The sequence below is a fragment of the Marinobacter sp. genome (assembly GCF_965229985.1).
Taxonomy (GTDB): Bacteria; Pseudomonadota; Gammaproteobacteria; order Pseudomonadales; family Oleiphilaceae; genus Marinobacter.
The window spans coordinates 2005483-2063153 of the sequence record NZ_OZ245935.1; the positions used below are offsets into that span (position 1 = coordinate 2005483).

General features: G+C 57.2%; 51 protein-coding genes (2 of these 51 only partly in view). 16 read left to right on the top strand and 35 right to left on the bottom strand.

Annotation, left to right across the window (positions count from 1 at the left end):
* Positions 1-68 carry the 5' end (the start) of a DUF3037 domain-containing protein gene (locus ACO06L_RS09225; protein WP_075267582.1) on the bottom strand. The gene continues 787 nt to the left of window position 1, outside the view, so the window shows 68 of its 855 coding nt (coding positions 1-68); its start codon is at positions 66-68; its stop codon lies off the left edge, out of view.
* Positions 65-877 (bottom strand): HipA domain-containing protein, encoded by an 813-nt coding sequence (locus ACO06L_RS09230; protein WP_227507821.1) that lies wholly within the window; start codon positions 875-877, stop codon positions 65-67. Before ACO06L_RS09230 ends, ACO06L_RS09225 begins: the two co-directional genes overlap by 4 nt.
* A 193-nt stretch (positions 878-1070) precedes the next feature.
* On the opposite strand from ACO06L_RS09230, the gene ACO06L_RS09235 reads away from it, so the two are divergent.
* Positions 1071-1628, top strand: a complete 558-nt coding sequence (locus ACO06L_RS09235; protein WP_053112933.1) for a DUF6933 domain-containing protein — start codon at positions 1071-1073, stop codon at positions 1626-1628.
* Here the strand turns inward: ACO06L_RS09235 and ACO06L_RS09240 are convergent.
* From ACO06L_RS09240 to ACO06L_RS09265, 6 genes are all read right to left on the bottom strand, one after another.
* Positions 1618-2151 (bottom strand): DNA-binding protein, encoded by a 534-nt coding sequence (locus ACO06L_RS09240; RefSeq protein WP_092031998.1) that lies wholly within the window; start codon positions 2149-2151, stop codon positions 1618-1620. The genes ACO06L_RS09235 and ACO06L_RS09240 overlap by 11 nt on opposite strands.
* 151 nt (positions 2152-2302) lie before the next feature.
* Positions 2303-2737, bottom strand: coding sequence for an ABZJ_00895 family protein (locus ACO06L_RS09245; protein WP_202347839.1), 435 nt, complete (start codon positions 2735-2737; stop codon positions 2303-2305).
* Between the two features lie 125 nt (positions 2738-2862).
* On the bottom strand, positions 2863-3255 hold the full coding sequence (locus tag ACO06L_RS09250) for a hypothetical protein (protein WP_139216037.1): 393 nt from the start codon (positions 3253-3255) through the stop codon (positions 2863-2865).
* Positions 3256-3319: 64 nt separating this feature from the next.
* On the bottom strand, positions 3320-3712 hold the full coding sequence (locus tag ACO06L_RS09255; RefSeq protein ID WP_202347840.1) for a hypothetical protein: 393 nt from the start codon (positions 3710-3712) through the stop codon (positions 3320-3322).
* 85 nt (positions 3713-3797) lie between these two features.
* A complete protein-coding gene (locus ACO06L_RS09260) occupies positions 3798-4406 on the bottom strand; it encodes a DUF2931 family protein (protein WP_064227660.1) in 609 nt (202 codons plus the stop codon).
* Positions 4403-6139, bottom strand: a complete 1737-nt coding sequence (locus ACO06L_RS09265; RefSeq protein ID WP_202347841.1) for a type VI secretion system PAAR protein — start codon at positions 6137-6139, stop codon at positions 4403-4405. Before ACO06L_RS09265 ends, ACO06L_RS09260 begins: the two co-directional genes overlap by 4 nt.
* Positions 6140-6386: 247 nt before the next feature.
* On the opposite strand from ACO06L_RS09265, the gene ACO06L_RS09270 reads away from it, so the two are divergent.
* The 4 genes from ACO06L_RS09270 to ACO06L_RS09285 all read left to right on the top strand — a co-directional run bounded on the left by ACO06L_RS09270 (position 6387) and on the right by ACO06L_RS09285 (position 11011).
* Positions 6387-7739 (top strand): adenosylmethionine--8-amino-7-oxononanoate transaminase, encoded by a 1353-nt coding sequence (locus tag ACO06L_RS09270; protein WP_064227656.1) that lies wholly within the window; start codon positions 6387-6389, stop codon positions 7737-7739.
* Positions 7740-7768: 29 nt separating this feature from the next.
* Positions 7769-8503, top strand: a complete 735-nt coding sequence (locus ACO06L_RS09275) for a 16S rRNA (uracil(1498)-N(3))-methyltransferase (RefSeq protein ID WP_064227655.1) — start codon at positions 7769-7771, stop codon at positions 8501-8503.
* Positions 8504-8621: 118 nt separating this feature from the next.
* Positions 8622-9851, top strand: a complete 1230-nt coding sequence (locus ACO06L_RS09280; protein WP_064227654.1) for a DUF445 domain-containing protein — start codon at positions 8622-8624, stop codon at positions 9849-9851.
* A gap of 110 nt (positions 9852-9961) precedes the next feature.
* Entirely contained in the window at positions 9962-11011 is a 1050-nt protein-coding gene (locus tag ACO06L_RS09285) for an HDOD domain-containing protein (RefSeq protein WP_064227653.1), read from the top strand.
* On the opposite strand, the gene ACO06L_RS09290 is transcribed toward ACO06L_RS09285, so the two are convergent.
* Positions 10994-12355 carry a YihY/virulence factor BrkB family protein gene (locus ACO06L_RS09290; RefSeq protein WP_064227652.1) on the bottom strand — a complete coding sequence of 454 codons (1362 nt, stop codon included), beginning with the start codon at positions 12353-12355 and terminating at the stop codon, positions 10994-10996. The two genes, ACO06L_RS09285 and ACO06L_RS09290, sit on opposite strands and share 18 nt — an antisense overlap.
* A gap of 201 nt (positions 12356-12556) precedes the next feature.
* On the opposite strand from ACO06L_RS09290, the gene ACO06L_RS09295 reads away from it, so the two are divergent.
* A complete protein-coding gene (locus tag ACO06L_RS09295) occupies positions 12557-13810 on the top strand; it encodes an OmpP1/FadL family transporter (protein WP_202347842.1) in 1254 nt (417 codons plus the stop codon).
* 60 nt (positions 13811-13870) lie between these two features.
* On the opposite strand, the gene malE is transcribed toward ACO06L_RS09295, so the two are convergent.
* Complete coding sequence (malE, locus tag ACO06L_RS09300; RefSeq protein ID WP_064227650.1) at positions 13871-15088, bottom strand: maltose/maltodextrin ABC transporter substrate-binding protein MalE; 1218 nt, start codon at positions 15086-15088, stop codon at positions 13871-13873.
* Positions 15089-15209: 121 nt separating this feature from the next.
* Positions 15210-16145 carry a D-2-hydroxyacid dehydrogenase gene (locus ACO06L_RS09305; protein ID WP_064227649.1) on the bottom strand — a complete coding sequence of 312 codons (936 nt, stop codon included), beginning with the start codon at positions 16143-16145 and terminating at the stop codon, positions 15210-15212.
* A gap of 93 nt (positions 16146-16238) precedes the next feature.
* Between ACO06L_RS09305 and tmpT the strand changes: the two genes are divergently transcribed.
* The 5 genes from tmpT to ACO06L_RS09330 all read left to right on the top strand — a co-directional run bounded on the left by tmpT (position 16239) and on the right by ACO06L_RS09330 (position 24030).
* Positions 16239-16892: a thiopurine S-methyltransferase gene (gene tmpT, locus ACO06L_RS09310; protein ID WP_064227648.1), complete on the top strand. Its 654-nt coding sequence runs from the start codon at positions 16239-16241 to the stop codon at positions 16890-16892.
* 402 nt (positions 16893-17294) lie between these two features.
* On the top strand, positions 17295-19217 hold the full coding sequence (locus ACO06L_RS09315; protein WP_064227647.1) for a PrkA family serine protein kinase: 1923 nt from the start codon (positions 17295-17297) through the stop codon (positions 19215-19217).
* Positions 19218-19250: 33 nt separating this feature from the next.
* Complete coding sequence (locus tag ACO06L_RS09320) at positions 19251-20546, top strand: YeaH/YhbH family protein (protein WP_064227646.1); 1296 nt, start codon at positions 19251-19253, stop codon at positions 20544-20546.
* Positions 20543-22102, top strand: a complete 1560-nt coding sequence (locus tag ACO06L_RS09325) for a SpoVR family protein (RefSeq protein ID WP_064227645.1) — start codon at positions 20543-20545, stop codon at positions 22100-22102. The genes ACO06L_RS09320 and ACO06L_RS09325 overlap by 4 nt, the downstream gene beginning before the upstream one ends.
* 119 nt (positions 22103-22221) lie before the next feature.
* The gene (locus ACO06L_RS09330; protein WP_227716026.1) at positions 22222-24030 is read left to right on the top strand and encodes an alkaline phosphatase D family protein; all 1809 of its coding nucleotides are present in this window, start codon (positions 22222-22224) and stop codon (positions 24028-24030) included.
* Here ACO06L_RS09330 and ACO06L_RS09335 read toward each other — a convergent pair whose 3' ends face one another.
* The 5 genes from ACO06L_RS09335 to ACO06L_RS09355 are packed head-to-tail and all read right to left on the bottom strand — an operon-like array spanning position 24031 to position 29554.
* Positions 24031-25389, bottom strand: coding sequence for a TrpB-like pyridoxal phosphate-dependent enzyme (locus tag ACO06L_RS09335; RefSeq protein ID WP_064227643.1), 1359 nt, complete (start codon positions 25387-25389; stop codon positions 24031-24033).
* A gap of 38 nt (positions 25390-25427) precedes the next feature.
* On the bottom strand, positions 25428-27500 hold the full coding sequence (locus ACO06L_RS09340; protein WP_227716025.1) for a TonB-dependent receptor family protein: 2073 nt from the start codon (positions 27498-27500) through the stop codon (positions 25428-25430).
* Positions 27501-27543: 43 nt separating this feature from the next.
* Positions 27544-28281: an LrgB family protein gene (locus ACO06L_RS09345; RefSeq protein WP_202347843.1), complete on the bottom strand. Its 738-nt coding sequence runs from the start codon at positions 28279-28281 to the stop codon at positions 27544-27546.
* On the bottom strand, positions 28274-28654 hold the full coding sequence (locus ACO06L_RS09350) for a CidA/LrgA family protein (RefSeq protein WP_064227640.1): 381 nt from the start codon (positions 28652-28654) through the stop codon (positions 28274-28276). The genes ACO06L_RS09345 and ACO06L_RS09350 overlap by 8 nt, the downstream gene beginning before the upstream one ends.
* Before the next feature lie 15 nt (positions 28655-28669).
* A complete protein-coding gene (locus tag ACO06L_RS09355) occupies positions 28670-29554 on the bottom strand; it encodes a bile acid:sodium symporter family protein (RefSeq protein WP_064227639.1) in 885 nt (294 codons plus the stop codon).
* A 215-nt stretch (positions 29555-29769) separates the two neighbouring features.
* On the opposite strand from ACO06L_RS09355, the gene ACO06L_RS09360 reads away from it, so the two are divergent.
* Positions 29770-31239 (top strand): WS/DGAT/MGAT family O-acyltransferase, encoded by a 1470-nt coding sequence (locus ACO06L_RS09360; protein WP_202347844.1) that lies wholly within the window; start codon positions 29770-29772, stop codon positions 31237-31239.
* Positions 31240-31251: 12 nt separating this feature from the next.
* Here the strand turns inward: ACO06L_RS09360 and ACO06L_RS09365 are convergent, their stop codons facing one another.
* Positions 31252-31878 carry a TetR family transcriptional regulator gene (locus ACO06L_RS09365; protein ID WP_014578194.1) on the bottom strand — a complete coding sequence of 209 codons (627 nt, stop codon included), beginning with the start codon at positions 31876-31878 and terminating at the stop codon, positions 31252-31254.
* Positions 31879-32073: 195 nt separating this feature from the next.
* Between ACO06L_RS09365 and ACO06L_RS09370 the strand changes: the two genes are divergently transcribed.
* Positions 32074-33177: a ferredoxin reductase gene (locus ACO06L_RS09370; protein WP_202347845.1), complete on the top strand. Its 1104-nt coding sequence runs from the start codon at positions 32074-32076 to the stop codon at positions 33175-33177.
* A 54-nt stretch (positions 33178-33231) separates the two neighbouring features.
* On the top strand, positions 33232-34305 hold the full coding sequence (locus ACO06L_RS09375; RefSeq protein WP_202347846.1) for a fatty acid desaturase family protein: 1074 nt from the start codon (positions 33232-33234) through the stop codon (positions 34303-34305).
* Here the strand turns inward: ACO06L_RS09375 and ACO06L_RS09380 are convergent.
* The 4 genes from ACO06L_RS09380 to ACO06L_RS09395 all read right to left on the bottom strand — a co-directional run bounded on the left by ACO06L_RS09380 (position 34295) and on the right by ACO06L_RS09395 (position 37349).
* Positions 34295-36130, bottom strand: a complete 1836-nt coding sequence (locus tag ACO06L_RS09380; RefSeq protein WP_202347847.1) for a sensor domain-containing diguanylate cyclase — start codon at positions 36128-36130, stop codon at positions 34295-34297. The two genes, ACO06L_RS09375 and ACO06L_RS09380, sit on opposite strands and share 11 nt — an antisense overlap.
* A gap of 112 nt (positions 36131-36242) precedes the next feature.
* Positions 36243-36680: an RrF2 family transcriptional regulator gene (locus ACO06L_RS09385; RefSeq protein WP_202347848.1), complete on the bottom strand. Its 438-nt coding sequence runs from the start codon at positions 36678-36680 to the stop codon at positions 36243-36245.
* A 28-nt stretch (positions 36681-36708) separates the two neighbouring features.
* Entirely contained in the window at positions 36709-37101 is a 393-nt protein-coding gene (locus ACO06L_RS09390) for a YbaN family protein (RefSeq protein ID WP_227716024.1), read from the bottom strand.
* A gap of 23 nt (positions 37102-37124) precedes the next feature.
* Positions 37125-37349 (bottom strand): hypothetical protein, encoded by a 225-nt coding sequence (locus ACO06L_RS09395; RefSeq protein WP_202347849.1) that lies wholly within the window; start codon positions 37347-37349, stop codon positions 37125-37127.
* Between the two features lie 263 nt (positions 37350-37612).
* On the opposite strand from ACO06L_RS09395, the gene ACO06L_RS09400 reads away from it, so the two are divergent.
* Both ACO06L_RS09400 and moaA read left to right on the top strand, forming a co-directional pair.
* The gene (locus tag ACO06L_RS09400; protein WP_202347850.1) at positions 37613-39904 is read left to right on the top strand and encodes a nitric-oxide reductase large subunit; all 2292 of its coding nucleotides are present in this window, start codon (positions 37613-37615) and stop codon (positions 39902-39904) included.
* Positions 39905-40050: 146 nt separating this feature from the next.
* Positions 40051-41043 carry a GTP 3',8-cyclase MoaA gene (moaA, locus tag ACO06L_RS09405; protein WP_202347851.1) on the top strand — a complete coding sequence of 331 codons (993 nt, stop codon included), beginning with the start codon at positions 40051-40053 and terminating at the stop codon, positions 41041-41043.
* Positions 41044-41113: 70 nt separating this feature from the next.
* Here the strand turns inward: moaA and ACO06L_RS09410 are convergent, their stop codons facing one another.
* The 14 genes from ACO06L_RS09410 to ACO06L_RS09475 all read right to left on the bottom strand — a co-directional run.
* Entirely contained in the window at positions 41114-41650 is a 537-nt protein-coding gene (locus ACO06L_RS09410) for a nitrous oxide reductase accessory protein NosL (RefSeq protein ID WP_202347852.1), read from the bottom strand.
* Complete coding sequence (locus ACO06L_RS09415; protein WP_421845597.1) at positions 41637-42494, bottom strand: ABC transporter permease; 858 nt, start codon at positions 42492-42494, stop codon at positions 41637-41639. Before ACO06L_RS09415 ends, ACO06L_RS09410 begins: the two co-directional genes overlap by 14 nt.
* The gene (locus tag ACO06L_RS09420; protein WP_202347854.1) at positions 42491-43423 is read right to left on the bottom strand and encodes an ABC transporter ATP-binding protein; all 933 of its coding nucleotides are present in this window, start codon (positions 43421-43423) and stop codon (positions 42491-42493) included. The genes ACO06L_RS09415 and ACO06L_RS09420 overlap by 4 nt, the downstream gene beginning before the upstream one ends.
* Positions 43420-44688 (bottom strand): nitrous oxide reductase family maturation protein NosD, encoded by a 1269-nt coding sequence (locus ACO06L_RS09425; protein WP_064227628.1) that lies wholly within the window; start codon positions 44686-44688, stop codon positions 43420-43422. The genes ACO06L_RS09420 and ACO06L_RS09425 overlap by 4 nt, the downstream gene beginning before the upstream one ends.
* A gap of 228 nt (positions 44689-44916) precedes the next feature.
* Positions 44917-46812: a TAT-dependent nitrous-oxide reductase gene (gene nosZ, locus ACO06L_RS09430; RefSeq protein WP_064227627.1), complete on the bottom strand. Its 1896-nt coding sequence runs from the start codon at positions 46810-46812 to the stop codon at positions 44917-44919.
* A gap of 64 nt (positions 46813-46876) precedes the next feature.
* The gene (nosR, locus tag ACO06L_RS09435) at positions 46877-48976 is read right to left on the bottom strand and encodes a transcriptional regulator NosR (RefSeq protein ID WP_421846201.1); all 2100 of its coding nucleotides are present in this window, start codon (positions 48974-48976) and stop codon (positions 46877-46879) included.
* 157 nt (positions 48977-49133) lie between these two features.
* Entirely contained in the window at positions 49134-49535 is a 402-nt protein-coding gene (locus ACO06L_RS09440) for a hypothetical protein (RefSeq protein ID WP_064227626.1), read from the bottom strand.
* Between the two features lie 36 nt (positions 49536-49571).
* The gene (locus tag ACO06L_RS09445; protein ID WP_202347856.1) at positions 49572-49958 is read right to left on the bottom strand and encodes a putative zinc-binding protein; all 387 of its coding nucleotides are present in this window, start codon (positions 49956-49958) and stop codon (positions 49572-49574) included.
* Positions 49959-50001: 43 nt separating this feature from the next.
* Entirely contained in the window at positions 50002-50751 is a 750-nt protein-coding gene (locus ACO06L_RS09450; RefSeq protein WP_064227624.1) for a Crp/Fnr family transcriptional regulator, read from the bottom strand.
* A 329-nt stretch (positions 50752-51080) separates the two neighbouring features.
* Complete coding sequence (locus tag ACO06L_RS09455; RefSeq protein ID WP_202347857.1) at positions 51081-51887, bottom strand: peptidylprolyl isomerase; 807 nt, start codon at positions 51885-51887, stop codon at positions 51081-51083.
* Between the two features lie 64 nt (positions 51888-51951).
* Positions 51952-52629, bottom strand: a complete 678-nt coding sequence (gene narI, locus ACO06L_RS09460; RefSeq protein WP_064227712.1) for a respiratory nitrate reductase subunit gamma — start codon at positions 52627-52629, stop codon at positions 51952-51954.
* A gap of 23 nt (positions 52630-52652) precedes the next feature.
* Positions 52653-53393: a nitrate reductase molybdenum cofactor assembly chaperone gene (gene narJ / locus ACO06L_RS09465; protein ID WP_064227623.1), complete on the bottom strand. Its 741-nt coding sequence runs from the start codon at positions 53391-53393 to the stop codon at positions 52653-52655.
* A 10-nt stretch (positions 53394-53403) separates the two neighbouring features.
* The gene (narH, locus tag ACO06L_RS09470; RefSeq protein WP_064227622.1) at positions 53404-54978 is read right to left on the bottom strand and encodes a nitrate reductase subunit beta; all 1575 of its coding nucleotides are present in this window, start codon (positions 54976-54978) and stop codon (positions 53404-53406) included.
* Positions 54975-57671: the 3' portion of a nitrate reductase subunit alpha gene (locus ACO06L_RS09475; RefSeq protein ID WP_202347858.1), read on the bottom strand. It continues 1047 nt past the right edge of the window; the window shows 2697 of its 3744 coding nt (coding positions 1048-3744); its start codon lies off the right edge, out of view — the gene reads right to left on this strand; its stop codon occupies positions 54975-54977. The genes narH and ACO06L_RS09475 overlap by 4 nt, the downstream gene beginning before the upstream one ends.

Sequence of the window (57671 nt, forward strand, 5' to 3'; positions counted from 1 at the left end):
GCGAACTCGCCCGTCTCGATATAAGGCATAAACCGCACGATGGCGTATTGGCACGCTGTCCTGGTCATTTCCGGTTCCAAAAGTTGTCGCTACGAAAACGCTGCAAGTGTGTCAGGAATGAATCCGGATCAAAGTCCAGTTTCATCGTCATCTCAGAGTCTATGTAAAACCACTCCTCGGGAATGGCCTGGATAATGCCGTCCCACTCCCTCAAAGCCTGTTCCAGCCTTTCAGTATAGTGCTGGCGCTCAATCAAGTCATCGAACACATCTGGCACGCTGTCCTTGAAGGCGTGATACCGAAAAAATTGGTCGGCATCGAAATCAGGGTCGAACGCCTGGTTGTGGTCAATGACCACGAGGCGCTGAGTTTCCGCATCCCAGAACAGATTGGCGTTTCCGCCGTTTTTCGTCAATTGACGATCAACGTTCGATATCCACCAATCGAAAACGAGGAGAGAGCCACGCATTTCCGATGGGACATCATGAATCTGGGAGAAAGCCAACTCCGTTATCCTCTGCTCCACGGATCCAAAAGCCGGGCCGCGACCCAACGCAAGCGCATCTTCCGCTGATAATACATCGGTTAACTCGTCGGGAACATCGACAAGTCTGAACGGAGCTACGGGAATTCCCATGGCCAGAGCGAGGTTGCCAGAGATCCATTCGTTAATCTGACTCTGTCTGCCCGCCCCGCTGCCTTTGACGAAATAAATCTCTCCATCGTCGCCCCTGCAGATGAACGGCAGAGTCATGCCGTGTTCCGAGCGGCGCAACACCTCGACGATCTCGACTTCATTGGGAGGCAAACTGGACACAGGTGTGAAATTCCCTTTTTCTCGGTAGTAACCACGGTACATCTTGTTGCTGACGGTCACGGTAGAACGACCCAACCGTATCCCATATTCTCTTCTTGTGGAAGCGCAGATAAACCGGCAAGTTTATTTGATCAGTAATCGCATTGCGGCACACAAGGATACATAACTGACTGTAATTTCATACACTTATAATTTCACCGCAAATCAAAGTCGGCCTAAACAAGACTTCGATAGAATATATAGCCAGAAAACCATGATCCGCATCCACTGCACAAAGAAACTTGATACGAAGCTGCCGCTGGATTCGTCCGCTCGTCTCAAACGCAAACTGCCGATCCCACATGCCGCTAATGACGAGCCTGAGAGCCCGCTTAGCGGCTGGCACGCCAACCTGCTCACAATCCAGCGCCGCAACTGCGTGTTTTTTGTTCACGACAGCACCCGCTTTCCGTTGCTGGCAACCTGCCTGACAAAACCGGACTTCGCGGAGCTGGACTGGTGGTTTCAGGATGCATTGATGAACACGCTGCTCAAGTCCGGCGCGAATCAGGCACAGATGGACGCTGCCGAAAGCGCCCTCGCAGAACTGGTTTGCGACTTGGAGTGCGACCGTTCCGTGCAGGCGACCATGAACCGGATGGGGCAGGATCTTGAGCATCAGATCTGGTATAACCGGCTCTCAATCAGCGATCTTGCACCCTACAGAACCGGCGCGTGGCTGGCGGAAAGGCCCTGCACGGTTAAGGGAGTCAAAGGCGCGATCTGGCCGCAGCGGGAGATGTTGGCGTTGTTGGATACCATTAATCGATAGCGCTTTGTTGTCTTAACTGCGCCTGCAATCGATGATCGATCCGCCCTGCTTCTCGCACCATATTCACGCCCATGCTTACTCGGGCCACGTCCATTAGATCAGCCGGAATCGCTCGCTTCTGTGTTTCGGAGAACCAGGCAAGGACATCACACAGATGCCAGATTGCTGACGCGCCCTCATGGACCGGCATTGGAAAACTGGCCAGATGGGTTTGAATGAGCTTTCGCATGTTCTGGCGGGAAAACATCAGCAGGCTCGCCATGTCGGAAATACCCACAAAATCCGGCCCGGCCTCCACCAGGCGGGCCTCAGGAACCGCCCGTTGCACATCCTGCAGCGCGCTCAGCATGGCTTGTTCTGCTGACTCGGCCTCGCGTGTAAAGTTCAGAGCGAGCCGGCCTTTTTGGCCGAGGCCGATGATGGCGTCGTCGCATCCCGCTTGAAACAATGAGCTCTCGAGCTGGTCATGTGCAAAGTCTTGTGGAACTGAATATTTAAGCGTGAAGTCGTATTCACGATTCATGGTCTTCAACTCCGTTAGCGAGTCAGTTCTGCACAGGCCAGCGCCGCTTCTATATCTTTGTTCGCATGTCTCTTGCGGGGCACTCGTGCCATTCCTTGGGCAAATCATATACAGCAAGGTTGTCATATGACAACCTTGCTGTATCGAAAAGTTAGGCCGGATTGAGCTTCGTGAGATACCGGCGCGCCACCTTGCCAAAGATCAGCAAGCACACGAGGGTCTGCAATAGAACGGCAACCGCAAAGCCGATCATCAGAATCCCCGGTGGAAGCTCTGAGATAACCATCATGACTTCATCAATCGCAGGGGCGTCGGCTGAAACGAATAGCAGAGCGATGAGGGAAATGAAAGAGACAACCAGCGCACTGATGTTCACAGAGACGGACATCATCCAGTTCTCCCGGAGCGTCGGCGCCCTACCAAACGCCGAAACCGATGCGGCCATTGCGCCATAGGCGGCACCGATCATCGCCCCGATTTGCACGCCGGAATTCATATCGATGTTGAATACCTCACCGATCGTAATAATGCAGAGCTGGAGAGCGGCGTAGAGGCCGGTAAAGTTGAGAATTGTCTTTGTGATCATATTTAAGCTTCCTTGCTTTTTTGGTTTTTAATTTATTGGTACGTTCTCAAGAACTTCAAAATCTCAGACACTTGCGCTGCGGCAGATGCCGGCAAGCCCAGCAGTTTGCCATCGGCGGGAGCGCTTCATTCAGACTGCATTAATACACCTGCCACCAGAACAACGGCGAGCGTTCCATACATTGACAGAACAGGAACGAGACACCACGCTTGCCAGAGCTTTGGCAGCGGAACATCTGGGTCGCCCAACGTCGATGCTCGCCTGTGCCAGAAACGAGACGAACAATTACGGAAAACAAGGAACGCAAAGACATGGCTGCACCTGACGAGACGACCGACAAGCGCCTCTGACCAGATCTGGCTGATACTGGAAAGACTGCCAGAATGCGTCGCGACTCGTTGTTCTATTTTTTTGGCATAACGAAACCCCGTGGTCACGATCACAAAGATGAACAACAGGTTCAGCAGAATGCCTCCAGCCACCACATGTGCTGCAAAGATTCGCCATTCATCACTCACGGTTGCTCGCCCCATAGCTCGGTTTTGTAAGAGAAAAAAGGGGCTGTTCACAGCGGGCGACTTTTCACTCAACAATCACCAAAAAAATTGCCGACAATGCAAAGATCATTGCGCAGACAAAAGTAAAGCTGACAGGGATAAGCGCCCACAGCTTTAAATTCCTGGGAGTCGCCTTATCCTCTGTACCCATTCGCAACGCAACTTTGCTACCGATCACAGGGAGATTCCTGTAGGTGAAAAAGGACCAGACGTTCATGGCACGAATCCACCTTCCCCAGGGGCCATCGCCCCACAGAGTTTTTGTCATATCCAGGTAGGCGCCGGGCGCGGCAATCTTGGCCTCTACCACGCGTATCCTCGAAAACGCTACTGTCACTGTAAACAGTATTCCCAGTAAGCCGCCTATCATGGAGGCAATCCCCAAGAACGCTGAAATAACTGTGAGTGCCTCGATCATCAGCAATGACCTAAGTGATATTGGTGCCCATCATGGAGTCACCTTCACTACGCATTTCTCTTTTGCGTAACGACAGCTCAACGTCCTACCTGGCGGGCGCAGGGATGACCCCTTTGTCAATGTAATGCTGCACCTGCGCTTGATAGCCGGAGGGGTCACCATTTGCAGCTTCAGCACGTGATTCGTCGATTACCGGGGCGGCAAAACCTGAATCTTCGTCACCCGCGCAATCCCGACACGATGCTCGCCACCACGCCAGAGCCTGGCCTTTGCCTGAGAAGCCAACGATAAAGTAATGCCCATACTTCGGCGTCGGATAATCTTCGAACCACTCGGCAACGGTCTCACTGAATTCCTCGGGCATGGGTAGCGAGACCTCGTAAAATTTCTGCTCCCTGTGCGAAAACCAGCGGGCTTCGACCAGTTCCGGAACTGGTGCCGGGTCTATAACAATTCGGCCGCCAGTTGGAGGCGTTTGATCATACCCGTAACTGATTGCTCCACCGGGTATTCTGCGGTCGCCGTTCAGTGTTACCTCTTCAACCCAGACCGGCCACCCGGATGGCCCCCCGGAGACGATGACGGTGTATTCATAGGTTTTTCTCTCCGAAGAGCAGGCAACAAGGCCAGTGATCAACACCAACAACACCATCTGGCGGCTGATGGCGAGACAATTTGCAACGTGCTTTGTCATGGTCGTGCAGTGACCTCTTGTTGTTGGACGGCTAACGAGGGCCTGTTATAGAAGATCCTTCTCTTACCAGAGTTCTCAGCAAGGTGAGGCAATACATCCTCTCGATGTGAGGTATGCATGTATTTCCCCAAATACTTCCTAGCAGCAAAGAGGTTGGCTCCAGCTTCCTGCCAAGCGTCAATAGCTTTCTTAAGGTCATCGGGGATTCTGTGGTTGGCGTTTGACAAATCCATAGGCGACATGGGCAGGCCCTCTGATACCGCCATCTCATACATAAGGTGAAGAGCATGAATCGCCAATTCCTTTCGAGTTGCTCGCCTCTCCTCCGCGATTACATCGGTGCCCTCAACGCGAGCCTGGATGTTGCGGTGATCATTTCGGTTAAGCGCTTCAATTTTTTTCTGGGCACTCTGGATTGTCCGATAATTCATACCGTGACCAGAAAAGACTCTGACAGTGAAGATTTCGTGATTCTGGATACCTCCAACCGGATTTTCATAACCCCCACCAACATCCGAGTGGACACCCGGCAATGCTATCTCTGAGAAATTGGATGGAAGTCCAGCAGGTTCCCGGATACTCGAAAGGGGGAAGTTTCTACGGATCTCATGATGAGCGGTCAGATGAACAATCCTGTCGGCACTGTCCGGCCTGAGATTGACATTAAAATCCAGGTTATTTTGATTTCCGGGAAGATAGAAGCTTCCTACAGTATCGAATAATCCTATAAATCCGACTCTTGCAGTGATATCGCGAGGAAACGCATTTAACTTACGAAAGCTAACTACCGACGTTGACAGGCTCGGCTCATTTATCTCTGGCAAAATTATTGAGGCGGGCCACTCATTAACGAGATTCACGAAATGCCGGGCCAGCGCGGCTCCCCTGCTAAACCCGAATACATCCAACACAACTACATCAGGCTTACTTTCGTCCAGAATGTCGTTGAGTGCAGTGATCGCTGTCTGAATCCGTTTGTGGCCCCCTTCGGGACCTACCCCCAAGGCCAAACCAATTATGTCTTCGCGAGCGTCAAAGCCGTCTGGCGCGATATGCCCGGCAATCGTTCCTGGCCCGGGGATGTAAATCCGCTCTGAATTTGCTCCAGACTCGTAGAGATCAAACAACTTCGCGACATTGGTAATATCCCTATCTGGCAGGTGTTTGTCGTTGTCTTTGTGGTTGGCAGTTCCATCGAAGAAGATGCCTATTCTCAGCGAATTTCCAGCTTTCTCTCGCTTGTTAGGACGAGTAAGAATCTTATCTTGACTATGCTTCAAATCGGCGTCATCGGCACGACTACCGTCTCGCAATTGAGATGGCCCAGTCTTCATTTCTGCATCCAAAAGACCCTCAACTCCACTCTTGGATTCTGCAGCATCAAAAATCCTGCCTAACTTCGCAGGGGCGCTGGATACTCCCGAAAATGACGCCGGCGTGTGAGTATCACCAATAACCACCGACCCCGACCCAATAGTCACACCGCCACACGAAATCGCCCCGCCTGTCACCGCCGCCGGTTTGCCATTGATCATGACCGTTGCAGAACCACCAGTGATGGTGCGCGGATGGGGCGGATGTTTGGGTTTGGAATGGAGGGCCAGCGGGTCGCCTACTCGGGCAACGGGCTTGCCATCGATCAACACATCGGGGGAACCGGCAATCACCGGCGTGGGCGGGAAACCTTCGTGATCGGAGCCAAGGTCTCCGAGCAGAACTATCGCTTTACTCATGTCGCGTCCTTTGCGTTTTTCCGGGCCATCCTGGCCCTTTGGCTGTAAACCGGCAGTTTATACTGAAGCACTCTGCCAGCCAAACCCTTCGATCTCACAGTGTGATGTAATCAAGAGCGAGGAAACGTCAGGCAATACCGGGCCAGGTCGACCTGAAATCCGGGTGGCCGATATCCGCTGTTAACTGTAATATCCGCACAGGTTAACAGCGACAACCCAGAATCAGACCGTCTGACGGAGAATTACCATGCGCAATGCTGACCTCGTCACCCGTGGCCTCAAGTCCGTGTGGCACCCCTGCACCCAGATGAAAGACCACGAAGGCGCCGTGCCTTTGGTGCCTATCAAGCGGGGCGAGGGTGTCTGGCTGGAAGACTTTGAAGGCAATCGCTTTATCGATGCCGTCAGTTCCTGGTGGGTCAATCTGTTCGGCCACGCCAATCCGAGAATCAACGCGGCTATCCAGAAGCAGATTGGCGAGCTGGAACACGTTATCCTGGCCGGGTTTACCCACGAGCCGGTGGTCAATCTGTCCGAGCGCCTTATTGAAGTTACACCGCCCGGCCTGAACAAGGTTTTTTACGCCGACAACGGCTCCTCGGCCATCGAAGCTGCCCTGAAGATGAGCTTCCACTACTGGAAGAATCACGGCAAACCGGGCAAGAAGAACTTCGTGAACCTGAGCAACAGCTACCACGGTGAAACCCTGGGCGCACTCGCACTCGGCGATGTATCGCTTTACAAGGACACCTATCAGCCGCTACTGATGGAAGTGCTGACAGCGCCCTCCCCGGACGCCTTCAACAAGGAGCCGGGTGAGACCGACGAGGCCTATGCATTGCGCCAGTTTGAGGCCATGGAAAAGCTGCTGGCCGAGAAGCACGACGAAATCTGCGCCGTGGTGGTGGAGCCGCTGATCCAGTGCGCCGGCGGCATGCGGATGCACCATCCCATCTACCACACCAAACTACGGGAGGCCTGCGACCGCTATGGCGTGCACCTGATTGCGGATGAGATCGCCGTTGGTTTTGGTCGCACCGGTACCCTGTTTGCCTGTGAACAGTCGGGCATCACTCCGGATTTCATGTGCCTGTCCAAGGGGCTTACCGCCGGCTACCTGCCGCTGTCAGTCGTGCTGACTACCGATGATGTCTACAACGCCTTCTACGACGACTACGAAACCCTCAAGGCGTTTCTCCACAGCCATAGCTACACCGGCAACCCCATCGGCTGCGCCGTGGCACTGGCGACCCTGGATATCTTCCGGGATGACAATGTGATTGAGAGCAACCGCGGGCTCTCCACATGCATGGCCGAGTCTGTCGCCCATCTGGCAGACCATCCCAATGTCGGGGACATCCGCCAGCACGGTATGACCCTGGCCGTGGAAATGGTAAAAGATAAAGCCTCGAAAACGCCCTTCCCCTGGCAGGAACGCCGTGGCATTCGCGTATACCAGCATGCATTAACCCGCCAGGCCTTGCTTCGCCCCCTGGGTAATGTGGTTTACTTCATGCCGCCTTACGTGATCACTGAAGAGCAGATCCGCCACCTGGCCCAGGTTGCAACGGAAGGCATTGAGATCGCGGTTCGCGACTGACAACCGCCCAGAACCTGAGAGACCAGCCCATGCGCATACCCCGCATCTACACTGATTCCGCCCTCACCGAGGGCGGCACCGCAGAACTTGATGACAACGCCGCGCAACATGTCGGCCGGGTATTGCGCATGCAGCCGGGGCAGGAACTGCTGCTTTTCAACGGCGATGGCAACGACTACCCCGCCACCATCACCAGCGCCAGCAAGAAGAATGTGGAAGTCCAGGTGGGCACTCCCCAGCCCAACGCCACCGAATCCCCCCTGGAAATCGTCCTCGGCCAGACCCTCTCCAAGGGTGACCGCATGGATTACGCAGTGCAGAAAGCGGTGGAAATGGGCGTTACCCGCATCGTGCCGCTGAGCACAGAACGGTGCGACGTAAAACTCAAGGGCGACCGGGAAGACAAGCGCCTGCGCCACTGGCAATCCGTCGCCATCAGCGCCGCCGAGCAATGCGGTCGCGCCCGGGTGCCCGAGATCCTGCCGGTGATGACCGTTTCCCAGTGGCTGGAACACAGCCGGGACTGCAAGGTGCGTCTTGTCCTTCACCACCGTACCAAGCATGCCCTGAAGTCCATTATTCCCCCCGAACGCGTCGCCCTGATGATTGGCCCCGAGGGCGGACTTTCCCCCGAGGAAATCGCCCAGGCGGAAAAAGAAGGTTTCCTGCCGGTGGCCCTCGGCCCCCGGGTACTGAGAACGGAAACTGCACCGGTTGCGGCCATGGCGCTTTGCCAATGGCTGTGGGGTGACATCGGCAGCTGATCATCCCGACCGTGCCGCCGTCTCATGTCGGCACGCAAGTCATTGACATAAAGGGGTACCAACAACATTATCCCTGTCGACTCCGAAAGCAAAAAAACGATCACACGCGAGTAACGGGATGACAAGCCTGCTAAGCACCCAAGAATTCTGGCAATACCTCAGTATCCCGGTCATTGCCGCCCTGATTGGCTGGACCACCAACTGGCTTGCCATCAAGATGACCTTCTACCCTCTGGAATTCATCGGCAAACCACCGCTGCTTGGCTGGCAAGGTATTATTCCCTCCAAGGCCCGAAAAATGGCAGCCATCAGTGTCGATGCCACCATTTCAAAGATCGGCACCGTTCGGGAGATCTTCCAGCAGATCGATCCGAAAGTCCTCGCCACCCATATCGTTCACTCCGTCGAACCCCGCATCGAAGAGTATGTGGACGAGATGATGCTCAAGGAATACCCCACCTTCTGGGAAAACCTGCCGGCCTCGGCCCGGAAGATGGTCTACGATCGCGTCCGCAAATCCACGCCCCAGCTCGTGGACAATCTGGTGGAAGATGTCTCCGATAACATTGAAGATCTGCTGGATATCAAGGGCATGGTCATCGAGCGCCTGGCCAGCGACAAGGAGCTGCTGAACCGGATCTTTATCGAGTGCGGTGAGGTGGAATTCCGGTTCATCATCAACTCGGGGCTCTATTTTGGCTTTTTGTTCGGCCTGATCCAGATGGCGGTCTGGTACGTCTACCCGAGCTGGTGGGTGCTGCCGTTCTTCGGTCTTCTGGTGGGCTGGGCGACCAACTGGATTGCCCTGAATGTAATTTTCCGGCCCCTGCACGCCAAAAAAGTCGGTCCCTTCCGGATTCAGGGCCTGTTCCTGAAACGCCAGCCGGCCGTGGCAGAGTCGTTCTGCCACATCGTGACCCACGAGATTCTCACCGTTGGCAACATCATCAACGCCATTCTGGACGGCCCCAAAGGCGACCGCGCCCGCAACATGGTCAAGAAGCACATCAAACCGCTGGTGGACGAGACCGCCGGCATGGGCAAGGCGCTGACCCAGATGGCCTTTGGGCCCACCGGCTTTGCCACCCTCAAAAACAAGGTTGGCGAAAAAGCCATCGAGATATCGCAGACATCGTTCAACAACCCGGTGTTCGAGAAGGATCGCGCCCAGGCCGTAGAATCCATCATGGTCGAGCGAATGATTGCCCTGTCTTCCGAGGAATTCCAGGATCTTCTCCGGCCGTGTTTTCAGGAGGATGAGATCAAACTGATTCTTGTGGGCGCTTTCCTTGGCTTTGGCGCTGGCATCTGCCAACTGGTCTTCGTGTTCGGGGAATCGTTCCTGTAAATTCCCGCAGTAATTCACGGGTTTAAAACCTGTGCAAGGATGCGTCGTACATCTATACTCTCAGAAACGGAGGTTCATTACTTCGAACAGGTTCGACCCGGAGGCAACGGATGCCAGGTTTTCTCTCCTGGATTTCAGGATTATTCGCAACCAAACAGTCTGCACCACCCGCTCCGGAAGCGAGGCTTTTCAACCCATCTCCGGAAAAACCGGCCACCGACGCCCCGGACACAAGCCCGGAACTGGCCCAACAACTGGAAGAGCACTTGTTCTGTTGGCTGCTGGACGCCGAACCCTCAACGTTACGGGCCGATCTTTCATCCTATGATGAGGTGCTGGAAGAACTCCATCAGCGCCTGTCCAACGACAAGATGGAAGAACTTCCACGGCAACCAATGAGCCTGCCCATGCTCATGCGGGCCCTGTCCGATGAATCGACCGACCGCCATCAGCTGACCGAAATCATTCTTGGTGATCCGTCGCTGACCGATCAATTACTGCAGATTGCCAACAGCCCCTATTTCCGAACCGGCGACCATGCTATTGAATCGGTAGACCAGGCGGTATTCGTGCTTGGAGTGGATGGCATCCGGAATGTCATTTCCGCGGCAATAATGCGCCCCATGATGGCCGCAAGGAACAGCCGTGAGGCGCTTTTCGGGCAGCGCGCCTGGCGCTGGGGCCTGACCTGCGCGCGATCAGCGGAATTGATTGCAAGAACACAGGGCGAGGACACCAGTGCACACTTCATGGTGGGTTTGCTGCCTTCACTTGCGTACATCACCATTCGTCGGGAACTGCAACGCATCTGCCGGTCACTTTCTGCCACCGGCGAACCGGAGCCTGCGCTTATCCGCCATGCCCTGGCGAGGTACCAGTGGGCTACCTGCCAGTTACTGGCGAACGAATGGAACCTTCCCCCCAAGTATCATGCCTATCTTCTGGCGGCGGAACGGCCCGCGCCAAGGCAAAAGCACACGCCCCTGACCGATGGCATGGTCATTGGTACCCGGGAAGTACTCAGGCACGCCCACCAGCGCAATCTTGCCGAAGAGGAGCTGCCGAAACTGGTACGTTTGACTCCAGAGCAAATCAGCAACGTTCGCAACGCGGTTCAGAAGATGCTCCGGGAGGGGGGCCGCTCAACTGTCAGGAGCTGACACAGGCTCGGGTTCGGCAAACGATCTGGTCTTTTCCTGACCACCATCAGCCCGCAACAACTCGGCGAATGTACGCGCCTCCTCCACCTTTCGCGAGCCCACCAATTCAGCGGGGATGACCTTCGGCAGCCGGTCAACGATCCGATCCTCGTCGTAGCGAACAACCTTGAGCACCTCGCCCACGGTAATGAGATCCAGTGCCCGCCCTGGCACAAGTCGATCTCCCTGGCTTCCTGCCAGGCTAAGCAATCCCGCCCGGATCAACTTGTCACTGAGGGCACGGGTTACTTCGCCTGGCACTCTCAGCTGGTGCTCCAACACTTCCTGCTGAGGCGCCGGCTTCCCCTCGGCGAACGGCTTGGCCACCAGCCACATGGTCGCAAGCGCCACGTTTTCCTGGAGTTCCGGTGCCAATTGCACTTGCCGCCGCTTGGCCACTGATCCCGGATTCTGCAGATAGAACGCCAGGCTGGCACCCAAAAGAAGGATCATCCAGTTCAGATAGATCCAGATCAGCAGGATGATGCCGATGGCGAAACTGGAATAGATAGCCGCGTACTTGGCGGAACCGGCTACAAAAGACGCAAACAGCATACCGCCGGCTTGCCACGAAACCCCGGCAACGAGACCGCCAATGGCCGCATAACGCAACTTGACCCGGGTATTGGGCATGAACACATAAACGAAGGTGAACGCGCCAACCACCAGGAAAAACGGGGTGAAACGGCTGGCAACAAGAATCACCGAACCGAACGGTTCGATTTCGATGAGCTTCTGGACAATGGTTGAAGAAAAGATGGTAGCGCTGACGCCAATGGCCGAAACCATCAGCAACGGCCCCACCATGATTACGCTCAGGTAATTGCTGAAGCGCTGCGCCATGGAGCGCATGTCTGGCACCCGCCAGATCATGTTAAAGGAGCGTTCGATTTTCTGCAGCAGGGAAACCACCGTGTAGACCAGCAACGCCAGGCCCACTGAACCAAGCACTCCGACTTTCATGTTATCCACGAATCCAAGGATCTGCTCGGCGAGCTCTATCCCCTGGGGCCCCAGCGGTTCAAAGAACTGGAACAGGAAAGGCTCCATCCGCTGGTGCACACCCAGAGCCTTGAGCACCGAAAAGCTCAAAGCCAGCAGGGGCACAATGCTCAGCAGCGTGGTGTAAACCAGGCTCATGGCATGGAGAGTGAGCTGCCCACTCAGGACGTCCCGGGCCATGGCATAGGCGGTGCGCCCGACCTTGTACAGCCAGGTCCAGGGCCAGCTCTGGGGCGGGTTGGGATTCGCCAGAATCCAGCTTTCAGCTGCCTGGAGCCGGTCTTTCAATTGGAATGAAGCCACTTTTGGTCCTTTCGTTCCATGTTTTGTTCAGATTATCAGTCAGATATCCGGTCTAACCAGAGTATGGTCGATTAGCCGCGGTTTGCGAGGCTACCGCCCCCAATATAACCATATCAGCATTTGTTACTTCCTCTTATAACAGGTTTTCGGTAAAACGACCGGCACTCTCGAATTGACGTCCCTTTGATCAGGTATTTGCCCATGCGAATCAAGCTTGCCCTGGGAGTTGCCGCACTGACGGCCCTCTCTCCCGTGACCGCCCAGGCCACCAACGGCTACTTCAGCCATGGCTATGGCACCATTAGTAAAGGCATGGCCGGCGCCGGCACTGCCCTGTCCCAGGACAGCATTGCGGCGGCGACCAACCCGGCGGGCATGGCTTTTGTTGGCAATCGCATTGATGGCGGTTTCGAAGTATTTTCTCCGAGGCGGGAATACACCGTAGAGGGGCCGCTCTCTCCTCCCCCCGCGTTCTCATTGCAGCCGGGCACCTACAAAAGCAGCCGCAACGGATTCGTGATCCCGCACCTGGGTTTTAATCGGGAACTGTCGGATACCACAAGCTTCGGCGTTTCGGTGTTTGCCAACGGTGGCATGAACACCGATTACTCCGGTGAAAGCGGTGGGCCTTTTTACGCGGGCCGTACAGGCGTAAACCTCGAACAGCTTTTTATTGCACCCACCTGGTCCTGGGAATTCTCAGACAACCAGGCCATCGGCATTTCGCCAGTCCTTGCCTATCAGCGGTTTGAGGCGGAAGGCCTGCAAAGCTTCGCGCCGTTCTCTTCGGCGCCGAGCGCACTTTCCAACAATGGCACTGACGACGCCTGGGGATATGGCTACCAGATTGGTTGGCAGGGTGAAATCACCGACACCCTCCGCGGCGGCGTAAGCTGGCGCAACATTCTGAAGATGAACGAGTTCGACAAATACCGCGGCCTGTTTGCCGAGCAAGGCGACTTCGACATTCCACAAATGTTCAACGCGGGCATCGCCTGGTCCGGCATTGAAGATCACTGGTTTCTGCTGGATATCCAGCATATCCGCTACAGCGAGATTAACAGCGTGGGCAATCCGCTCCTGCCCAACCTGCAGACCGCCCAGCTCGGCGATGATGCAGGTGCCGGCTTTGGCTGGGATGACATGGCCATCGTCAAGCTTGGCTGGCAGTGGCAGCAAACAACGTCTCACGCGTGGCGGGCCGGTGTAAGCTACGGCGAGAACCCGATCTCAGACGAAGATGTACTTTTCAATATCCTGGCACCGGGTGTCCAGGAATGGCACTTCACCGGCGGATTCACCCACAGCTTCAGCGAAAACCTCGATGTCTCTGGCATGGCCTTTTATTCCCCGGCCAAGACAGTGACCGGTCCCAACCCGCTGGCACCGAACCAGACCATTGATCTGGAAATGTACCAGCTGGGCGCCGCGGTCAGCCTGGGCTGGAAGTACTGAGCCACGCCCAAGCAAGTATCCAAAGCCTCGGTATTCCCGGGGCTTTTCCATTCTGGCCTGTCAGTTGGTGACATAGTGCCGGCGAGTCCACCCCCGCATCTCATCCAGCCTCTGCAAACGCGTGGCGGCTTCCATCAACGTAGGCCGCACCGCGTCTTCACCACTGAGCATGCTGCTGAAGCGATGGGTCATCAGATCCCAGAACCGTTTCATTTCCGGAATATTGGGCATGATTTCGCCCCGACTGGCAGAACGAAACGTATGGTCGATAAACGGGTCTTCCCGGAGTGTGTTCACCACATCCAGATGGGCCACGGCTCCCAGAGGCTTGTCGTTATTCACCGCGTGGAGCCCCTGCTCAGTCAACAGGTAATCCTCCAGGAACTGCCTGGCGATGCCCTGGTTGGTCGAGACCGCACTGATCCCCGCTGCCAGAACACCCACAAATGGCCGCCCCGGCTCGCCGGTGGTGGTCGGCACATCGGCAATGCCCACATCTATGCCGGCATCCCGCAGCTCGCTCCAGGCCCAGGGGCCGTTAATGATCATCGCAACGTCGCCCGCCTTGAATCCTTCCATCATGGATCCGTAATCGGCATCGCCGGCCAACACGCCCTGTTCGATCATGCTGCGGATACCAGTAACCGCCTCAATGGCTCCCTCTGTGGCAACGCCGACGTCAGAAAGGTCATAAACAAAACCCTCGGCACCAAAACTGTAGCCACCTGACCCTGCCAGAATCGGCCAGGAAAAATAGACATTGCGGTAATCCCAGGAAATGGCGTCGATGCCCTGTTTCTTGAGACGGCGGTCCAGAGCGGCGACATCTTTCAGGGTGCGGGGCGGAGTCTCGACCAATTGCCGGTTATACAGCAAACTCACGACTTCCATGGCGATGGGGTAACCGTATACCCGCTCGCCCACCGACACCGCTTGCCAGGCGAAGGGCGCGATTGAATCGCGGATGGTTTCTGAAGGTTCAATCGGCGTCAGGTGGCCTTCATTGATCCAGCTGCCAAAACGGTCATGGGGCCAGATCACAATATCAGGCGCTTTAGCGGAATAGCCGTAATGGTCATATTGGGAGGTAAGATCGTCCGGCGTTTCAACGGTAACGGGAATCCCGGTTTCCTGCTCGAAACGTCGGCCCACCTCAGCCAGGCCATTGAATCCCTTGTCTGAATTGATCCAGACAAGCAGTTCACCCCGCTCGAAAGCCATCACCGGTTGGGAACAAAGCAGCGCGCAGCACAGAACTGCCAGTGTTTTCCTGAACATAGTGTATTGCCCTTTTGTTTTTGTTTGAGCAAGGGCAGTTTAAGCAGGAAAGGACAACAGCCGCGTCATACGGCTGTCATCATTTGAGGGCGGAACAGGGGGGCGTATGGCCGCGAATAGCTCAGGCAACGGAAGACAGATTGGCTGCAGTAATCCCAACAATCCGCTGCCGCGCCTCCCGGCTGGCCCAGGCCGAGTGCGGGGTAACAATCAGATTCGGAATGTCATCCGCCAGCAGGGGATTGCCGTTTCGGGGCGGCTCCTCGGTCAACACGTCAAACCCGGCACCGCCGATCTCGCCGGCGCGCAATGCGTCCGCCAGCGCCTGTTCGTTCACCAGGCCACCGCGGCTGGTGTTGATGAGCAACGAGTCCGGCTTCATCATTTTCAGTTCGCGGGCACCAATCAGATCCCGGGTTTCATCGGTGAGCAGACAGTGCAATGACAGCACGTCCACCTGAGGCAGCAGTTCATCCAGGGGAATCCGGGAATACCCGTCCACCTCTCCGGCCTCCTGACCCGGTCGGGCCCCGAGCAGAACCCGCATACCAAAGGCAGCCGCCCGCTCGGCCACGCCCTCACCCAGATCGCCGTAGCCGACAATACCAAGAGTGCGCCCCTCCAGTTCCATAATCGGATGGTCCATAAGGCAGAACATGTCACTTTTGCCCCAGCGTCCGGCCCGCACATCCCGGTTGTAATCCAGCAGCCGGGTGGCCAGCGCCAGCATCAGCGCCATGGTGTGCTGCGCCACCGTGGAGCGGCCGTAGTTGGTCACGTTCATCACCCTGATGTCGTGATCCTTCGCCGCCGCCTGGTCAATATTGTTCAAGCCGGTCGCCACCACAGCGATGGTTTCAAGCTCCGGACAGGCCTCGAAATGCTCCCGGCTCAGCACCACCTTGTTGACCAACACGGTATCGAAACCCCGGATGCGTTCCAGCACTTCATCCGGCGCTGTCCGCTCGTATTTTTTCAGCCCGCCCGTTACCGACTCGATGGGCGAGAGGTCCACATCATCGCCAAGGGTTTTGGCGTCAAGGAACACCGCTTTCATACTTTTCTCCTGAATCCAGATGGCCACAGATTAGGGTAGACTGAGATAAACGTCCAAAACTCAAGATGTCCAAGCAAGAACAGGGTGTGAAACATGGAACATGAATTCTGGCACGAACGCTGGGCTAAAAAGGAAATCGGTTTCCACGAGGGCACCGTGAACCAGTACCTCCACGACCACTGGCCGGAACTGGCCGGTAAAGGCACCGACGCCGTCTTCGTGCCCCTCTGCGGCAAAGCCCATGACATGTGGTGGCTCCACGACCGCGGGCACCCCATTATCGGCGTGGAACTGAGCGAACTGGCCTGCAAAGACTTCTTCGAAGAAGCCGGCGAAAAAGCCAAAGTTCATCCCGGCGAACCCTTCATCACCTTCAAACACGACAACCTGCAGCTCTGGTGCGGCGACTTCTTCCAACTGGTCCCCGATGACCTGAAACACGTCCGACTGGTCTACGACCGGGCCGCCCTGATCGCCCTGCCGCCACAAATGCGCAAAGACTATGTAAACCACCTGACCGCCATCATCCCCGACGGCACGAAGATCCTGCTGATCACCCTGGACTACGACACTGAAATCAAGGGCCCGCCGTTCAACGTCAGCGACGAGGAAGTGCGGGAACTCTACCAGGACGACTACAAGATCGAACACATCCTGACCAACACCCTGGCCAAGGATCATCCGTTTACCAAGCGAAAAGGCCTGGAAAACGCCTCAGAAAGCGTCTTCCGTTTAACCAAACTCTAGCTTCCCGGGGCCATCCCCCCGAAGGCCTGATCGGAGTGTATCGGGTGGCTTTCTGACAACGAATTTGATGTCTGAGCGAAGCGAGTTGCCAATTCGTTGTCAGAAAGCCACCCGGTGCACTCCAGCCCCCTCACACAGTCCCCCAGAAACCCCGCAAGCTACAAAACCAACACACCCGCCTAACATAATTTAATGAACCTTAACCACTCACCCACTGTCCAACTCCCCAACCGTGAACTAAGCTCAAAGTAAGCAAGCCGACCTCGACCAGATCGTGCACAGGCTTGTAAGTATCCATTCCTTCCACCCATAACTAAACAAACCGTCCGGACGGGCGGAACTGACTGCAACGGGGAAATTGCGTGAACTGAAAGCTGAAGATACAGCGAGCGAGGGCAATCTATGAGCATACTGCAGCACTTCAAAGACCGGTATGAGAGTACCCAGGAAGAAGAATACAGCCTGGAGGAATACCTGGAGATCTGCAAAAAGGACCCAACGGCCTACGCAACGGCCGCTGAGAGAATGTTAATTGCCATTGGCGAACCAGAGTTCGTCGATACCTCGAAAGATCCGAGGCTGTCGCGCATCTTTTCCAACAAGGTCATCAAGCGGTACCCCGAGTTTTCCGAGTTCTATGGCATGGAAGACGCCGTAGAAAACATCGTTTCCTTCTTCCGCCACGCCGCCCAGGGCCTGGAAGAAAAGAAACAGATCCTTTACCTGCTTGGCCCAGTGGGCGGCGGTAAGTCCTCCCTGGCAGAGAAACTCAAATCACTGATGCAAAAAGTGCCCTTTTATGCCATCAAGGGCTCGCCAGTGAACGAATCGCCGCTGGGCCTGTTCGATCCGTCTGAAGACGCCCAGATCCTCGAAGAGGAATACGGCATCCCTGCCCGCTACCTGAAAAACATTATGTCGCCCTGGGCTGTCAAACGCCTGCATGAATACGGCGGCGACATCAGCCAGTTCCGGGTTGTAAAGATGTACCCCTCGGTACTCGACCAGGTTGCTGTCTCCAAAACCGAACCCGGGGACGACAACAACCAGGACATTTCCGCCCTCGTGGGCAAGGTCAACATCCGCATGCTGGAGGATTTCTCCCAGGATGATCCGGATGCCTACAGCTTCAGCGGTGGCCTGTGCAAGGCCAACCAGGGCCTGATGGAATTCGTGGAGATGTTCAAGGCACCGATCAAAGTGCTGCACCCGCTGCTGACAGCCACCCAGGAAGGCAACTACAACACCACCGAAGGCATGGGTTCTGTCCCCTTCGACGGGGTAATCCTGGCCCACTCCAACGAATCCGAGTGGCAGACTTTCCGCAACAACAAGCACAACGAGGCGTTCCTTGACCGAGTGTACATCGTCAAGGTGCCCTACTGTGTGCGAGTGACCGAAGAAATCGAGATCTACAAGAAACTGCTGAGCAACAGCTCCCTGGAAGGCGCCCCCTGCGCGCCGGACACCCTGGACATGCTGGCCCAGTTCTCGGTGCTGTCGCGCATCAAGGAGCCGGAAAACTCCAGCATCTTCTCCAAGATGCGGGTTTATGACGGCCAGAACATCAAGGACACCGACCCGAAAGCCAAATCGATCCAGGAGTACCGTGACGCCGCCGGCGTGATGGAAGGTATGGATGGGCTCTCCACACGTTTCGCCTTCAAGATCCTGTCCAAGGTATTCAACTTCGACACAACAGAGGTGGCCGCCAACCCGGTACACCTGCTCTACGTTCTGGAAAAACAGATTGAGCAGGAGCAGTTCCCGCCGGAAATCCATGAGAAATACCTCAGGTTCATCAAGGAATTCCTGGCGCCTCACTACGTTCAGTTCATCGGCAAGGAAATCCAGACCGCATACCTGGAAAGCTACAGCGAATACGGCCAGAACCTGTTCGACCGGTATGTCACCTATGCCGATTTCTGGATCCAGGATCAGGAATACCGGGATCCGGACACCGGCGAAATTCTCGACCGCTCCTCGATCAACGAAGAGCTGGAGAAGATCGAGAAGCCAGCAGGCATATCGAATCCGAAGGATTTCCGCAACGAGGTGGTCAACTTCGTACTGCGCGCCCGGGCAAACAACGGGGGCAAGAATCCGTCCTGGCTCAGCTACGAAAAGCTGCGTTCCGTGATCGAGAAGAAGATGTTCTCGAACACCGAGGATCTGTTGCCGGTGATCTCGTTCAACCCCAAAGCGAGCCAGGAAGATCAGAACAAGCACAAGCAGTTCGTCGAGCGTATGGTCGATCGAGGCTACACGGAGAAGCAGGTTCGGCTGTTGGCCGAATGGTACCTGCGGGTTCGCAAGTCTCACTAAGTCAGTGACCATTCACTGAGCTGGAGTAACGCCATGGGAATGACCCACATAGTCGACCGGCGACTGAACGGTAAAAACAAGAGCGCAGTGAACCGGGAACGGTTCCTGCGCCGGTACCGCCACCACATCAAGCGTGCGGTGTCGGATGCGGTTCAGAAGCGCTCGATCACAGACATCGAACGGGGCGAGAAAGTCAGTATTCCGTCCCGCGACATCGAGGAACCCATCTTCCACCACGGCCAGGGCGGCAAGCGGGAGGTGGTGCACCCCGGTAACAAGGAGTTTGTGGCCGGCGACACCATCCCCAAGCCCGAGGGTGGCGGGGGCCAGGGTTCCGGACAGGGGCAGGCCAGCCCGGACGGAGAGGGCATGGATGAGTTCGCCTTCCAGATAACCCAGGAAGAGTTCCTGGATTTCCTGTTCGACGACCTCGAGCTGCCTAACCTCGCCCGCAAGAAACTCAAGGATACCGAGGCCTTCAAGTATATCCGCTCTGGCTTCAGCACCGAGGGGGTACCGGCCAAGCTGGATGTGGTGCGCTCATTGCGTGGCGCCCATGCCCGACGTCTGGGCCTGGGAGGCGCGCGCAAGAAGAAGATCCGGGATCTGGAAAAGCAGCTGGAAGCGCTGAAGTCGGCGCCGGAGGATCTGGACCCGGCGTTCAGCCACGAGGACCAGATCCAGGTTCTCGAGGAGGAAATCGCGCGACTGAAAGCGAATGTGCGCCGAATTCCTTTCATTGATGAAATCGACCTGCGCTATCGCCAGCACGTGAAAAAGCCGCAACCGGCCACCAGTGCCGTGATGTTCTGTCTTATGGACGTGTCCGGGTCCATGACCCAGATGCACAAAGACATCGCAAAGCGCTTTTTCATCCTGCTGTATCTGTTCCTCAAGAAGAACTACAAGAAGATTGAAGTGGTCTTCATAAGGCATCACACCAGCGCCAAGGAAGTGGATGAGGAAGAATTTTTCTATTCCCGGGAAACCGGGGGCACTATCGTCTCCAGCGCCCTCAAGCTGATGCACAAGATTATTGAATCCCGATACTCCCCGGCCGAGTGGAACATATACGCGGCCCAGGCATCAGACGGTGATAACTGGAACGATGACTCCCCGGTGTGCGGCAAAATTCTGGCCGACAATATCCTGCCCCTGGTGCAGTATTTCGCCTATGTAGAGATCACGCCGCAGGACCACCAGATGCTCTGGTATGAATACGAGAAGATCCAGGAGCGATTCCCCCAGAGCTTTGCCCTACAGCAGATCGCCGACCCCGGCGAAATTTACCCGGTGTTCCGCCAGTTGTTCGAGAGGAAAGCCGCATGACTAACCTCATGGACCGCCCCAATCTGCCGAAAAGTGACCAACCCAGAGCCCGGGAACCAATTTCAACTGGGTCTGAATGGACGTTCGAGCTGATCCAGAAATACGACGACGAGATTGCAAAATGCGCCGCCGAGTTCGGCCTGGACACCTACCCCAACCAGATCGAGGTGATCAGCGCCGAACAGATGATGGACGCCTACAGCTCCGTAGGCATGCCGGTTGGCTACCATCACTGGTCCTTCGGCAAGCAGTTTCTCAGCACATCCAAGGGCTATCAACGCGGTCAGATGGGGCTGGCCTACGAAATCGTGATCAACTCCAACCCCTGCATCGCCTACCTGATGGAGGAAAATACCCTGCCGATGCAGGCGCTGGTCATTGCCCACGCCTCGTACGGCCACAACTCGTTCTTCAAGGGTAACTACCTGTTCCGCACATGGACCGACGCCAGCGCGATCATTGATTACCTGGTGTTTGCCCGCCATTACGTCGCAGAATGCGAGGAGCGCTATGGTGTGGATGCCGTGGAGGAAATACTGGATTCCTGCCATGCCCTGATGAACTATGGTGTGGACCGCTACAAGCGCCCGGCGCCAATATCGGCGTCGGAAGAAGTGCGTCGCCAGAAAGAGCGAGAAGAGTACCAACAGAGGCGCATTAACGATCTCTGGCGGACAATTCCGAAACTGGACGAAGACGACGACCCGGTAAGGCGCCGCAAGCGCTATCCGGAAGAGCCCCAGGAAAACATCCTCTATTTCATTGAAAAGAACGCGCCCTTACTGGAAACCTGGCAACGGGAAATCATCCGCATCGTGCGGAAGCTTGGACAGTACTTCTACCCCCAGCGCCAGACCCAGGTCATGAATGAAGGCTGGGCCACCTTCTGGCACTACACCCTGCTGCATCGCATGTACGACAAGGGGCTGGTGACCGACGGCTTCATGCTCGAGTTTCTCCAGAGCCACTCGGCGGTGGTGTACCAGCCGCCATTCAACAGCCCGTGGTATTCGGGCATTAACCCATACACCCTGGGATTCTCCATATTTACGGATCTGCGCAGGATCTGCGAGAACCCAACAGACGAAGACCGTGAGTGGTTCCCGGACATCGCTGGCAGCGACTGGCTGGAAACCCTGCATTTTGCGATGAAGAACTTCAAGGACGAGAGCTTCATCCAGCAGTTCCTCTCCCCCAAGGTAATGCGAGATCTGAAACTTTTCGCAATCCAGAATGATGATCAGGAAGACGTGTACCGGGTAACCGCCATCCACGACGAACCCGGATACCGGGACCTGCGAGAGAAACTGGCGCGCCAGTACAACCTGAGTTATCGGGAACCCAACATCCAGGTATGGAATGTGGATGTGCGCGGCGATCGCTCACTGACCCTGCGTCACATACCGGTAGACCGCGTGCCACTGGGCAAGGAAACCGACGAAGTCCTGCGCCACGTACATCGTCTGTGGGGCTTTGATGTGCATCTGGAGAGCGTGGACGATGGCACTGTCGTGGAGGACCACCACTGCCCGCCCAGGGAAGTTGAGGAGGACTGAAACTGGAGCCTGGTGACAAATATGGGCCGGTACTGGCCGGCCCGGTTCTACGTCATGCTGCGCCGGACTCGATCGTTCTATGGCTGGTAACACAGGAGCCAGTCGTACTCGCTGTACGGATGTTTAACGGAGACCATCTGCTCCTGGACCGTCCGGTGGCCGATTCCGAGCTGGTACGGCTAAGGGTCGGTACCCGGGCCTGGCTGCACCTGCTGAGCATCACACCGGATTCAGCCCTACCCCGTGACACTCGACTGGAATACGACCTGGGACTGAACGGAGAGCGATCAGAGGCTCCGGAATGGATCCGGGGCTGGGCTCCGCACCTTTGCCCCGAAGGCCGGGAACGCCCGGGCTTTACCCTGAAGTCGAAACTGGATCGAATACTCCATGGCTCCTGCCGGAGACCCCACCATCCTTCACGCGATGGGCTGGTTCGGGTGGACGAGGAGCTGCAGAAGGCAGAACAGCTTGAGGACGTTCCGTCCCTGCTCCTGATGACCGGCGACCAGGTCTACGCCGATGATGTCGCCGGCCCGATGCTGCATGCCATCCAGTGTGTGATTCACCAGCTGGGCCTGTTCCAGGAAACGCTGGAAGGCGCCTCGCTAAAACACAGCCGAGAACTCACCTCGGTAGCGAATGCCTATTACCACCGGGATGAACTGCTGCCGGAATCCGAATTCAACGAGGACCTGACAGAGCGTTTTTTCGGCGGCGTCCGAAAACCCGTTTTCACCACCGCCAATGCCGGCAATCACCTGATCTCGTTTGCCGAGGTGATGGCCATGTACCTGCTGGTATGGTCGCCGAAACCCTGGGCTTTTGTTACCAGCGCCGAGCCGGTAGATGACCCGGACGAACTGGCGCGCTATCGGAAAGAACAGGCCGCCATCGACGAGTTCCGCGGAAGCCTGCCCCGGGCAGCCCGTGCCATGGCCAACGTACCCGTCTATATGATCTTTGATGATCATGACGTGACGGACGACTGGAACCTTTCCGCGCTTTGGGAAACAACCGCTTATGAGCATCCCTTTTCCCGGCGCATCATCGGCAATGCCCTGCTGGGCTATCTTTTGTGCCAGGGCTGGGGCAACCAGCCGGGCAATTTCCGGGAGCTGATCGGGCAGTGTCAGAAGCTTTTCGAGTCCAGCAACGAACAGCACGAGCTGGACAAGGCCATTCATGATGACCTGATCGACCAGTTGTTCCACTTTCAACACTGGCACTACAGCCTGCCGACATCCCCCCGACTGGTGGTGCTGGACACACGCACCCATCGCTGGCGCAGTGAAATCCGCCGCAGTCACCCGTCCGGCCTGATGGACTGGGAATCACTGACCGATTTCCAGCACGAGATCATGGGCGAGGACGCCGTGGTGGTGGTATCGCCGGCGCCCATGTTCGGGGTGAAGCTGATTGAAATGATCCAGCGGGTGTTTACCTTCTTCGGCAAGCCGCTGCTGGTGGACGCTGAAAACTGGATGGCACATCGGGGTGCCGCCAGCGTGCTGCTCAATATTTTCGGCCACCCCCGAACGCCCAGACACTTCGTGATTCTGTCAGGGGATGTCCACTATTCGTTTGCCTACGATGTACGGCTGCGCCACAAACAGAACGGCCCCCACGTCTGGCAGATCACCAGTAGCGGTATCAAGAACGAATTCCCCAACGCCCTGCTGGAATGGCTGGACCGGCTCAATCGCTGGCTGTTCGCGCCCTGGTCACCCCTGAACTGGTTCACCAAGAGACGGCGCATGTGGATCTCACCCAGGCTGCCAGAGGGTCGGGAGGCCGGAGAGCGCTTGTGGAACGGGGCAGGCATTGGAGACGTGCGGCTGGACGACGAAGGCGCGCCCACCGCCATCGGGCAACTGGATGCCGGCGGCGGGGGTACGGTTTTTCAGCAGCGAGCTAAAGACGACTGATCAGACGTTGACCGAGGGCAGCCCGGACAGCGCCATCGCCAGTTCCTGCTCGTCGTATTCGTGGTCACTCAGTTCACCCGCGAAGTAGGAGGTATAGGCCGCCATATCGAAATGACCATGACCGCAGAGGTTGAACAGGATCACCTCTTCCTTGCCTTCCCGCTTGCAGCGCAGGGCTTCGTCAATGGCACCCTTGACCGCATGGTTGGCCTCTGGAGCCGGCACGATACCTTCGTTCCTCGCAAACAGAACGCCGGCCTCGAAGCACTCCCGCTGGGTGTAGGACACCGCATCAAACAGCCCCAGTTCCTTGGCGTGGGAAACCAGCGGTGCCATACCGTGGTACCGCAGACCGCCGGCGTGGAAGCCCGGCGGTGTAAAGCCGGAGCCCAGGGTATGCATCTTGGTCAGCGGGGTCATGTGGGCAGTATCACCGTAATCATAGGCGTACTTGCCACGGGTCAGTGTGGGACAGGCTGAAGGCTCTACCGCCACAATCCGGGATTTCTCACCACCTCTCAGGGCGTGGCCCATGAACGGGAAGGCGATACCGGCAAAGTTGGAACCACCGCCGGTACAACCGACAATCACATCGGGCCAGCAGTCCGCCATTTCCATCTGCTGCATGGCTTCCAGGCCGATGATGCTCTGGTGAAGCAACACATGGTTGAGAACCGAGCCCAGGGCATACTTGGTGTTCGGGTCCTTGACCGCCAGTTCCACCGCTTCGGAGATGGCGATGCCCAGACTACCATTGTGGTCCGGAGTCTCTGCCAGCACCTTGCGGCCAAACTCGGTCAGCTCCGAGGGCGAAGCCACACATTTGGCGCCGTAGGTTTCCATGACCGCCCTGCGGTAGGGCTTCTGATTGTAGGAAACCCGCACCTGAAACACGGTTACGTCGATATCGAACAGGGAGCCGGCGAAGGACAGCGACGTGCCCCACTGCCCTGCACCGGTTTCGGTGGTGAGGGTGCGAATGCCCGCTTCACGATTGTAGAAAGCCTGGGGAATTGCAGTATTCGGTTTGTGACTGCCCGCCGGGCTGACGCCTTCGTATTTGTAGAAGATCTTTGCCGGGGTACCAAGAGCTTTCTCGAGACGATGCGCCCGATAAAGAGGCGCCGGCCGCCAGAGGTTGTAAACGTCACGCACCGGCTCAGGGATCTCGATTTCCCGCTCAGTGGTCACTTCCTGTTCAATCAAGGCCATCGGAAATAACGGCTCAAGATCGGACGGGCCCACTGGTTGCTGGGTTCCCGGGTGCAGCACGGCGGGCAACGGCTCAGGCAGATCCGCCTGCAGGTTGTACCAGTATTTCGGCATCTGGCTTTCTTCGAGAAGGAACTTGGTTTGCATGAATTAAAAATCCCTACTGTTTGTGTTGTTATCGCCCCTCAGAATACCCATTCCAGGCCCGCATAAAAAGTTCTTCCGGGACCGGGCTCGAAATAGCCCCGATCTTCCACCGGGCGGTTCGCGTTGGCATTGATCCGGACGTTACTGAAGTACTCCTGATCCAGCAGATTGCGGATGCCGGCATACAGGTTCAGGGTCTGGTCTGCAATCCGGAAGGAATCGCCGGCACGCAGGCCGACCAGCCAGTAATCACTCACCAGGGTCTGGTTGCTGTTCTCGGCGTAGAACTCCCCGACATATTGCCACTCCAGGGCCGCAAAACGGCCGGCTGATCCGCGCCACTCCAGCTCGTTCACCCAGAGCTGTTCCGGCAACCCGGGAATGGCATTGCCGCTGGCATCGTTGCCCTGTTCATCAACAAAGTCCCGTAATTCGTAATCGGCAAGAGTGAGGGCGCTGGTTACCCGCCAGGCGTAGGAAAGTTCCCAGGCCAGGCCCAGTTCAAAACCATTGCGCCGGGTTTCACCCGCGTTTTCGTAGAAAGTCTGGTCACCCACATTGAACGGCAGGATCTCGTCTTCCACCCGGATGGAGAACAGGGCCATATCATAGCTCAACCCGGCGCCCAGCATGCCGCGCATACCCAGCTCGCGATTCAATGCCTGCTGAGGCTCCAGCTCGGGATTAAAACCACCGCCGCTGGGGTTGGCAAACTCGGTAAAGGTGGGCGATTCGAACGCTGTGCCGATGGTGGCGTACACCTGGTGCCTGGGCGCCAGCTTGTAGCTGATGCCGGCAACACCACTGTACTCCCGGAAAGTCCGGTTGCCCGAATCATCCTCGCCGTCTTGCAGCCAGTCGTCGTCAATGGCCAGGCGCAACCGGTCGAACCGCACCCCCAGGGATAGGTTGAGTGCATCGCTAATCGCCAGATCGCCCTGGCCAAATACCGCCACATTAGTAGCGCTCTGGTTTTCCGCCTGGGTCTGGCCGGTGATATCGCCATCGATAGACACCGAATAGCGGCGCCGGTCATCGGACTGATGGTGCACATCAAGACCGGTAACCCACACCAGGGGCAACCCGGCGACTGCCGATTCCTGCTGGTACTCGGAGCTGATACCGTAAAAGTGCCGGTCGTAGGCCACCCGACTGCTGCCCGGGAACGGCAGCTGCTGGGCAAAATCCCGGCGGATGTAGAAGGTATCGAGAGTGAGTTGGCCGGGCAGGACCGCCGAATCTTCCCATCTCACGCCCAGGGTCTGCTGGTTTACGGTCTGGCTACTATCAAGCCTTTTGGCAAGTGCGGTAGCCTGCTCCGGATCCTCTTCCGCCTGGGCCAGGGTGAGCCCGCCCGGGTCTTCGGATTTCGGGTTGTGTAAGGCGTTAAACGTGGCTGTCACCCGTCTCCCAGAATCCAGATCCCGTGCGACACGGGCGTTGAACAGCGCTTTTTCCGCCTCGCTCTGCTCCCGATGGCCATCAACCGTCAGCCAGGAGAGCGTGGCTATGCCGCTGGTATCACCTTCAACGCCGTTACCCTGTATTGCCGCCTTGCGATAGTCGTCACTGCCGCCGTCAAGGCGAAGCCGACCACCCTCGGGAAGCTCATCACCCAACGCCGTGGAAATATCGATGACACCGCCAGCGGCATTGCCGTACTGAACCGACGCTGGCCCCCGGATGACCTCGATTCGTTGGGCCGAATCCAGATCAATGGCATCGATCTGGGACTGGCCGTCCGGGAGCGTGTAGGGGATGCCATCAACCTGAATGCGAACACCACGAATGCCAAAGGGCGCCCTGGCCCCGAATCCTCGGGTGGATAACCTGAGGTTCTGGGCGAAGTTGTAGCGATTCTGAAAGAACAGGCCCGGGACGGTATTGAGGGATTCGTCCAGTTGCAGACGCTGCTGGCCCTCACGAATATCAGGCGCGTTGATAACAGAGACCGCAGCGGGGGTTTCATACAAATCCCGAACCAGTCGCGGTGAGGTAACCTCAAGTACCAGCTCCTCCTCCGGGCCCGCGGATGACTGCGCCATCGAGGAAATCGAGACCGTAAGAGTGATACTCGCCAGCAACATTGCACAACGTGTACGTCTGATCAAAAGACCTCCGCTCGATTGGCGCCACCATCTCCACTCAAAAATCCTAAACCGGTAGCCAGGCCTCCAACAGATCAACCAGCCAGGGCACCAGCAAGGCCGTAGCGAAGGCAGAAAGCGCCATGGCCAGGCCGGAGAAGGCGCCCATCTGCGAGCTTACCTGAAACGCCCGGGCGGTCCCGATACCATGTGCGGCGACCCCCATGGCAATACCCTTGGCGGCATCGTCCCTGACCCGGATCCACTCAAACAGCTTGGTGCCCAGAACGGCGCCTGTAATACCCGTGATGACCACCAATACGGCCGTCAGAGACGGAAGCCCGCCGATTTTTTCAGAAATCCCCATGGCCACCGGTGCCGTTGCCGATTTCGGTGCCAGGGACATCTGGATCTCCGTGGATCCACCCAGAAGACGAGCGAGGCCAATGGAGCTGCCGGCGGCGATGACAACACCGCAGAAGAGCGAAATCGTTACCGGCAACCAGAGTTGCCGAAGCCTGGAAAACTGCTGATACAGGGGAACGGCCAGCGCCACCGTTGCCGGCCCCAGCAGAAAGTGGACAAACTGCCCGCCTTCAAAATAATCACCGTAGGAGGTGCCTGTCGCCAGCAACACAATGATGAGCATGGCCACGGACGTGACCACCGGATTGGCCAGCGGATTGGAGTTGGTTTTCAGGTACAGCCGATAGGCAACACCATAGGCCACGAGGGTAATCGTAAGCCCGAGAAGCGGTGACGCGGAGAGGTAAACCCAGATGTCTTTCAGGCCCGGCTCATTCATCGCCGCCCTCCTTTTCCGTGAGGGGCTTGGCAAACCAACGGGTAGTCACCTGCATGATCAGGGCGGTGGCGACCATGGTTATAACGGTACTCAGCAGAAGCGCCAGGGTTATGGGAACCCACTCGTCGGCGATGCGGCCAAAATGCGCCATCATGCCTACGCCGGCGGGCACGAACAGAAGTGAGAGATGGCTGAGCAAGGCCGTAGATGCCTGATCCACAGAGTCCGGGGCCTTGCCCCGGATCATCAGGGTCACGAACAGCATCACCATGCCAAGCACCGGTCCGGGGATAGGCAGGCCCAGCAGTCGGACTGTAATCTCCCCCACCAGTTGATAAACCAACAGCAGGGTAATGCCGTTCAGGAACTGCATAACGCAGGACTCCAGTCAGTTTTTGCTCTGTACCGTCGAAATGGGAATGATGCTCCGGCCGTACATGGCGAGAACAAAGCCGATCGGGAACATCAGCACCCCGTATACCGCCGCAGGGATCGACATGGCGCTGGACTCCAGCAGCGTCAGGGTGACCATGAGGGCAATCGTACCGTTCTTCACACCCAGTTCCACCGCAACCGCGAGCGATTCCCGCTGGGTCAGACCCGCCACCCGGCCGGCTGCAAGACCCAGCCCGATACCAGCCAAATTCAACAGGATGGTGGCCGGCCCCGCCTGCTTCAGAAGCTCCCAGATCTGGTCACGAACCCCGTACACCAGCGCCACAATAAGGACCGCCAGCACAACACCACCAAAGATACTCACAATGCTCTCGGCCTTGCGGGCAACTTCAGGCTTGCGGGTACGAACCACCATCCCGATGGCTACCGGGAAGAGCACGATGCCGATCAGCATACCCACGGTTTTCCATACCGGCAGCACAATGTCCTCTTCGGTTCCCATGTAGTGCTGAAGCGCAATGTTGGTGAACAGTGGCAAGGTAAGGATGGTGATCAGGCTCGCGCTGACGGTTAGCACGATGGAGAGCGCAATATTACCCCGTGAGAGCAGCACAAACAGATTCGAGGTGGTGCCCCCGGGACAGGCGGCAATAATCACCAGTCCGACGGCGATGGCCGGCGGAACCGCCAGCAACGTGGCCAGCATGAAGGCGATGAGCGGCATGACAAGGATCTGGGCAACGGTGCCGACAATCATCCCTTTCGGATACACCGCCACTTGGCGGAAGTCACGTATCGTCAGGGTCATGCCGATACCGATCATGATAATGAACAGAGCAATCGGCAGACCTGCCGAGATAAGCGGGCTGGATTCCACAACGCCTCCGGATGTTTTTGTTTTTACTGCGACCAACCGATGAAAAGTAGCACACACTGCTCCCTTTCGGGAGCCTTCAACGGCAACAGCGTGTAACGGTTAAACGCTGCAAAACCGGGAAGTTTCTGGCCGCAAGCATCGTGTCCCGAAGCAGTTGCAAGTATACTTGCATCAGACAATTAAAATACCTGGACACTCGTGGAGACACACAAGGAATGAAACGCCTGGGAACCCTGGATGCCTCTTGGCTGGCCGTAGAATCTGAAGACACCCCCATGCACGTGGGCAACCTGCAGATCTTTTCGCTACCGGAGGGCGCCCCTGAAACCTTCCTTCGGGACATGGTGACCCGCATGAAGGAAACCGGTGACGTAGCACCTCCCTGGGGTTACAAGCTTGCCTGGTCCGGATTGCTGGGTCGGGTGCTGGCCCCGGCATGGAAAGTCGACAAGAAAATCGACCTGGACTACCACGTGCGTCACTCCGCGCTGCCCCGCCCCGGCGGTGAACGGGAACTGGGTATTCTGGTATCGCGACTGCACTCCAACCCCCTGGATTTTGCCCGCCCGCTCTGGGAATGCCACGTTATCGAAGGGCTGGAAAACAACCGGTTTGCGCTTTATACCAAGATGCATCATTCCATGATTGACGGCATCAGCGGTGTGCGCCTGATGCAACGGGTGCTGACGACAGATCCAGATAAAAGGGATATGCCGCCACCCTGGTCGGTGCGTCCGGAGCGTCGTCGCGGCAGCAAATCCGACTCCGAGGCCAGCGTGCCCGGCGCAGTTTCACAGGCCATGGAGGCGCTGAAGTTGCAAGCCGACATGGCGCCACGACTATGGCAGGCAGGCAACCGGCTGGTGCATTCTGTTCGCCATCCCGAGGATGGCCTCACCGCGCCGTTTACCGGGCCCGTTTCCAAGATCAATCACCGGGTCACCGGCCAGCGCCGGTTCGCCACCCAGCACTACCAGTTGGACCGGATCAAGGAGCTTGCCCATATATCCGGCGGCTCCCTGAATGACATTGTCCTGTATCTTTGCGGCACCGCCCTCCGGCGTTTTCTGCTGGAACAGGATGAACTGCCGGACACCCCACTCACGGCCGGCATCCCGGTCAATATTCGGCCGTCTGATGACCAGGGTGTGGGCACCCAGATCAGCTTCATGATCGCTTCCCTGGCAACCGACGAGGCGGATCCGCTAACCCGCCTCCAGAACATCAAGTCCTCCACCCGCAGGGCAAAAGAGCATCTCCAGAAGTTGCCTAAAAGCGCTCTGACCCAGTACACCATGCTGTTGATGTCGCCCTACATCCTGCAACTGATGTCCGGCCTGGGTGGAAGGATGCGGCCGGTATTCAATGTCACGATTTCCAATGTGCCAGGGCCCCAGAGAACCCTCTACTACGAGGGTGCGAAACTGGAAGCCATGTACCCGGTGTCCCTGATTGCCCACGGGGGCGCACTGAACATTACCTGCCTCAGCTATGACGGCTCACTGAACTTCGGGTACACGGGTTGCCGGGACACCCTGCCAAGCATGCAGAGGCTGGCTGTCTATACCGGCGAGGCACTGGACGAACTGGAAAGCCTGGTTCTACCGCCAAAGGCCAAGGCAAAGACTGCGGACAAGCCCAAGACGCCACGAAAGCCGGCGACGAGAAAAAGTAAAGCGGACTGATCGAGCAGACGATCAGCCCGCGCTTTGCCAGTGGGCAGCACCCACGAAGATCAGTTGAAGGAAGCGGGTGGTCCGCTTCCGGATCTGCTCAATCTGATAGTCGTCATCGGCTGATACACCGAGCAGATCGGTCAGGCTGAAGGCAACACTTCGCACCACCAGATCACAGGTCATGTCCAGATCCTGGTCGGTCAGGTGGTCCACCAGCCTCAATCGGCGCAGATCGTTGGCAAGCTCACTGGCAAAGAAACGCATCTCACTGCGAATGCCTTCCTGCACGGCCCGGCTCTCACCCGCCAACCCCTGAGCCATAAACAGGAAAAAACTCCGGTTGGCCTGGGCGTGACTAATAAAGATGGCCACCGATTCCTCGATCAGTTTGTCCGCCTGCAACACATTCGCCCGGGCCTCTCGCATCATCCTGCGCAGCACCAGTCCCAGCTCATCCACCAGCTGAAGCCCCAGATCGTCCATATTGCGGAAATGCCGATAAAACGAGGTTGGTACCACACCTGCCTGACGAGTCACTTCCCGGATACCAAGACTGGCGAAATGCCGCCCCTTGCCTACCAGCGTCAACGCCGCAGTCATCAGTTTCTCACGGGTTTCACCGGGCTTTCTTCGTTGTTTTTCCGCCATCTTGTGTCTGTACCGTCTGCCGTCAACCAAGGTTCACAAGTGTACACATCCAAAAAAATAAAAGTACAGAATGCTTGTCATTTTGAGCCATTACCAGTCGGACCGTTGTAGTCGGAGACATCCGTGTGTACATTCGTACACATTAGTGAACACTTGTACACACGGATAACCGAAAGCCTCAGGGAGGCACCCAGTATGTTAGCGAGACACACCCAGCATAAAGCCCTGCAATGGCTTGGCAGGCAGCTGTTCAACCGGAACGATCCAGAGGCATTTTTCGACCCTCTGATCGAACGCATCAACCCTATGTGGGTACAAGAGTACACACCGGCCCGGGTCGAGCAGATCCTCTCTGAGACCAGGGACACCAAAACCCTGGTTCTGAAGCCGGCCCGACGCTGGTCCGGCTTTCGCGCGGGTCAGCATGTGAACATCTGTGTTGAAGTTGACGGAATCCGCCGCAACCGTACATTCAGTCTCTCAAGCTCACCCTTGCTCTGGCAGGAGCAGGGACGGGTCACGCTGACCATCAAACGCCTTCCCGGCGGGTTGGTGACCAACTGGCTCCACGATCACCTTCAAACCGGTGCAGTCATCGGTTTGGGCGAGGCCTTTGGCGACTTTCAGATACCAGAACCGGCCCAGCCGGTCCTGTTCATCGCCGGCGGCAGTGGCATCACGCCGGTGCTGAGCCAGCTTGAAACCATGGCGGCGCTGGATTACCGGGCACCGGTGACATTGCTGTATTTCGTTCGAACCAGTGATGACGTTATTGCCCGGGAAAAGCTGCTGGCCCTGGAGACACGCTACAGCGCCCTGACGCTTAATATCATTGCCACCAACGAGTCAAAAGAACCTCGCTATCTGCGCGACCAGGATCTGGACGCGGTACCGGGCATCAAGGCACGGCAGGTCTATCTATGCGGCCCAAAGGGACTGATGGATCTGGCCCAGGATCTTCTCTACAAACGAGGCTTTGCTGATTCGGATATCCACAGCACTTTCTTCTCCGCTCCAAGCGCCAATCTGGATAACGAAACGCTCGGTGGTGAGGTTCAGTTTGAAGGCAGCCAGCTCGAAGTCGATTCCGAAGGCAATGCCACCTTGCTGGAAATCGCCGAGGCCGCCGGCCTGACCCCGCGCCACGGCTGCCGCATGGGTATTTGCCACCAATGCAGTTGCCGGAAAACCACGGGGACCGTGATCAACCGCCTGACCGGAAAAGCCTCTGGCCCCGGTGACGAGAACATCCAGCTTTGTATCTCCGTCCCCCGGGGCCCGGTGTCACTGGACCTTTAGAAATTAACACCCGATTTCATCGCGGAGCCCCATTGCTCCGCAGGGAGTATTACCATGAAAAAGATGACCGAAGCGCAACTCGCAGAACTTGAAACCGATCTGAACGCGATCCGGGATGAGGTGATTGCAGACCTCGGTGAACGGGACGCGCGATACATCCGGCGGATGGTCCGACTGCACCGGAGTCTCGAAGCGGGCGGCCGGATCATGATGCCGTTCGGGTTCCTGCCGCCGGTGTTCGTTGCCGCCACCGCAACCCTGGGCATTGCCAAGATTCTGGAGAATATGGAGATCGGCCATAATGTCATGCACGGCCAGTATGACTGGATGAACGACCCGAGCCTGCACTCCCAGACCTACGAGTGGGATACCGTATGTACCGGCGACTCCTGGCGCCGCACCCACAATTACGAGCACCACACCTACACCAACATCATCGGAAAGGACCGCGACTATGGCTACGCCGTGCTGCGACTTACTGATGACGAGCCCTGGAAACCCTGGCACGCGCTGCAGTTCATCAACTACATCTTGCTGAGTGTATTTTTCCAGTGGGGCGTGGGACTGCATGAACTTGAAACCGAAAAACTGCGCAGCCGGGAAATTAGCTGGCGTGAAAAGCTTCCCTTTCTGAAAGAGTTCGCCCGCAAGGGCGGCCGACAGGCGTTCAAGGACTACGTTTTCTTCCCTCTGCTCACCTTTCCGGTGGCTCCAATTGTTCTGGCGGGGAACGTGGGCGCCAACCTGATCCGCAATCTCTGGTCATCCACGGTAATTTTCTGTGGCCACTTTACCCAGGATGCGGAAACCTTCACTGAGGAGGAATGCGAGGGTGAGAGCAAGGGCCACTGGTATTTGCGCCAGCTCACCGGGTCTTCGAACTTCACCGGGGGCCGCTGGCTGCATATTCTGAGCGGGCATTTGAGCTATCAGGTGGAGCACCATGTGTTCCCGGACCTGCCCGCACACCGGTATCCGGAGATTTCCGGGAAGGTACAGGCCGTGTGTCGAAAGCACGGCATTCACTACAACACCGGCAGTTTTGCGAAGCAGTACGGCACGGTGGTGAAACGGATACTCCGTCATTCCCTGCCAGAGCGCCTCACCGGCAACGCCACTACGGCATAGCGGGCTCCAACCGGTCCGAGGGCCGCTCTCCCGGCGACCGGAACGTCACCTGGTTCCTGCCGGCCTGCTTGGAGGTGTAGAGGGCATCATCCGCAGCCGCAATCAGCTCGCTCGGCTCCACGAAAAGCCCGCCTGGAGCCGTCGCGACACCGATACTGACGGTTACCGGTACCGGCTGCTGCTCCCATTCAAAGCGAAGCTCACGCTCAACCATCGTGCGGAGCTTGTCGGCCAGGGCACGGGAGCCGGCGGCATCGGTATAGGGAAGAATAATGGTGAATTCCTCGCCTCCATAGCGGGCGACGATATCGGTCTCCCGCCTGACAACAGTCATCAGGACATCTGCCAGACGACGCAGGCAGGCATCCCCCGCCTGATGGCCGAGGTTATCATTGAGCAGTTTGAAATGATCAACATCAATCATGATCAGAGACAGGGCCCCCTGACGTCGGCTGCGGGCAGCCTCCTCGGCCAGACGGGCATCGAAATAACGGCGATTGAAAACTCCGGTCAATCCGTCTGTTGAGCTCAGGGCCTCCAGTTGCTGGTTGACGGACTCCAGTTCTGAGGTTCGCTCAGCGACCCTGGACTCCAGCTTCTCATTCATTTCCCGCTGGATTCTCTGGGTTTCCATGGACATGTGCCTGAGGCGATCCGCCAGAGCGATGGACAGCAGAATGACTTCGAAGGCCGACCCAATCTGGATCCCGAACTCGGTAACAAAGTTGGCCGGAACAATCGCAAAGGTCTTAAGCGTATATAAAAGCATCCCGGACAGGAGGGCCGTCCAGGCCACCATGAAATACCGTGCTGGACGGAACCTGCGATAGAGGCACAGGCCACCCGCAAGAATGACGAAACCTACCGAAATGGCGGCCATAAATGTGTTCAACCGAATGACAGGACCATAGTCCGGCCACATCAGAGCGCCAGCTCCGGCAACCACGAAAAAGGCCATAAGCCCCACGAAAACCCGCTCAAGACGGGGCGCATTCTCCTTGAGCGCCAGGAACGACCGGGAAAAGCCGAGAACGCAGAACATGCCGGCAGCAATCAGGAACGCGACTGCACGGTTGTTCCACCATGGCGAATCCGGCCAAAGGTGTTCAAACGCCAGTCCATTGAGAGTGAACTGCAGCAGGCCATAGGACAGGATATAAGACACGTACCAAAGGTAGTTAGTGTCCCTGAAGGAAATGAAGATCAGGAAGTTAAAAATCGCCATGGCCACGAGAAGCCCGTAATAGAGCCCCAGCAGGAACCTTTCCTGATGGTCCGTCGCGCTGAAGTTGTCGGAATGCCACAGGAGCGTGCGCATCTGGACAGCACCCGAAGTCCTGACTCGGAAGAAGAGATCGGCGCTCTGCCCGGTCGGCAGCGTCAGCAGAAAATTGATGTTGTGATGATCCCTGGGGCGTTGCCAGAAAGGTATTGAGTCGCCGGCTATCTGCCGGCCAATATTCCCGTCTTCCCAAACGATGAAGAGTTCCATTTCATCGATGATCGGATAGAGGCCTTCAATTACCCATCGATCATTCGGACTCGATCTGTTGAAAACCCGGGTATGAAACCAGTAAGTGGAATCGGTGAAGCCAAAGTTATAGGCGTCGTCCGGAACACCTTTAGACCCGATTCTCGGCCATCGTTTGACGATCTGGGAAATATTGAGGCTGGAGGATGGATCCTCGTAGTAGCTTAAATGCCGGGAAATATCGAGCCTGCCGCTGTCTTCGCTCAGTACAACGGGAAAACTGTCCGGTGTTCCGGTTGCAGACGCCCCTGCCGAACACAGCGCCAGCAACACCAGCAAGGCAATATGAATCAAACCGGCCCCGACAACTGTTATTGTAATTTATGAATCCAGGTCCATATTATCGGACCCGCCGGGTGCCTGGCGTTAAAAATGGATTTGATTCGTAAGTTTCTGTATCGGCTGCTTACGCGATCTGCAGCAACCTCAACAACTGCGGCCGATGCTGTTCCTGGATGACGTCAGCAAGAGTGTATTTGTCGAGCACTTCCAGGAAGGCCTTCAACGCCTCACCGAACATCGATTTCAGGCCACACACCGGGGTTATCTTGCAGGCATTCTTGGAGGAAAAGCACTCAACGATACTGAGATCCTGTTCGGTTTCCCGCACCAGGATACCAACGTTGATATCCGAAGGCGCACGATGCAGACGCATCCCACCCTTTTTGCCCCGGATGGTTTCAATGTAGCCCTTTTTGTTCAGCTGGTGCACCACCTTCATAAGGTGGTTTTTGGAGATATCATAGCTGTCGGCGATTTCCTGAATGGTCGCCAGACGATCACCCTGCACTGCCAGATATATCAGTACGCGAAGTGAGTAATCTGTGTAACGGGTGATGTGCATTCAAAACTCCAGTCGTTTTTGCAATCGTTCAATAAGAAGGTCGTGTTACCAGATAACAGGCCGTGCCGCACAAAAATACGCCAGAAATGCCCAACACCATCCCTGACGCTCCCAGCGCAAACAGCATTCCCCAACTCAGGGTCATCATGCCGCACGCCAGCACCTTCGCCCGTGCCGGCACTGCCCTGCGTGTACGCCATTGATCAATGGCAGGGCCGAACCGGGGATGGTCCTCAAGCCACTGAGCAAAAGCCGGCGAGCCCTTGCTGGCAAAAAAAGCGGCTAGCAGAACAAAGGGCGTCGTGGGCAATAGCGGCAGCACTACTCCGGCAGCAGCCAGAGCTACTGACATATACGCAAGAATGCGGAATCCGGTTTTCCCAAAACGGTCGCCCATCACGGGGTTCTCACCAAGGTTCATAACTGCATCTATTCTACCGGGATTCAATGGACAGGTCTGCCCAAACGGCTGAGAAATACCAGACGCGCCACATAGGCCACCTTGATGCCGACTGCAAAGACCAGGGTTCCGATGTGGGCGGCAATTTGCACTGACAGCGCAAGCGCGCCCGCCATCGGGTATGCGAGCAGAATTGTAACCATCAAACCCAACACTGACAGTCCCAGCGCGCTGTTTGCTGTGAAAAGCCACTTTTCGTAGACACTCATGAAATCACCTATAACATTTACTTTGAATACATCTTAATACTAATTCGGCTCCAGGAAAAAATCAAACCGTAGAACTGCACCCACCTGCACATTAACCCTTACTACCACCTACGACTTTCGACATACCCACAAAATAAATTTGACACTTTAAATGCATCAAATCAAAATTCGGCCATAAAGATTTATCTTAAATAAATGTTATTGAGGAGATAGTGTTATGAAAAAGAAAGACGCCTACTCGATTCGACTGGGAGGAGCGCACCATGGCTAAGTACCGCCGCCTCTGGTTTTTGCTGATCGGGATCCTGGCAGTAACCTTCACGCTGCTGGGGTATTTCGGTGCCGAGGTGTACCGCGAAGCACCGCCAATTCCGGATCTCGTTGTGTCCGCAGACGGCGACACCCTGATGACCGAGGAAAGCATTCTTGACGGACAGACTGCCTGGCAATCCGTCGGAGGTATGCAGCTCGGCTCGATCTGGGGCCACGGCGCCTACCAGGCACCGGACTGGACCGCTGACTGGCTGCACCGGGAACTGGAAACCTGGCTGGAAATCGCGGCCCAGGAAGAGTACGGACAGGACTGGCACAGCCTCAGCGGGCAGCAGCAGAACGCCCTGCAGTACGACCTGAAAAACGAGTACCGCACCAATACCTACGACGCCGCTACCAGCACCCTGCACCTTTCCGAGCGCAGGACCGAAGCTATTGCCAAAACAGCGGACTACTACAGCCGCCTGTTCAGCGACGCCCCGGAACTGCAGCCTACCCGCGAAAACTACGCCATGAAGGAAAACACCCTGCCCAACGCCGAGCGTCGTGAGCGGATGACCGAGTTTTTCTTCTGGACTGCCTGGGCCGCCGCTACCGAGCGCCCGGACAGTGACGTCACCTACACCAACAACTGGCCCCACGAGCCGCTTATCGATAACAGACCGAGCGGCGAGAACGTGGTCTGGTCGTTAATAAGTGTGGTTCTCCTGATTGCCGGTGTCGGTGGCCTGGTCTGGGCCTGGGCTTTCCTTCGCAAAGAAGATGAAGAACCACAGGCCCCACTCAAGGACCCGCTCAGCGAGGCTGGGCTGACCCCTTCCCAAAAAGCACTGGGCAAATACCTTTTGCTGGTCGTTGGCCTGTTCACTTTCCAGGTCATGCTGGGCGGCTTTACTGCCCACTATACGGTTGAAGGTCAGGGTTTCTACGGCATCGAGACTTCTGAGTGGTTCCCCTACTCCCTGATGCGTACCTGGCACATTCAGTCCGCCATGTTCTGGATTGCCACCGGCTTCCTCGCCGCTGGTCTGTTCCTCGCCCCCATCATTAATGGCGGCAAAGATCCGAAACTCCAGAAGCTCGGTGTTGATGTGCTGTTCTGGGCGCTGGTGGCTGTGGTTGCCGGTTCGTTTATTGGCAACTTCCTCGCCATCAACCAGATCATGCCAGCCAACCTAAGCTTCATGCTGGGCCACCAGGGTTACGAGTATGTAGATCTTGGCCGCCTCTGGCAGATTGGCAAGTTCCTCGGCATCGTGTTCTGGCTGGTACTGATGCTGCGCGGCATTGTTCCCGCCCTTCGCCAGCCTGGTGACAAGAACCTGCTGGCCCTGCTGACCGCTTCGGTGGTTGCCATCGGCCTGTTCTATGGCGCCGGCTTCTTCTATGGGGAGCGTACTCATATCTCGATCATGGAGTACTGGCGCTGGTGGATTGTCCACCTGTGGGTAGAGGGCTTCTTTGAAGTGTTCGCAACCACTGCCCTGGCCTTCATCTTCTGCAGCATGGGCCTGGTGTCCCGCACTGTGGCAACATCTGCCAGCTTGGCATCCGCCAGCCTGTTCATGCTCGGGGGCGTACCTGGCACCTTCCACCACCTGTACTTCTCCGGCACCACGACACCGGTCATGGCTGTGGGCGCCACCTTCAGTGCGCTGGAAGTGGTACCACTTGTGGTACTCGGTTACGAAGCCTGGGAAAACTGGCGCCTGAAGTCCCGTGCCCCCTGGATGGAAAATATCCGCTGGCCGCTGACCTTCTTTGTGGCGGTTGCCTTCTGGAACATGCTGGGTGCCGGCGTGCTCGGGTTCATGATCAACCCGCCAATCGCGCTGTATTACATTCAGGGCCTGAACACCACGCCCACCCACGCCCACGCGGCCCTCTTCGGTGTCTATGGCTTCCTCGCCCTGGGCTTCGCACTGATGATCCTGCGTTACATCCGTCCGCGCATCGTCTTTGACGAGCGGCTGATGAAAGTCGGCTTCTGGTGGCTGAACATTGGACTGGTACTGATGCTGTTCACCAGCCTGTTGCCAGTCGGCTTTATCCAGTTCATTGCCAGCGCCAGCGAGGGCCTGTGGTACGCACGCAGCGAAGCCTTCATGCAGAGCGATATCCTGCAAACCCTGCGCTGGGTCAGAACCATTGGCGACGTTGTCTTCATCGTCGGCGCCCTCGCCGTCACCTGGCAAGTCGTGAAGGGCGTTTTCTTCCCGGATCTGGAGCCAGTCGCCCTTGAAACCGATGAAAACGGCGCAGCCAGCGAGCTGAGCGCCTGATCGACCAGAGCGCGGGCCAGGGAAGGCCCACTCTGACCTACCTGATAGTAGGCTTACCTCCCGAGGGGTATCGCAATTTGGTGATCCGATCTGCAATACTTGGTCTATACTCAGGTTAAAAAACAATCGGCAACAGGACCAACCCGATGCCCCAGAGCAAGCTGACAGACCGTTTTGGTCGCACCGTTAACTACGTGCGTCTGTCCGTCACTGACCGGTGCGATTTCCGCTGTGTGTACTGTATGGCCGAGGACATGACTTTCCTGCCCCGCCAGCAGGTCCTCACCCTGGAAGAAATCGCCCGCGTTGCCCGCAACTTCGTTGACCTGGGTACCGAAAAAATTCGTCTGACCGGCGGCGAGCCGCTGGTTCGCAAGGACATCCTGGAGCTGGTAAAGGAAATCGGCACCTACGGGCTGCGCGACTTTGCCATGACCACCAATGGCAGCCAGCTCACCACCATGGCTGAGCCCCTGCGCAAGGCCGGCATGCATCGCCTGAACATCAGCCTGGATTCCCTGGACGCCGACAAATTCCGCAACATCACCCGCACCGGCAAACTTTCACAGGTGCTGGACGGTATTGATGCTGCCCGGGAAGCTGGCTTCCGGGGCATCAAGATCAATACAGTGGTGATGAAGGGCCGCAACGATGAGGAGATCCCTGAGCTGATCGAGTTCGCCCGCAAGAAAAAGGTGGATATCAGCTTTATCGAAGAGATGCCCCTGGGTGAGATTTCCGAGCACGATCGGGGCCTGGCACTTTGCACCAGCGAAGAAGTTCGGGACATCATCCGCAAGCACCACGAGCTGGTCCCTGCAACCGAGGATTCCGGCGGTCCCGCCCGTTATTATCGGATGGAAGATAGCGAGACCCGGGTCGGTTTCATTTCCCCCCATTCCCACAACTTCTGCTCTACCTGCAATCGGGTAAGAGTGACCGTTGAAGGTCGGCTGCTTCTTTGCCTGGGCAACGAGCACTCAGTGGATCTGCGCAGGGTGCTGCGGGGCAATCCGGTGACCGATGACAAGCTGCGGGAAACCATTATCAATGCCATGGATCTGAAGCCGGAACGGCATCACTTCTCTACCAATGGGGATGTGCAGATTCTTCGGTTCATGAATATGACCGGCGGCTAAGCGGCCGGCACAACAACTAGCACAACAAAAGGGGTCAGATGAAAGGTTTCGTCTGACCCCTTTTTCATTTCTAGTGGTCCATTCCACCCATACTATGCATCGCCATGCCGGTATTCAGGTGATCCATGGTGATTTCGCTGTAAGCCAATACCTCACCACCCTGTTCGTTGGCAAAAATTTCTGCACCAGCCTGACTGGCAAATGATGCCAGAGTTGGGCCCATGGCGCCTTTTCGGCTGGAACCGACGACGTAGAAGGCTTCACGGGCGTCGATTAAAGAGGTGTCGTCCGGGCTTGCCCACTCAGTCTCGGCCATATCGTGGACGTACAACGTGTGATTGCGGTGAACGTTCTCCGGTTGGAGCGCCCACGCGAACATGTCTCGGGTGGAGCAGAATTTGCGCACGTGCTGGTCCTTTTCGGTGATCGCCTGGCCTTTGGGACCCGGAAAGTTGGTGATGACCATGCCGCAGACGTGGCATTCATCGCCAGTTGCAAAATTGACCGGGGCGGCTTTGGCAGTCGTTTGTTCTTCGCTACCTGAGCAGGCTGTCAATGTGAGGACTGCCAGAGCGGCCATGAGCCAGTTGAGTTTACTTCTGTTCATCGGGATAACTCCGTTCAGATACGGCGGTTTCGGAAAGTAACAGGGCGCCTGCCAGCGGGATGGCGAACCACAACACCAGGCCGGTCCAGAGTCCGGCGGCCCCGATCGGTAAATCGGAACCCAGGCTGAGGACACCGCTGAGCTGAGCAGTGTCGTCGAAGGCAACGATATTGAGCAGGCGGTAGATATCCGTGGGATTGAGCATCAACAGCCAGGGCAACAGTTCCGCGCTGAACTGGCCTTCACTCGCCACAAGGGTGCCCAGCAGCATCAGGTCGAAGATCAGCACGAAGAAGAACCAGATCGCCAGTGCCAGGCCGGCGGCGATGGGCTTTTCGCTGACCCGCACACTAATCAAGTAGGCAAGTGCAATAAAGCCCCACCCCAGAAGCACGGTGGAGCCAATAAACCTCAGCATGGCTGCTGCGAGACTGGCGATGGCAACGTTTTCCACCAGCACCGCAATGGCCACGCCGGCGACGCCGAAACCAATCACGGTGGCCAGAGCGAGGGTCAGTCCATGGCCCAGGAACTTTCCGAGTAGCAACTGGCTGCGGCTGAGTGGGTAGGTCAACAATAAAAGCAGGGTTCCACCCTCTTCCTCACCAACGATGGCATCGTAGGCCAGCAACAATGCAATCAACGGGATCAGGAAGATTCCAAGGCTCGCAAGACTGGCAATGGTGGCCGGCGTGGAGGCATACCCCACCTGCCCGGAGGCTGCGGCGCCAAACCAGGCGATGCCCAAAGCCAGGGTGGCGAAAACCAGGGAAATGGCCATCAGCCAGCGGTTGCGCAGACTATCGCTAAGTTCTTTACGGGCAATGGTCCAGATACTGTTCATTGACTGCCTCCCCGGTGGGCCAGGCCACCCGAACCGATAAAGTGCACGTAGATGTCTTCCAGGCTGGGCTGATGAATGCTGATATCCGCCACTTCGCCCGATGCCATCACTGCATTCAGCAAGGCCATTTTCTCCCTCGGCTGCACATCCACCCGCAGGCGCCCGCTATCGGTCTTGACGATCAGGCCACTGCTGCTCGAGGCCCTGTCGATCACATGTTTCAGCGCCGAGATACTGTTGGCAGGATCCAGAGACAGGGTTACCGGCATATTCGCCTGCCGCCTTAATGCGGCCAGATCACCGGCGGCCTTCAGTGCACCCTCGGTGAGAATGGCCGCACGATCAATGTAAGGCTCGACACCGGGCAGGACATGGGAACACAGCACAATGCCCGTGCCCCCATCACGCAGTTCCCGGAGCAGCCGGTAAAGGTCTGCCGTGGCGACCGGATCCAGCCCCACCGTAGGCTCGTCCAGCATCAGCAGCTTGGGCTTGCCCAACAGCGCCTGGGCCAGACCAAGACGCTGGCGCATGCCTTTCGAGTAGGTCTTGGTGCGGGCATACATCGCATCGCCAAGGCCAACCTGTTCAAGCAGTTGCGGCACCTGTTGCAGGGACGCGCCCTTCAGCCGGGCGAAATGGTTCAGAATCTCCCGACCAGTCAGCTGCGGATAGAACATCACATTTTCCGGCAGGTAACCGATGTGCTGGGTTACCTGCGGATCGCCGGCATGGCCGCCAAGTACGGAAACCGATCCCTGGTTGGGGGTCATGAGTCCCAGGATCAGCTTGATACAGGTTGTCTTACCGGCCCCGTTATGGCCAAACAACCCCAGAATCTCCCCCGGCTCCAGAGTCAGGTCGATCCCGGTAAGGACCGGGGTCTTGTCGTACCGGTAACTCACATTCTCAAGACGAAAACAGCTCATCGGTTCTCCGGTTGAAGCTCTGCGGGCATCCGCATCAAGGGATGGGAATCGGTCACACCGGCGGACTTGACCACCGGAAACGCATCCTGCACCCAGCGCAGGGTATCCACCGCCGGGCTGAACATCAGAACCTTGGCTTCCGGGTATTTCCACAGCAGCCTGTCCACGTTGTCATTGGGCTCATAGGGCACATCGCCAACGCCATCCTGATTCCGGTCCCAGCCCAGATAGTCACTCCAGAAATTTCCCTTCCGGTCTTTTGACCACTCCTGGGTGCGGGTGGCGACATACTTGACCTGGCGCTGATTGTTCACGAACGCGTTACCAAAAACCTCGTTGTCTTCCGAACCGGCGGTCAGGTGAATACCGATATTACTGTCGGCAAAGACATTGCCTTCAAAGGTGTTGTACAACGAGTTGTAGATAAACACCGCCTTGCCTTCAGCCCCCTCAATGGCAACACCGGCGGTCTGCCCCTGGGACACACCCGTCACCACATTCCCTCGCAGCTCCGACTGGGTAATGAAATTCATCAGAATCCCGTAGTTCTCATCATTAACCGACCGGTTGTTAATCACCTTCAGACGCTTGCTCTGCATCAGCGCATAACCAGTTCGCGTGTTACGGGTGACATTGTTCTCCAGCAGATTATTCATCGAGTACATGTAATGGATGCCATAACGCAGATCCGCCATCTCATTACCCCGGATCGTATTGTTATTCGCCGTCTCGATATAAATCGCATCTCGCGTCCGACGAATGTCATTGCCCTCTATCAGCGCGCCGGTGGTATTGAACAGGTGAATTCCATTGCCACGGTCATTCGGACGCAGACTGTCATCACCGCGAATCCTATTATCGCGGACCGTCGCATCCGGCGTTGCGTCCAGCCACACCCCGAACGCCGGCCCCTGCAAACGGTTGTTCTCAACCACCGCACCCCTGGCCTCCCGAGCCACAAAAATCCCCGCATCCAGCTCGTTAAGATTGCTCCCCCAGTTGCGAACGGAGCAGCCGGAAAACGTCACCCCCTCGGCGACGATATCCACCGCATTGCCCTGCCCGCCCGGGTCAATCACCGTCTCGGCATGGCAAGACACAGACACCCCGGGCACCCGGATTGCCAGAGACGAAATCTGCTCAGGGGGAAGCTCAAAGCTCGCGCCCGGTTCCAGGGCATCTAGCTGTTCTTGCAGGTCCGCTTGCGCGGTCAGCGATAACAGAGCGACTGTCAGGGCCACTCCATAACGCAACAGTGGATACATCTATAATTCTCTATAAGTGAAGCAGGCCCGAAGCCACCGCCCTAGGTACGGCAAGCCAAGAGGAGAACCCTTTCCAAAACTGTGCGGAGCCATGGATGGCGGAGCCCAAGCGCCACAGGGATGTGCCGCCAGGAGCGTGTTTTGGAAAGGGTTCTCCTCTTGGGTTGCTTCTCCGAAGTTGGAAATCACCAGGACTCCCAAAAGGAGTCCCGGCGAAAGAGAGGCCTATCAGGCCTTCTCTACAATCATGCGACCCCGCATCTCCATATGCAGCGCATGACAGAACCAGTTGCAGTAGTACCAGTGAACCCCGGGACGATCCGCCTTGAAGGTCACCGAAGCCGTCTGCTGCGGACTGATCTCCATGCTCACACCATGGTTCACCATACAGAAACCGTGGGTCACATCCTCAATGGTGTCCAGGTTGGTCACATACACCGTTACCTCATCACCCTGCTTCACCTTGAACTCCGTCATCCCGTACTGCGGCGCAATTGAGGTCATGTAAACACGAACCTTATTGCCATCGCGGATAACCTTGTTGTCGGCTTCCAGAGTCACACCATCCTTCTTGGCCTGCTCAACGGCAGAGGCAAAGAATGGATCGTCACGATCGTAGATCTTCTTGGTCTTGATCTGATCACGACGCACCAGAATGCAGTCGTGGGGCTCTGCGAAGGTCGGGCCATCGTGAACCAGCTTCATCTCCTCGCCGGAGATATCGATCAGTTGGTCGTTCTCCGCATGCAAAGGTCCAACCGGCAGGAACCGGTCCTTGGAGAACTTCGACAGCACCACCAGCCACTTGCCATCGGCATCCCGGGATTCGGTCAGAGACGCGTGGTTGTGGCCCGGCTGATAATGCACATCCAGCTTCTGGCGAATGTAGTTCACATCCTCGCCGTTGTAGTGCCTGATGGCATCGGCAATGTTCCACTTGGCCACCTGGCTGTCGATAAACAGGGTGGTATAGGCATTGCCACGGCCATCGAAGGTTGTGTGCAGGGGCCCGAGGCCCAGTTCCGGTTCACCTACCACAGTATCCCGCGGCTCAATCTTGCCATCGAACAGATCATCCAGCTTGTCGATGGCAATAATGGTGGCCGTTGGTGACAGCTTGCCGTTGGCAATAAAGTACTTGCCGTCCGGGGAGGTATTCAGACCATGCGGGTTCTTCGGAACCGGAATGTAACGGGTCAGTTCCGAACCGGCGCGACCGTCTACCACAGGCACCTTGGAGTCTCCCAGGGTCTTGTAGTTGCCATTCTTGACCGCCTGCTCAATGCGCTCGATGTTGAATACCACCGCCCAGTCGCGGTCGTTGCGCATGGTACCGGCCAGATCCAGTGCCTTCTCCGAGTTGTAACAGGTGGAGCAGGCGTACTTGCCGGTGTAGTCCGCGTCGGTGTTGTCCAGGTTACCGTCAACAATCACCTGGAAGGCCACTTCCATGGTTTCCGCGTCTACCGCGTTGAACATGGTGAAGCTGCTTTCAAGGCTGGTGTCGCTGCCATCGTTCGGATGGGGGATGACATACTCGGCATTACAAAACACGTACTTGGTCTTGGGGACCTTCTGAAGTCGCAGGCCGTGAATGGCCTGAACATTCGGAATAGTGGTGATCTTGTCGCACTTCATGATGTCCAGGCGGATCCGGGCTACACGAGTGTTGGCCTTGTCGTTAATGAACAGGTATTTGCCGTCATAACGACCATCCGTCATGGAAATGTGGGGGTGATGGGAATCGCCGTTCAGGTGGGTATTATCATGGCCCAGAACGTCCTTGCTTTCATTGCTGATCCCCCACCCCGTGGCAGAATCCACGTTGAACACGGGGATACGCATGAGTTCCCGCATGGAGGGTACACCCAGAACCCGTACTTCACCGGAGTGACCTCCGCTCCAGAAGCCGTAGTACTCGTCGAGCTCTCCCGGATGGATCACATATTTGTTGCGGGCCTCCTCGGCCGCGGCCGCGAATGCCTCACGCGACATCACTGCAGTGCCAAGCCCGGTTGCACCGGCGACACCCGCCAGCGCTGCAGCCCCCATAAACCGACGGCGGCTCTGGCCGCTTTCCGGAAGCTCTTGCAGGTCTTTGGTCAGATCATCTCTTTTTTTCATAACATCCAACTCCGTTATTGGTAATGGCGGTTTTACTTCTCATGCTTTCTTTTTATGGGACTACTCAAGACACCTGAACCACGGGTATTTCCTCCGGGTGGCCCGGTGCGTTATGACCCCGGCGCTTGCCGCGTCGCTTGACGATCAGCGGCGGACACTTGTGGTCATCGAAATAGGTCATCTGGCAATCGAGGCAGTAATGGCATTCCATGTAGTTGATGTGGCCGTCCGGGTGGATCGCCTGAACTTCACACTCGTGATCGCACAGCCGGCAAGGATTGCCACATTCCTTGCGGCGTTTGAGCCAGTCGAACACTCGCAGTTTGGTCGGCAGTGCCAAAGCTGCACCCAGCGGGCACATATAGCGGCAGAACACTTTGCGGGTGAACAGGTTGACCACCAGCAGAAGGACGGCGTAGGTCACGAACGGCCAGCTACGATCAAACTTGAGCGTGATCGCGGTCTTGAACGGCTCCACCTCGGCAAGCCGTTCGGCGGTCGCCATGGAATCCAGCGACACTCCGAACAACACCAGCAGAATGATGTACTTGATGGCCCATAGCCGCTCGTGCACGGCAAAAGGCACGGTGTATTGGGGTACTTTCAGCTTGCGGGCAATTTCATTCAGCAGCTCCTGTAGCGCGCCGAACGGGCACAACCAGCCACAGTAAACCGCCCGGCCCCAGAGGAGGATGATGCCTGCCACCACAGCCCAGAGAATGAAAATCACCGGGTCGATCAGGAAGGTTTCCCAACTGAAGCCACTGATCAGGCTGTTCGCAAACGTGAGCACGTTGACGATGGACAGCTGCCCCATGGCATACCAACCGATGAAGAACAGCGTGTAAGTCAGGAAGGCGTGACGGATCCAGCGCATGATCCTGGGTTTTTTCACCAGCCAGTCCTGGAAAAACAGGATGAACATCAGCACGCCGATACCGATACCGAGCACCACAATCTGGAATTCCCGCTGGTACCAAACCTGAACCCACATGGGCTGGCTTTCCAGCCATTCTTCCTCGGAAACGCCAGGCTCCGGACGGTTGTAATACTGCTCCGGAAGCTGGTACTCCAACGGAAACACCTGAAACTCGCTGTCCAGTGGTCCAGTCTGGCGCTTCACAGTGAGTTCGAGTGTCCAGGGTGTACCGGGATCGAAGTTGTACTGCTGGCGAATGATGAAGATCGCCATTTCGGTGAACTCCGGCATGCCCTCGGCATAGACATCACTCAGCCGGTAGAAGTCCAGGTCACGGAAATTGAAGGTGTCGCCGAACTGACGGATCTGGATGCGATCGAAGATGCCGCCGCGAACATAACCTGAACCTTTGAAGGAGTATTCACCGTTGGCCATCACGGCAATGGCATGCTCGCCCTCCTCCAGCTCGGATGTCAGCCACTGGTACTGGCTCTCGCCCAGCAGATTCCGGCCAATGGTGGGCGCATCCAGGTAAGCGGCATACAGATCAATCAGCGGCTCTTTGCGTTCCTCGGGGCCCGCGGTATCAACACCCTCTGCTTCCGTCCCCTTGAAGGAATCATCCACCTGGCCCTTGGTAAGCATCAACCGGCGCACCGACCCGTCACCGGTCAGTTCCTGCCAGGTTTTCTGCTCGAAGGCCTGTTTATCGACGGTAGCCGCCGGCGGACGGGTTCCATCCTCGCCCTCAACCATGCCCAGTTCCACTCCCACCCGATGGGCGGTGCGCATGATCACTTCATTGATGACCATCACGGTAACCGTGGCTCCCGACAGCCCGTCAACGGCCACCTTGCGTCCCGAAGAGGTTCCGCCCACGGTTACCCGCTGGTCGGCTTTCAGGCCCGTGTACTGATCGGTGAATGCGTGCAGCTTGCTCTCGGGAATACCCACCAGAAGAATGGGTTCATCGTGGTGAATTACCTTGGCGGCCTTGATGGTGCCTTCAGTATCCAGCAGCACCATGGCATTGACCGGTTTGCCCGAGTAGGCGGGTGTCTGGACAAAATCCAGGGACTGATAGGCGTAGCCCACCAGCTCCTTGCGCGCATAGAGCTCCTGGATGGCTCGATTGCCTTTTCGGGGAATGACCCGGGTGACATCCGGAAACGTCTGCTTGATGACCTGACGACCGGCAGCGGGCTCATATTTGGCCAGAGGCGCTGCATTCAGAGCCATGGCCATGATCGATGTGAAAACCAGGAAAACGAAGCGGGAAAAAACAGACACGGAAGACTCCCTGAGAAAAAGCGCCTGATTGCTTAAGCCTAGGCAAATTAGAGGAAAATCAAATACCTCTTATTGAATACACCTGGCTGATGGTTCGGTCAGGTACACGCTGTCAGCCCAGACTGACAGCGTTTCCGTTTGAATCGAGCGGGAGGTAATTACTGATATGACCGAGGCGGATAGACTCCACCATCATGGTCAGTGGCTGCTGCGCTTCATCAGTGGATGGAGGCGTACCCCCGCGGCCGGACATGGCGGCAACGAACACCACATCCCAGGCTTGGCCGGTGGCACGGGATTCTTCGTGCAGGACATCGAAATCCGGTGCTTCATCAGGTGTTTTGTCGACGCAGACCACCGGCGTCAGGGCGCCGCCTTCGCCGCGCTCAAAAGCGGCTTTTTCTTCCGGGGAGGCCTCATCCGGCAACTCCGCACGGCAAAACACGAATAGTAGACGCTGGGGTTCCTGCTGGCTGTGGGAGGCCTGAATCAGGTCACTGTAACTGCTGATCATCTTGGTGAATCCTTACTGGTACCGGGCCGCTGCGGATTACGCCTGGCGGGCAATGAGCTGGTCGGACGAGGTGAGCCTGCGAACTTCGTCGCAGACTTCTTCCACGGCGTGTTCGCCGTAGCTCTGTCCATAATGTTTCTTGAAGCCGAAGTCGTAGAGCCGGACATGCTCATCAGGCTCCACACCGATGTTCTCGAGGCAGGCCCGGGCACAGTGCAACGGGCAGCCATCAATAACGGTGATCGGGCGACCGGATCTGGCGGTTTTCACCAGGGACGGCACCTTGCCGCCGACGCCGGAGATGCAGGACATCTCGAAATCGCCGGCATGGTCCAGCCTTACTGCCACATTGTTGGCCAGCTGCGCCACATCAGAGCAGCCGGAACATGAGTAGATCAGTGGACGTTGCTTTCTCGCGGTCACGTATCCTCCTTTCCAAAAAGCCTGGAGGCTTGAATGTGGTCAGTTACTGGCTGATCTCAATCAGGCGCTGGGGGTCTGAAATAAACAATCGGCTTCGGTTAACCCGAACCAGGCCGTTGGCTTTCAGATCCGCCAGAATCCGGGAGAAGGTTTCCGGCTGCATGGCAAGCCTGGAGGCTACCAGGCACTTGGGTAGTGGCAACTCCACCTCTCCACCCTCTTCCGCGCCGTTGGGTAGCAGGTCGATCAGGTAGCGGATCAGGCGGTCACGGGCGTTCTGCACGGTCATGATTTCCAGGTCATGGAACCGGGAAACCGCGCGTTTGGCATAATGCCGCAGGGCTGCCTGGGCGTATTTCGGGTTGCTTTCCAGCATGTCCTGGTAGGCCTTGACGGGGATCATCAGAACTTCGCTGGATTTCAGCGCCTCGGCGTAGCAGGCGTAGCGTGGCGGATCAGCGTAGATCATGACTTCGGCGAAGCAGTCGCCTGGAGCGATGCTATCGAGGGTCCGGTCGATGCCGGAGGAGTCCAGGCGGTAAAGACGCAGGCGGCCGGAGATCACAAAGAAGAAATGGTGCGCCGGCATGTCCTGGCGATAGAGCAACTGGTGATGGCCAAGGCGGATTCTTCGGGATTGATGGATCAGGTGCTGCAGGTCTTTGCCATTGAGTTCCGAGAACAGTGGATGGCTGCGCAGGGCCTGAAGGCCGTCTTCGTCGTCAAAGGGTTTATTGATGGCGACGAGCACGGGTTTGGTGTAGCGGGTTTCGGCCGTTTGGGTCAGTGCCATTGGTGTATCCTCTCTGCATATCATGCATTCGAAATCATGATTTAAATAGTAGAAGGATACGGGGTGAAAATCGCTCCCCCCATGGGGGTAGTTTGGGGGTTATTCGGGAGTAATTGACCTAACTCAAAGTGTTTTTTTGCTAACTATTCGGGGACTAAAACTTAGACTTGGGAGCACAGGATGGTGGGCCGATTAGCTTTCCAAAACACGCTCCTTGCGGCACATCCCTGTGACGCTGGGGCTCCGCCATCCATGGCTCCGCACAGTTTTGGAAAGCTAATCGGCCCACCATCCTCCAAACCGAAGAGTTAACCTTCAGATCATCCTGCTTACTGCATTAGTGGCGAGTCGGGCAGCTCGAGATCTACTCCTTCTACCCCGGTTTCCGCTGCCAGAACCTGCAGGTACTGACGGAATGCCCGTCGGGTTACGCTCTCGCTCAGGTACTGCCTAATCTGGGGTTTGACGTGTTCATACGGGAGCTGCTGGCCGTCGATTCGTTGATCAACGCGGACGATGTGCCAGCCGTAGCGAGTTTCGATCAGTTCCGGGTTAAGGCCTTCTTCCAGGGACAGGACGGGACGTTCGAATTCTTCCACGGTCTGGCCTTTGCTGATCTGGCCGAGGCTGCCGCCCTGGTGGCGGGATTCGCAGGCGGAGTATTGTTTGGCCAGTTCGGCGAACTGGGAGCGGCCGTCGATGAGGGACGACAGCAACTGTTGGCCGGCTTCTTCCTGGCGGATGCGTTCCTGGACGTCGTCCGGGGCGGCGGCGAGGAGGATGTGGCTGACGGCCATCAGCGTTGGGCTGCGGAAGCGGGCCGGGTTGGCGTTATAGAAGCGTTCGCAGTCCTGTTCAGTGGGGTCCGGGACGTTGAGTTCGAGTTCCAGCACCCGGGCGATGCGGTCTTCTTCGTCGGCGATGTCGTCGAGCTTGAGGCGGCTGGCCTGTTGCAGGAGGAGCTCGCGTATGACAAGGCTTCTGGCAGCGTCGTGCCAGGCTTCGGCCACTTCTTCGGCCGGGTGATGCTGCATTTCCCGCGCGATGTCGTCTTCGCCGATGAGGGTTTCACCTACGTAGACCGGCGGGAACTGGTTTCTGGGTTTTTCGGCTTCGCCGACGGGGATGAGTTGCATAAGAATAACCTCAGTGAACATGGGGTCAGATGAACGCTTTCATCTGACCCCGTTTTCAGTGTCATCAGGCCCGCTTGCGAACCACCTGGTACTTCCGCCCAAAATACTCCACCGGCACGCTGAGCATGTGCACCAGGCGGGTGAACGGGAAGAGCACGAAGATGGTCAGGCCCAGGAAGATGTGGGTCTTGTAGATCCAGTGCACGTCGGCAATGTAGCCGGCCACGCCGCCTTGGAGAGTGACAATACCCTGGGCCCAGGCGGAGAACTTGAGCATGGTGCTGCCATCCAGGTGGCCCATGGTGGGCAGAATGGTCAGCAGGCCAAGTGCCAGCTGGATGACCAGGATGACGATGATCATGTTGTCCGCAAAGGTGCTGCTGGCCTTAACGCGCGGGTCGGTCAGCCGGCGCCATGCGAGCATACCGCCGCCGACAATCGCCATCACGCCGGCGATTCCGCCCACCACGATTGCCATCACCTGCTTGGTGCCAGGGGTCATGAATGGCTCATAGAGCGCGTGCGGGGTCAGCAGGCCCACCAGATGGCCGAAGAAGATCACCAGTACGCCGACGTGGAACAGCACGCTGGCCATCACCATGTTTTTCTTGCGCAACATCTGGCTGGAATGGGCTTTCCAGGTGAACTGGCCCTGATCGTAACGGGCCCAGGTGCCGATCACGAGGATCGCGATAGCAATGTAGGGATAAACCCCGAACAACAGTGTATTGAGATAGGACATCATTTCCGTTTCCTCCTGCGCCCTCAGGCGCGCCCTGCCTGACGGGGTGTTGCGTCCGTCATCAGCTGATCACTCAGGTGAATGGTCTGGGTCTGTTCCAGTTCCCGGCGGCGTTGGCCTACAACACTGCCGGTACTGCAGGAGCTGCCCTGATCATCAACAAACTTCACCATTTCCTCTTCCCAGACTTTGTCCAGAGCCTCCGGGGTGTCGTCGCGTTCTTCCGAGGCGACGATCCGGGCCAGCTCCTGGCGGTTTGCCGCACGCCCGGAGAGGGTCAGCAGCGAGTCCATCACCACGTGATAGAAGCTTTCCCGCTGGTACAGACGCTCACCCAGCAAGCCCAGGATGTGGTGGATGTCCTCCAGCCAGTTCCGGATCTCGTCCCAGGGTCGGGTGGAGAGGTATTCCAGGAACAGTGGCAGGTAGTCCGGCAGTTCCCTGGCGTCGATTTCCAGACCGTTGCTGCGATATTCCTCCATCAGGTCCACCATGGCCTGGCCACGATCCCGGGATTCCCCGTGCACGTGTTCGAACAGCAGCAGGGACGTGGCCCGGCCTTTGTCGAACATGCCGACGTAGTTTTCCTGCACGTCCAGAAGGTCGCCATCGCAGACCATTTCCACACAGCGCAGCAGTTGCTCCTTGTTCTGCCTCGGCAGCCGGCTGTCCTCGAGGACAGCTGCAATGAGGGCGTCTTTGGAGGCCTGGAGTTCTTCGGTCGGGTACTCAAGCACCCGTGCCAGTACTTTTAAAAGTTGCATCGCGGCCTCCTTATTCCTGCAGCTGTTTCGGGTCAACCTGCTTCACGGTCGACAGCTTCTGAACCATGCTGGTGGTCTGCTTGCGGCCACCAAACATGTTGAATTTACTGTCGCCGTTGCAGCCTTCACCGAAGCTGAACCCGCAGCCGTTGCGCTCACCGTGGGCGGTGGCATCGGGGAAGGCTTCTTTCGCCAGCTCGCGGTGGCTGGTGGGAATCACGAAGCGGTCCTCATAGTTGGCGATGGCCAGGTAGCGATACATTTCGTCCGCCTGGGCCTTGGTCAGACCGGCTTCCTCAAGGGCGCGCAGGTCTTCCTTGCCTTCAACTGTCTCGGCACGCTTGTACAGGCGCATGGCCATGATCCGCTTGAGGGCCCGGACAATCGGCTTCTCATCACCAGCGGTGAGCAGGTTGGCCAGGTACTTCACCGGGATCCGCAGGCTTTCGATCTTGGGCAGTATGCCGTCGAATTCGACCTTGCCGGCTTCCGCTGCGGACTGGATCGGGCTCAGGGGCGGCACGTACCAGACCATGGGCAGGGTGCGGTATTCCGGGTGCAGCGGCAGGGCCAGTTTCCAGTCCACCGCCATCTTGTACACCGGGCTCTGCTGGGCAGCTTCGATCACGTTCATCGGAATGCCATCTTTCTTCGCCTGCTCGATCACTTTCGGATCGAACGGGTCCAGGAAGATTTCCAGCTGCTTTTCATAGAGCTCATGCTCGCCCGGGGCGCTGGCCACTTCCTCGATGCGGTCTGCGTCGTACAGCAGCACACCGAGGTAGCGAATCCGACCGACACAGGTTTCGGAGCACACGGTCGGCATGCCGGCTTCGATCCGCGGGTAGCAGAAAATGCACTTCTCGGACTTGCCGGTTTTCCAGTTGAAGTAGATCTTCTTGTAGGGGCAGCCGGAGACACACATCCGCCAGCCACGGCACTTGTCCTGGTCGATCAGGACGATGCCGTCTTCCTCACGCTTGTAGATGGCACCACTCGGGCAGCTGGCAACACACGCCGGGTTCAGGCAGTGCTCGCACAGGCGCGGCAGGTACATCATGAAGGTGTTTTCGAACTGGCCGTAGATATCCGCCTGCACCTGGTCAAAGTTCTTGTCCTTGCGGCGCTTGGCGAACTCGGTACCGAGAATCTCTTCCCAGTTCGGGCCCCATTCGATTTTCTGCATGCGCTGGCCGGAAATCAGCGAGCGTGGCCTGGCCACCGGCTGGTGCTTCATGTCGCCGGCGGTATGCAGGTGCTGATAATCGAAATCGAACGGCTCGTAGTAGTCGTCGATCTGGGGCAGGTCCGGGTTGGCGAATATGTTCGCCAGTACTCGGAAGCGGCCACCGATCTTCGGGCGGATCTTGCCGGAGCTGTCACGCATCCAGCCGCCCTTCCATTTGTCCTGGTTCTCCCACTCTTTCGGGTAGCCGATACCGGGCTTGGTCTCGACGTTGTTGAACCAGGCGTATTCCATGCCTTCACGGCTGGTCCATACGTTTTTGCAGGTTACTGAACAGGTGTGGCAACCGATGCACTTGTCCAGGTTCAGCACCATGCCGACTTGGGAACGGATCTTCATTTTACAGCCTCCTGAACAGTGTCATTGCCTTCACCGTCGAGCCAGTCGACGTTGTGCATCTTGCGAACCACCACGAATTCGTCGCGGTTGGAACCTACGGTGCCGTAGTAGTTGAAGCCGTAGGAATACTGGGCGTAACCGCCGATCATGTGGGTCGGCTTCGGACACACCCGGGTGACCGAGTTGTGGATACCGCCACGGGTACCGGTGATTTCCGAGCCCGGAATGTTCACGATCCGCTCCTGGGCGTGGTACATCATCACCATGCCCGGCATCACGCGCTGGCTGACCACCGCCCGGGCTGCAATCGCACCGTTGGCGTTGAACAGTTCGATCCAGTCGTTGTCCTCGATGGCCAGTTCTTTGGCATCATCCTCACTCAGCCACACGATCGGGCCACCGCGGGACAGGGTCAGCATCAGCAGGTTGTCGCTGTAGGTGCTGTGAATACCCCACTTCTGGTGCGGTGTGATCCAGTTCAGCGCTTTCTCGGCATTGCCGTTGCTGCGCTGATTGATCATGTGGCTCACGGTTTTGGTGTTGATCGGCGGGCGATACACCAGCAGGCTCTCACCGAAGGCACGCATCCACTCATGATCCTGGTAGAACTGCTGACGACCGGTCAGGGTGCGCCAGGGGATCAGCTCATGGACGTTGGTGTATCCGGCGTTGTAGGACACGTGCTCGTCTTCCAGGCCAGACCAGGTCGGGCTGGAGATGATCTTGCGCGGCTGCGCCACGATGTCCCGGAAGCGGATTTTTTCCTCTTCCTTGTTCTTTGCCAGATGGGTGTGATCCAGGCCGGTAAACTCGGACAATGCCGCCCAGGCTTTTACCGCCACCTGACCATTGGTTTCCGGGGCCAGGGTGAGGATCACTTCTGCGGCATCAATAGCACTCTCGATCTTCGGACGGCCTGCATTGGCTCCGTCAATGTGCTTGTAGTTCAGCTCACCCAGGAACTTCACTTCTTTCTCGGTATTCCAGTTGATGCCCTTGCCACCATTACCCAGCTTGTCCAGCAGCGGCCCGAGCGAGGTGAAACGTGCGTAGGTATTCGGGTAATCCCGCTCAACGGTGATGAAGTTGGGCGCGGTTTTGCCCGGGATCAGGTCGCATTCACCACGCTTCCAGTCCTTCACATCGAATGGCTGGCCCAGCTCGGCCGGCGCGTCGTGCAGCAGCGGCAGGGTGACCACGTCTTTCTCGACGCCCAGATGACCTTCGGTCGCCTTGGAGAACGCCTTGGCAATGCCCTTGTAGATTTCCCAGTCACTGCGCGCTTCCCAGGCCGGATCGGTGGCTGCAGTCAGCGGGTGGATGAACGGGTGCATGTCCGAGGTATTCAGATCGTTCTTCTCGTACCAGGTGGCCGTCGGGAGAACGATATCGGAATACAGACAGGTCGTGGACATGCGGAAGTCCAGGGTCACCAGCAGGTCGAGCTTGCCTTCCGGCGCCTCGTCATGCCATTTGACCTCTTTCGGTTTGGCACCGCCCTCGTGGCCCAGATCCTTGCCCTGCAGACCGCTTTTGGTACCTAGCAGGTACTTGAGCATGTACTCGTGGCCCTTGCCGGAAGAGCCCAGCAGGTTGGAGCGCCAGATAAACATATTGCGCGGATGGTTCTGGGTTGCTTCCGGATCCTCACTGGCAAAGGCGAGGGAGCCGTCTTTCATGGATTGCGCCACGTAGTCAGCCACTTCCATGCCCGCCTTTTCAGCTTCTGCGGCAATACCCAGGGGGTTGCGGTTCAGCTGGGGGGCAGACGGCAACCAGCCCATGCGCTCGGCACGAACGTTGTAATCGATCAGGCTGCCACCGAATTTGGACTTGTCCGCCAGCGGCGACAGGATCTCGTCGACACCCAGCTTCTCGTAGCGCCACTGCCCTGAGTGCGCGTAGAAGAAGGACGTTGAGTTCATGTGCCGGGGCGGACGCTGCCAGTCCAGACCGAATGCCAGCGGTTGCCAGCCGGTCTGCGGGCGCAGCTTCTCCTGGCCAACGTAGTGGGCCCAGCCACCGCCGCTCTGTCCGATACAGCCACACATGATCAGCATGTTGATCAGGCCACGGTAGTTCATGTCCATGTGGTACCAGTGGTTCATACCGGCACCGACGATGACCATGGAACGGCCTTTGGTCTTGTCAGCGTTGTCCGCGAACTCGCGGGCAATGCGGATTACTTTGTCTGCAGGAACGCCAGTGATCTTTTCCTGCCAGGCAGGGGTATACGGCTTCACTTCATCATAGGAGGTGGCGCCGTCATCCTCGCCCAGACCACGGCTGATACCGTAGTTGGCGACCATAAGGTCATAGACGGTGACCACGCGACCTTCGGAGCCATCCGCCAGCTGCACCTTGCGGGTGCCCAGCTTGTGCTTGAGGATGTCCTTGATTTCCACGTGCTTGAAGTGATCGTGCTCGATACCACCGAAGTACGGGAAGGCAACGTCCACAACGTCGTCGTGCTTCTCGACCATGGACAGCTGCAGGTTGACGTCGGAGCCCTTGGCGGTCTGCTTCAGGTTCCACTTACCCTTCTCTCCCCAGCGATAGCCAATAGAGCCGTTAGGCGCAGTCAGCTCACCGGAAGCTTCATCAATGGCGATGGTTTTCCACTCGGGGTTGTTCTCTTCACCCAGACCGTCCACCAGGTCACTGGCGCGCAGGAAGCGGCCAGGCACGAAGCT

Coding starts and splice junctions, on each gene's coding strand:
- ACO06L_RS09235 (WP_053112933.1), top strand. CDS start 1,071: ATGATCCGCATCCACTGCACAAAGAAACTTGATACGAAGCTGCCGCTG.
- ACO06L_RS09240 (WP_092031998.1), bottom strand. CDS start 2,151: ATGAATCGTGAATACGACTTCACGCTTAAATATTCAGTTCCACAAGAC.
- ACO06L_RS09245 (WP_202347839.1), bottom strand. CDS start 2,737: ATGATCACAAAGACAATTCTCAACTTTACCGGCCTCTACGCCGCTCTC.
- ACO06L_RS09255 (WP_202347840.1), bottom strand. CDS start 3,712: ATGATCGAGGCACTCACAGTTATTTCAGCGTTCTTGGGGATTGCCTCC.
- ACO06L_RS09260 (WP_064227660.1), bottom strand. CDS start 4,406: ATGACAAAGCACGTTGCAAATTGTCTCGCCATCAGCCGCCAGATGGTG.
- ACO06L_RS09265 (WP_202347841.1), bottom strand. CDS start 6,139: ATGAGTAAAGCGATAGTTCTGCTCGGAGACCTTGGCTCCGATCACGAA.
- ACO06L_RS09270 (WP_064227656.1), top strand. CDS start 6,387: ATGCGCAATGCTGACCTCGTCACCCGTGGCCTCAAGTCCGTGTGGCAC.
- ACO06L_RS09275 (WP_064227655.1), top strand. CDS start 7,769: ATGCGCATACCCCGCATCTACACTGATTCCGCCCTCACCGAGGGCGGC.
- ACO06L_RS09280 (WP_064227654.1), top strand. CDS start 8,622: ATGACAAGCCTGCTAAGCACCCAAGAATTCTGGCAATACCTCAGTATC.
- ACO06L_RS09285 (WP_064227653.1), top strand. CDS start 9,962: ATGCCAGGTTTTCTCTCCTGGATTTCAGGATTATTCGCAACCAAACAG.
- ACO06L_RS09295 (WP_202347842.1), top strand. CDS start 12,557: ATGCGAATCAAGCTTGCCCTGGGAGTTGCCGCACTGACGGCCCTCTCT.
- malE (WP_064227650.1), bottom strand. CDS start 15,088: ATGTTCAGGAAAACACTGGCAGTTCTGTGCTGCGCGCTGCTTTGTTCC.
- ACO06L_RS09305 (WP_064227649.1), bottom strand. CDS start 16,145: ATGAAAGCGGTGTTCCTTGACGCCAAAACCCTTGGCGATGATGTGGAC.
- tmpT (WP_064227648.1), top strand. CDS start 16,239: ATGGAACATGAATTCTGGCACGAACGCTGGGCTAAAAAGGAAATCGGT.
- ACO06L_RS09315 (WP_064227647.1), top strand. CDS start 17,295: ATGAGCATACTGCAGCACTTCAAAGACCGGTATGAGAGTACCCAGGAA.
- ACO06L_RS09320 (WP_064227646.1), top strand. CDS start 19,251: ATGGGAATGACCCACATAGTCGACCGGCGACTGAACGGTAAAAACAAG.
- ACO06L_RS09325 (WP_064227645.1), top strand. CDS start 20,543: ATGACTAACCTCATGGACCGCCCCAATCTGCCGAAAAGTGACCAACCC.
- ACO06L_RS09330 (WP_227716026.1), top strand. CDS start 22,222: ATGTTTAACGGAGACCATCTGCTCCTGGACCGTCCGGTGGCCGATTCC.
- ACO06L_RS09335 (WP_064227643.1), bottom strand. CDS start 25,389: ATGCAAACCAAGTTCCTTCTCGAAGAAAGCCAGATGCCGAAATACTGG.
- ACO06L_RS09345 (WP_202347843.1), bottom strand. CDS start 28,281: ATGAATGAGCCGGGCCTGAAAGACATCTGGGTTTACCTCTCCGCGTCA.
- ACO06L_RS09350 (WP_064227640.1), bottom strand. CDS start 28,654: ATGCAGTTCCTGAACGGCATTACCCTGCTGTTGGTTTATCAACTGGTG.
- ACO06L_RS09360 (WP_202347844.1), top strand. CDS start 29,770: ATGAAACGCCTGGGAACCCTGGATGCCTCTTGGCTGGCCGTAGAATCT.
- ACO06L_RS09365 (WP_014578194.1), bottom strand. CDS start 31,878: ATGGCGGAAAAACAACGAAGAAAGCCCGGTGAAACCCGTGAGAAACTG.
- ACO06L_RS09370 (WP_202347845.1), top strand. CDS start 32,074: ATGTTAGCGAGACACACCCAGCATAAAGCCCTGCAATGGCTTGGCAGG.
- ACO06L_RS09375 (WP_202347846.1), top strand. CDS start 33,232: ATGAAAAAGATGACCGAAGCGCAACTCGCAGAACTTGAAACCGATCTG.
- ACO06L_RS09385 (WP_202347848.1), bottom strand. CDS start 36,680: ATGCACATCACCCGTTACACAGATTACTCACTTCGCGTACTGATATAT.
- ACO06L_RS09390 (WP_227716024.1), bottom strand. CDS start 37,101: ATGAACCTTGGTGAGAACCCCGTGATGGGCGACCGTTTTGGGAAAACC.
- ACO06L_RS09395 (WP_202347849.1), bottom strand. CDS start 37,349: ATGAGTGTCTACGAAAAGTGGCTTTTCACAGCAAACAGCGCGCTGGGA.
- ACO06L_RS09400 (WP_202347850.1), top strand. CDS start 37,613: ATGGCTAAGTACCGCCGCCTCTGGTTTTTGCTGATCGGGATCCTGGCA.
- moaA (WP_202347851.1), top strand. CDS start 40,051: ATGCCCCAGAGCAAGCTGACAGACCGTTTTGGTCGCACCGTTAACTAC.
- ACO06L_RS09410 (WP_202347852.1), bottom strand. CDS start 41,650: ATGAACAGAAGTAAACTCAACTGGCTCATGGCCGCTCTGGCAGTCCTC.
- ACO06L_RS09415 (WP_421845597.1), bottom strand. CDS start 42,494: ATGAACAGTATCTGGACCATTGCCCGTAAAGAACTTAGCGATAGTCTG.
- ACO06L_RS09420 (WP_202347854.1), bottom strand. CDS start 43,423: ATGAGCTGTTTTCGTCTTGAGAATGTGAGTTACCGGTACGACAAGACC.
- ACO06L_RS09425 (WP_064227628.1), bottom strand. CDS start 44,688: ATGTATCCACTGTTGCGTTATGGAGTGGCCCTGACAGTCGCTCTGTTA.
- nosZ (WP_064227627.1), bottom strand. CDS start 46,812: ATGAAAAAAAGAGATGATCTGACCAAAGACCTGCAAGAGCTTCCGGAA.
- nosR (WP_421846201.1), bottom strand. CDS start 48,976: ATGGCCATGGCTCTGAATGCAGCGCCTCTGGCCAAATATGAGCCCGCT.
- ACO06L_RS09440 (WP_064227626.1), bottom strand. CDS start 49,535: ATGATCAGCAGTTACAGTGACCTGATTCAGGCCTCCCACAGCCAGCAG.
- ACO06L_RS09450 (WP_064227624.1), bottom strand. CDS start 50,751: ATGGCACTGACCCAAACGGCCGAAACCCGCTACACCAAACCCGTGCTC.
- ACO06L_RS09455 (WP_202347857.1), bottom strand. CDS start 51,887: ATGCAACTCATCCCCGTCGGCGAAGCCGAAAAACCCAGAAACCAGTTC.
- narI (WP_064227712.1), bottom strand. CDS start 52,629: ATGTCCTATCTCAATACACTGTTGTTCGGGGTTTATCCCTACATTGCT.
- narJ (WP_064227623.1), bottom strand. CDS start 53,393: ATGCAACTTTTAAAAGTACTGGCACGGGTGCTTGAGTACCCGACCGAA.
- narH (WP_064227622.1), bottom strand. CDS start 54,978: ATGAAGATCCGTTCCCAAGTCGGCATGGTGCTGAACCTGGACAAGTGC.